This is a genomic window from Carbonatibacter coralli (assembly GCF_039592655.1).
Lineage (GTDB): Bacteria > Pseudomonadota > Alphaproteobacteria > Kiloniellales > Kiloniellaceae > Carbonatibacter > Carbonatibacter coralli.
Map to the genome: position 1 here is coordinate 629595 of NZ_JBBUTJ010000001.1, position 57370 is coordinate 686964.

Annotated in this window: 56 protein-coding genes (1 of these 56 running past the window's edge); 37 read left to right on the forward strand and 19 right to left on the reverse strand. The window is 53.0% G+C overall.

Annotated features, from left to right (window positions below; genetic code table 11):
• Positions 1–99: 99 nt before the first annotated feature.
• The 7 genes from leuA (at position 100) to AAAH10_RS02850 (ending at position 8399) form a co-directional block, all read left to right on the forward strand.
• Entirely contained in the window at positions 100–1779 is a 1680-nt protein-coding gene (gene leuA / locus AAAH10_RS02820; protein ID WP_343560329.1) for a 2-isopropylmalate synthase, read from the forward strand.
• 145 nt (positions 1780–1924) lie between these two features.
• Positions 1925–3277 (forward strand): TldD/PmbA family protein, encoded by a 1353-nt coding sequence (locus AAAH10_RS02825; RefSeq protein ID WP_343560331.1) that lies wholly within the window; start codon positions 1925–1927, stop codon positions 3275–3277.
• Positions 3278–3401: 124 nt separating this feature from the next.
• Positions 3402–5222, forward strand: coding sequence for an ABC transporter ATP-binding protein (locus tag AAAH10_RS02830; RefSeq protein ID WP_343560333.1), 1821 nt, complete (start codon positions 3402–3404; stop codon positions 5220–5222).
• A 2-nt stretch (positions 5223–5224) separates the two neighbouring features.
• The gene (locus AAAH10_RS02835; protein ID WP_343560335.1) at positions 5225–5986 is read left to right on the forward strand and encodes a lysophospholipid acyltransferase family protein; all 762 of its coding nucleotides are present in this window, start codon (positions 5225–5227) and stop codon (positions 5984–5986) included.
• The gene (gene lpxK, locus AAAH10_RS02840) at positions 5973–6944 is read left to right on the forward strand and encodes a tetraacyldisaccharide 4'-kinase (protein ID WP_343560337.1); all 972 of its coding nucleotides are present in this window, start codon (positions 5973–5975) and stop codon (positions 6942–6944) included. The genes AAAH10_RS02835 and lpxK overlap by 14 nt, the downstream gene beginning before the upstream one ends.
• A gap of 34 nt (positions 6945–6978) precedes the next feature.
• Positions 6979–7869, forward strand: a complete 891-nt coding sequence (locus tag AAAH10_RS02845; protein ID WP_343560339.1) for a lysophospholipid acyltransferase family protein — start codon at positions 6979–6981, stop codon at positions 7867–7869.
• Between the two features lie 68 nt (positions 7870–7937).
• Positions 7938–8399, forward strand: a complete 462-nt coding sequence (locus tag AAAH10_RS02850) for a GlcG/HbpS family heme-binding protein (RefSeq protein WP_343560341.1) — start codon at positions 7938–7940, stop codon at positions 8397–8399.
• A gap of 51 nt (positions 8400–8450) precedes the next feature.
• On the opposite strand, the gene AAAH10_RS02855 is transcribed toward AAAH10_RS02850, so the two are convergent.
• Entirely contained in the window at positions 8451–9293 is an 843-nt protein-coding gene (locus AAAH10_RS02855; protein ID WP_343560343.1) for a M23 family metallopeptidase, read from the reverse strand.
• Positions 9294–9310: 17 nt separating this feature from the next.
• Entirely contained in the window at positions 9311–10882 is a 1572-nt protein-coding gene (xseA, locus tag AAAH10_RS02860) for an exodeoxyribonuclease VII large subunit (protein WP_343560346.1), read from the reverse strand.
• 186 nt (positions 10883–11068) lie between these two features.
• Here xseA and purD point away from each other — a divergent pair, with 186 nt between their 5' ends.
• Positions 11069–12355: a phosphoribosylamine--glycine ligase gene (gene purD, locus AAAH10_RS02865; RefSeq protein WP_343561324.1), complete on the forward strand. Its 1287-nt coding sequence runs from the start codon at positions 11069–11071 to the stop codon at positions 12353–12355.
• A gap of 3 nt (positions 12356–12358) precedes the next feature.
• Here purD and AAAH10_RS02870 read toward each other — a convergent pair whose 3' ends face one another.
• Positions 12359–12832: a nucleoside deaminase gene (locus tag AAAH10_RS02870; protein WP_442490258.1), complete on the reverse strand. Its 474-nt coding sequence runs from the start codon at positions 12830–12832 to the stop codon at positions 12359–12361.
• 114 nt (positions 12833–12946) lie between these two features.
• On the opposite strand from AAAH10_RS02870, the gene AAAH10_RS02875 reads away from it, so the two are divergent.
• Together AAAH10_RS02875 and AAAH10_RS02880 are read left to right on the forward strand one after the other, a co-directional pair.
• Positions 12947–13846, forward strand: a complete 900-nt coding sequence (locus tag AAAH10_RS02875) for a pseudouridine synthase (protein ID WP_343560348.1) — start codon at positions 12947–12949, stop codon at positions 13844–13846.
• A 3-nt stretch (positions 13847–13849) separates the two neighbouring features.
• Complete coding sequence (locus AAAH10_RS02880; RefSeq protein ID WP_343560350.1) at positions 13850–14446, forward strand: RsmD family RNA methyltransferase; 597 nt, start codon at positions 13850–13852, stop codon at positions 14444–14446.
• An 8-nt stretch (positions 14447–14454) separates the two neighbouring features.
• Here AAAH10_RS02880 and AAAH10_RS02885 read toward each other — a convergent pair whose 3' ends face one another.
• The 11 genes from AAAH10_RS02885 to AAAH10_RS02935 form a co-directional block, all read right to left on the reverse strand.
• Positions 14455–14832 (reverse strand): hypothetical protein, encoded by a 378-nt coding sequence (locus tag AAAH10_RS02885; protein WP_343560352.1) that lies wholly within the window; start codon positions 14830–14832, stop codon positions 14455–14457.
• A gap of 126 nt (positions 14833–14958) precedes the next feature.
• Positions 14959–16950, reverse strand: coding sequence for a DNA mismatch repair endonuclease MutL (gene mutL, locus AAAH10_RS02890; protein ID WP_343560354.1), 1992 nt, complete (start codon positions 16948–16950; stop codon positions 14959–14961).
• A 61-nt stretch (positions 16951–17011) separates the two neighbouring features.
• Entirely contained in the window at positions 17012–18337 is a 1326-nt protein-coding gene (locus AAAH10_RS02895) for a phosphoglucose isomerase-related protein (protein ID WP_343560356.1), read from the reverse strand.
• A 100-nt stretch (positions 18338–18437) separates the two neighbouring features.
• Positions 18438–19778: a M16 family metallopeptidase gene (locus tag AAAH10_RS02900; RefSeq protein WP_343560358.1), complete on the reverse strand. Its 1341-nt coding sequence runs from the start codon at positions 19776–19778 to the stop codon at positions 18438–18440.
• A 4-nt stretch (positions 19779–19782) separates the two neighbouring features.
• Entirely contained in the window at positions 19783–21150 is a 1368-nt protein-coding gene (locus AAAH10_RS02905) for a M16 family metallopeptidase (protein ID WP_343560360.1), read from the reverse strand.
• Between the two features lie 183 nt (positions 21151–21333).
• The gene (locus AAAH10_RS02910) at positions 21334–21903 is read right to left on the reverse strand and encodes a DUF3035 domain-containing protein (protein ID WP_343560363.1); all 570 of its coding nucleotides are present in this window, start codon (positions 21901–21903) and stop codon (positions 21334–21336) included.
• 68 nt (positions 21904–21971) lie between these two features.
• Positions 21972–22529: a signal peptidase II gene (gene lspA, locus AAAH10_RS02915; RefSeq protein WP_343560365.1), complete on the reverse strand. Its 558-nt coding sequence runs from the start codon at positions 22527–22529 to the stop codon at positions 21972–21974.
• An 11-nt stretch (positions 22530–22540) separates the two neighbouring features.
• A complete protein-coding gene (gene ileS, locus AAAH10_RS02920) occupies positions 22541–25378 on the reverse strand; it encodes an isoleucine--tRNA ligase (RefSeq protein WP_343560367.1) in 2838 nt (945 codons plus the stop codon).
• Positions 25379–25446: 68 nt separating this feature from the next.
• Positions 25447–26403: a bifunctional riboflavin kinase/FAD synthetase gene (locus AAAH10_RS02925; RefSeq protein ID WP_343560369.1), complete on the reverse strand. Its 957-nt coding sequence runs from the start codon at positions 26401–26403 to the stop codon at positions 25447–25449.
• Positions 26404–26494: 91 nt separating this feature from the next.
• The gene (locus tag AAAH10_RS02930; protein ID WP_343560371.1) at positions 26495–28189 is read right to left on the reverse strand and encodes an RsmB/NOP family class I SAM-dependent RNA methyltransferase; all 1695 of its coding nucleotides are present in this window, start codon (positions 28187–28189) and stop codon (positions 26495–26497) included.
• 2 nt (positions 28190–28191) lie between these two features.
• Complete coding sequence (locus AAAH10_RS02935; RefSeq protein ID WP_343560373.1) at positions 28192–28563, reverse strand: arsenate reductase; 372 nt, start codon at positions 28561–28563, stop codon at positions 28192–28194.
• 184 nt (positions 28564–28747) lie between these two features.
• Between AAAH10_RS02935 and AAAH10_RS02940 the strand changes: the two genes are divergently transcribed.
• Positions 28748–30013, forward strand: coding sequence for a BaiN/RdsA family NAD(P)/FAD-dependent oxidoreductase (locus AAAH10_RS02940; protein WP_343560375.1), 1266 nt, complete (start codon positions 28748–28750; stop codon positions 30011–30013).
• A 4-nt stretch (positions 30014–30017) separates the two neighbouring features.
• On the opposite strand, the gene AAAH10_RS02945 is transcribed toward AAAH10_RS02940, so the two are convergent.
• The gene (locus AAAH10_RS02945) at positions 30018–30410 is read right to left on the reverse strand and encodes a GFA family protein (RefSeq protein ID WP_343560377.1); all 393 of its coding nucleotides are present in this window, start codon (positions 30408–30410) and stop codon (positions 30018–30020) included.
• A 1039-nt stretch (positions 30411–31449) separates the two neighbouring features.
• On the opposite strand from AAAH10_RS02945, the gene AAAH10_RS02950 reads away from it, so the two are divergent.
• From AAAH10_RS02950 to AAAH10_RS02965, 4 genes are all read left to right on the forward strand, one after another.
• Positions 31450–31902 carry a hypothetical protein gene (locus AAAH10_RS02950; protein WP_343560379.1) on the forward strand — a complete coding sequence of 151 codons (453 nt, stop codon included), beginning with the start codon at positions 31450–31452 and terminating at the stop codon, positions 31900–31902.
• A gap of 152 nt (positions 31903–32054) precedes the next feature.
• Complete coding sequence (locus AAAH10_RS02955) at positions 32055–32825, forward strand: DUF5131 family protein (protein WP_343560381.1); 771 nt, start codon at positions 32055–32057, stop codon at positions 32823–32825.
• A 29-nt stretch (positions 32826–32854) separates the two neighbouring features.
• On the forward strand, positions 32855–34102 hold the full coding sequence (gene tcmP / locus AAAH10_RS02960) for a three-Cys-motif partner protein TcmP (RefSeq protein ID WP_343560383.1): 1248 nt from the start codon (positions 32855–32857) through the stop codon (positions 34100–34102).
• 67 nt (positions 34103–34169) lie between these two features.
• Complete coding sequence (locus AAAH10_RS02965; protein WP_343560385.1) at positions 34170–35753, forward strand: hypothetical protein; 1584 nt, start codon at positions 34170–34172, stop codon at positions 35751–35753.
• Between the two features lie 107 nt (positions 35754–35860).
• On the opposite strand, the gene AAAH10_RS02970 is transcribed toward AAAH10_RS02965, so the two are convergent.
• From AAAH10_RS02970 to AAAH10_RS02980, 3 genes are all read right to left on the reverse strand, one after another.
• Complete coding sequence (locus tag AAAH10_RS02970; RefSeq protein ID WP_343560387.1) at positions 35861–36685, reverse strand: DNA adenine methylase; 825 nt, start codon at positions 36683–36685, stop codon at positions 35861–35863.
• 151 nt (positions 36686–36836) lie between these two features.
• The gene (locus AAAH10_RS02975; RefSeq protein WP_343560389.1) at positions 36837–37859 is read right to left on the reverse strand and encodes a phage portal protein; all 1023 of its coding nucleotides are present in this window, start codon (positions 37857–37859) and stop codon (positions 36837–36839) included.
• A gap of 3 nt (positions 37860–37862) precedes the next feature.
• A complete protein-coding gene (locus AAAH10_RS02980) occupies positions 37863–39650 on the reverse strand; it encodes a terminase large subunit domain-containing protein (RefSeq protein ID WP_343560391.1) in 1788 nt (595 codons plus the stop codon).
• Between the two features lie 159 nt (positions 39651–39809).
• Between AAAH10_RS02980 and AAAH10_RS02985 the strand changes: the two genes are divergently transcribed.
• The 21 genes from AAAH10_RS02985 (at position 39810) to AAAH10_RS03085 (ending at position 54493) form a co-directional block, all read left to right on the forward strand.
• The gene (locus AAAH10_RS02985) at positions 39810–40616 is read left to right on the forward strand and encodes a GPO family capsid scaffolding protein (RefSeq protein ID WP_343560393.1); all 807 of its coding nucleotides are present in this window, start codon (positions 39810–39812) and stop codon (positions 40614–40616) included.
• Between the two features lie 99 nt (positions 40617–40715).
• Positions 40716–41738, forward strand: coding sequence for a phage major capsid protein, P2 family (locus AAAH10_RS02990; RefSeq protein ID WP_343560395.1), 1023 nt, complete (start codon positions 40716–40718; stop codon positions 41736–41738).
• A 71-nt stretch (positions 41739–41809) separates the two neighbouring features.
• On the forward strand, positions 41810–42562 hold the full coding sequence (gene gpM / locus AAAH10_RS02995; RefSeq protein ID WP_343560397.1) for a phage terminase small subunit: 753 nt from the start codon (positions 41810–41812) through the stop codon (positions 42560–42562).
• Between the two features lie 193 nt (positions 42563–42755).
• On the forward strand, positions 42756–43217 hold the full coding sequence (locus tag AAAH10_RS03000; RefSeq protein ID WP_343560399.1) for a head completion/stabilization protein: 462 nt from the start codon (positions 42756–42758) through the stop codon (positions 43215–43217).
• Positions 43218–43234: 17 nt separating this feature from the next.
• On the forward strand, positions 43235–43435 hold the full coding sequence (locus AAAH10_RS03005; protein WP_343560401.1) for a tail protein X: 201 nt from the start codon (positions 43235–43237) through the stop codon (positions 43433–43435).
• A 35-nt stretch (positions 43436–43470) separates the two neighbouring features.
• On the forward strand, positions 43471–43656 hold the full coding sequence (locus tag AAAH10_RS03010; RefSeq protein WP_343560404.1) for an HP1 family phage holin: 186 nt from the start codon (positions 43471–43473) through the stop codon (positions 43654–43656).
• Positions 43653–44225 (forward strand): glycoside hydrolase family 108 protein, encoded by a 573-nt coding sequence (locus tag AAAH10_RS03015; RefSeq protein WP_343560406.1) that lies wholly within the window; start codon positions 43653–43655, stop codon positions 44223–44225. Before AAAH10_RS03010 ends, AAAH10_RS03015 begins: the two co-directional genes overlap by 4 nt.
• Complete coding sequence (locus tag AAAH10_RS03020) at positions 44225–44683, forward strand: hypothetical protein (protein ID WP_343560407.1); 459 nt, start codon at positions 44225–44227, stop codon at positions 44681–44683. Before AAAH10_RS03015 ends, AAAH10_RS03020 begins: the two co-directional genes overlap by 1 nt.
• Positions 44680–45111, forward strand: a complete 432-nt coding sequence (locus tag AAAH10_RS03025; protein WP_343560408.1) for a phage tail protein — start codon at positions 44680–44682, stop codon at positions 45109–45111. Before AAAH10_RS03020 ends, AAAH10_RS03025 begins: the two co-directional genes overlap by 4 nt.
• Positions 45104–45556 (forward strand): phage virion morphogenesis protein, encoded by a 453-nt coding sequence (locus tag AAAH10_RS03030; RefSeq protein ID WP_343560409.1) that lies wholly within the window; start codon positions 45104–45106, stop codon positions 45554–45556. The genes AAAH10_RS03025 and AAAH10_RS03030 overlap by 8 nt, the downstream gene beginning before the upstream one ends.
• 85 nt (positions 45557–45641) lie before the next feature.
• Positions 45642–46238: a phage baseplate assembly protein V gene (locus AAAH10_RS03035; protein ID WP_343560411.1), complete on the forward strand. Its 597-nt coding sequence runs from the start codon at positions 45642–45644 to the stop codon at positions 46236–46238.
• Positions 46238–46573, forward strand: a complete 336-nt coding sequence (locus AAAH10_RS03040; RefSeq protein WP_343560413.1) for a GPW/gp25 family protein — start codon at positions 46238–46240, stop codon at positions 46571–46573. The genes AAAH10_RS03035 and AAAH10_RS03040 overlap by 1 nt, the downstream gene beginning before the upstream one ends.
• On the forward strand, positions 46573–47589 hold the full coding sequence (locus AAAH10_RS03045) for a baseplate J/gp47 family protein (protein ID WP_343560415.1): 1017 nt from the start codon (positions 46573–46575) through the stop codon (positions 47587–47589). Before AAAH10_RS03040 ends, AAAH10_RS03045 begins: the two co-directional genes overlap by 1 nt.
• Positions 47589–48227 (forward strand): phage tail protein I, encoded by a 639-nt coding sequence (locus AAAH10_RS03050; RefSeq protein ID WP_343560416.1) that lies wholly within the window; start codon positions 47589–47591, stop codon positions 48225–48227. The genes AAAH10_RS03045 and AAAH10_RS03050 overlap by 1 nt, the downstream gene beginning before the upstream one ends.
• Positions 48224–49084 (forward strand): phage tail protein, encoded by an 861-nt coding sequence (locus AAAH10_RS03055; RefSeq protein ID WP_343560418.1) that lies wholly within the window; start codon positions 48224–48226, stop codon positions 49082–49084. Before AAAH10_RS03050 ends, AAAH10_RS03055 begins: the two co-directional genes overlap by 4 nt.
• A gap of 2 nt (positions 49085–49086) precedes the next feature.
• On the forward strand, positions 49087–51309 hold the full coding sequence (locus AAAH10_RS03060; protein WP_343560420.1) for a DUF7483 domain-containing protein: 2223 nt from the start codon (positions 49087–49089) through the stop codon (positions 51307–51309).
• Positions 51310–51311: 2 nt separating this feature from the next.
• Positions 51312–51962: a DUF4376 domain-containing protein gene (locus AAAH10_RS03065; RefSeq protein ID WP_343560422.1), complete on the forward strand. Its 651-nt coding sequence runs from the start codon at positions 51312–51314 to the stop codon at positions 51960–51962.
• Positions 51959–52402 (forward strand): hypothetical protein, encoded by a 444-nt coding sequence (locus AAAH10_RS03070; RefSeq protein ID WP_343560424.1) that lies wholly within the window; start codon positions 51959–51961, stop codon positions 52400–52402. The genes AAAH10_RS03065 and AAAH10_RS03070 overlap by 4 nt, the downstream gene beginning before the upstream one ends.
• Positions 52402–53574, forward strand: coding sequence for a phage tail sheath protein (locus AAAH10_RS03075; RefSeq protein WP_343560426.1), 1173 nt, complete (start codon positions 52402–52404; stop codon positions 53572–53574). Before AAAH10_RS03070 ends, AAAH10_RS03075 begins: the two co-directional genes overlap by 1 nt.
• 71 nt (positions 53575–53645) lie before the next feature.
• Positions 53646–54155 carry a phage major tail tube protein gene (locus tag AAAH10_RS03080; protein ID WP_343560428.1) on the forward strand — a complete coding sequence of 170 codons (510 nt, stop codon included), beginning with the start codon at positions 53646–53648 and terminating at the stop codon, positions 54153–54155.
• A 68-nt stretch (positions 54156–54223) separates the two neighbouring features.
• Positions 54224–54493, forward strand: coding sequence for a phage tail assembly protein (locus AAAH10_RS03085; RefSeq protein ID WP_343560430.1), 270 nt, complete (start codon positions 54224–54226; stop codon positions 54491–54493).
• Between the two features lie 167 nt (positions 54494–54660).
• On the opposite strand, the gene AAAH10_RS03090 is transcribed toward AAAH10_RS03085, so the two are convergent.
• On the reverse strand, positions 54661–54978 hold the full coding sequence (locus AAAH10_RS03090) for a hypothetical protein (protein ID WP_343560432.1): 318 nt from the start codon (positions 54976–54978) through the stop codon (positions 54661–54663).
• 36 nt (positions 54979–55014) lie between these two features.
• On the opposite strand from AAAH10_RS03090, the gene AAAH10_RS03095 reads away from it, so the two are divergent.
• Positions 55015–57370, forward strand: partial view of a phage tail tape measure protein gene (locus tag AAAH10_RS03095; protein WP_343560434.1) — the 5' portion only. The gene runs 8 nt beyond the window's last position; the window shows 2356 of its 2364 coding nt (coding positions 1–2356); the start codon lies at positions 55015–55017; its stop codon lies off the right edge, out of view.

A 57370-nucleotide genomic window follows, 5' to 3' on the forward strand; every position in this document is an offset into this window, starting at 1 on the left:
GCAGAGTAAAACCAGAGCAACTTTCAGGAATTTCACAGTTGTTTTGATCTTTGCCTTACGGATCAGCAGCAACAGAGCTCGGGATGATCGGAGTACACCATGAGCACAATGCCATTCCACCGCTACACACCATACCAGACTGTTGATCTGCCGAATCGCACCTGGCCAAACAACCGTATTACAAAAGCGCCGATCTGGTGTTCTGTCGACCTCCGCGACGGCAACCAGGCTCTGATCGAGCCGATGGATACCATGCGCAAGAAGCGCCTTTTCACCACACTGGTTGAAATGGGCTTCAAGGAAATCGAGGTTGGTTTCCCCTCTGCATCGCAGACAGATTTCGACTTTGTCCGCATGCTAGTCGAAGAAAACCTGATTCCGGATGGTGTCACCATCCAGGTGCTCACCCAGGCGCGTGAGCATCTGATTCGCAGAACCTTCGAAAGCCTCAAGGGTGTGAAATCAGCTGTTGTCCACCTTTACAACTCCACCTCGGAGCTGCAGCGCCGCGTGGTTTTCGGGAAGGACAAACAGGGCATTGTCGACATTGCGGTTGAGGGCGCAAAGCTCATCATGGAGCTGGTGCCCACCCTGCCGGATACAAAAATCATTCACCAGTATTCTCCGGAAAGCTTCACCGGCACGGAAATGGATTTCGCGATCGAGATCTGTGAAGCTGTCATGGAGGTCTATCAACCGACACCGGACAACAGAATGATTCTGAACCTCCCTGCCACGGTAGAGATGTCGACCCCGAACCTGCACGCGGATCAGATCGAGTGGTTCTGCAACACGCTGAAGAACCGCGAATCAGTGATCATTTCCCTCCACCCTCACAATGACCGCGGTACAGGCATTGCCGCAGCCGAACTCGGCCTGATGGCCGGCGCGGATCGCGTCGAGGGCACTCTCTTCGGCAACGGTGAACGCACCGGTAACGTTGATCTGGTAACCCTCGCTATCAACATGCTCACCCAGGGCGTTGATCCGGAGCTGGAAATCCACGACATCAATGCGCTGAAAGAAACAGCCGAGTTCTGCAACCAGCTTCCGATTCACCCGCGCCACCCATGGGTGGGCGATCTGGTTTACACCGCCTTCTCAGGCTCTCACCAGGATGCGATCAAAAAGGGCATGACAGCAGTTCAGTCTGCCAACTCCGACATGTGGGAAGTTCCCTATCTTCCCATTGATCCGAAAGATATTGGCCGCGATTACGAAGCCATTGTCCGGATCAACAGCCAGTCGGGCAAGGGCGGCGTCGCCTATATCATGCAAACAGAACACCACATGGACCTCCCGCGGGATCTGCAGGTCGATTTCTCCAAGCGTATTCAGGCCATCGCCGATGCAACGGGCAACGAAATCACTTCCGGCGTGATCTGGAACACCTTCCGGGACATCTACATGAAGGGCGAGGCACCCGTCAGCTTTGTCGACCACACGACAGTACCGGATACTCACGCCTCGGAAATCCGCCACCTGACCGCAAACCTGAAGGTCAATGGTGAAGACCGTGCGATCAAGGGCTCCGGAAACGGTCCGATCGCCGGATTCATTGATGCCCTGAGCAATGATCTGGGCATCCGTCTCTCGGTCAAGGACTACATCCAGCACACACTGGCTGGCCAGACAGATGCACAGGCTGTCGCCTACCTGCGTCTGGAAACACCGGAAGGCGAAGATCTCTGGGGGGTCGGCGTCGACAGCAACACAACGGTTGCTTCCATCAAGGCACTGGTTGCAGCAGCAAACCAGGTGATGGGTCGCCGCGTCTGACAGCACAGTTCCTGAACAGAAAAGGCTGCTTTCTTCCAGGGAAGGCAGCCTTTTTTTACGTCTTCGCCAGAGCTTTGCTTGAGTTCACAAGGCCCTGCGACTAAATAATAAAGGTGAAAGATTTCTTTGTTCCCCGGCTGGAAAGATGACGAACATGACTGCTGATTCCAATGCTCTGAACCTGCTTGACGATCTGCTCAAAAAAGCCAAGACGAAAGGAGCAGACGCAGCCGACGCTGTCTTCTTCCATTCCAGTTCTGTCTCCCACTCCCAGCGGATGGGAAAACTGGAGAAGCTGGAACGGGATGAAGCCCACGATCTCGGTCTTCGTGTCTTCAAGGGGAAACGTCAGGCCATTGTGTCTTCCACAGACACATCATCTGCTGCGCTGGATGAGCTGCTGGACCGTGCTCTGGCCATGGCAGACGTCGTTCCGGAAGATCCCTACTGCGGCATTGCCGATCCGGAACAGATTGCAACGTCCTTTCCCGAACTGGAAATGTACGATCCCGAGGAACCGGACGCGCAGACCCTGATCGAGCGCGCAAAGCAGTGTGAGGAAGCAGCCCTTTCAGTGGAGGGGATTCACAACTCTGGCGGCGCCGATGCCTCATGGGGCATGGCTTCCATCGCTATGGCAGCAAGCAATGGCTTCAGGGGCGGCTATCGCTCTTCCGGACAGTCTGTTTCTGTTTCTGTCCTCGCCCAGGGTGAAGACGGCATGGAACGCGATTACGACTTCACTTCGGCAATCTTTGCAGAAGACCTCGATTCACCCCAAAGCGTCGGCCGCTCGGCCGGGGAACGCACAGTCAAACGCCTCAACGCCCGCAAACCGCAGACCATGACAGCTCCGGTCATTTTTGATCCCCGCGTCTCTGCCGGACTGATGGGGCACATGATCGGTGCCATCAACGGTCCGGCCATTGCGCGCGGAACAAGCTTTCTGAAAGACAAGCTGGAACAGCAGATCTTTTCCAAAGGCATAACAATTGTTGACGACCCTCATCTGCACCGCGGCGTTCGCTCGAAACCCTTTGACGGCGAAGGACTGCAAAATCGGAAAACCGTTCTTGTGGATGACGGCGTCCTGCAAACATGGATCCTGAGCCTGTCATCAGCGCGCCAGCTTGGCCTCCAGAGCACCGCCCACGCATCCCGGGGGACTTCAGGCACACCGGGGCCTTCCGTCACCAACCTCTATATGGAAGCAGGCTCTGTTTCTGTCCGGGATCTGATCAGCGACATCAAGTCGGGATTTTATGTCACGGAAATGATGGGATCCAGCGTCAACGGGCTGACAGGAGACTACAGCCGGGGGGCTTCAGGTTTCTGGATCGAAAACGGCGAGATCACCCATCCTGTGGGCGAAGCAACCATTGCAGGCAATCTTCTGGAGATGTACCTCAAGACAACACCTGCAGACGATCTCGTGATGCGCTATGGCTCCAATGCGCCAACTCTTCGCGTTGACGGCATGACCATCGCCGGATCATAAGTAGGATCAAACCCTGTGCATTGCCGCTGTTCAGAGCGTGGCAGCAGTGCTAGAAAGCAATAACATTATCCCTTTTATTGGCGCAGCCTCTTGCTGCGACCTCTCCGGAGTTCAATGAGTCTCTGTGTCTGAAGAGAAAATATCGCCAACACATACACGTATTCTGATGAAACGCCTCCTGACGGATTACGTGCGTCATCACCGCTCACGCATCGGGCTTGCACTGCTTTGCATGAGTATTGTTGCCGCCTCAACCGTCATGCTCGCCAAGCAGATGGAACCCATTATTGATGATATCTTTCTGCAACAGCGGGAAGATCTCCTGCTGCCAATTGCACTGGGGGTTCTCGGAATCTTTGTCATCAAGGGCGCAGCAACCTTCGGGCAATCTCTGCTGATGCAGATTGTTGGCCTGCGCATCGTGGCCACGATTCAGGACCAGCTCTTTGCCAGACTGGTCAGTGCCGATATGGCGTTCTTCCACAGCGAGAGCCCCGGGAATCTCATTTCCCGCTTCATGAACGATGTCAACATGCTGCGGAATGTTGTCTCCACAACACTGACCTCCATCGGCAAGGACACCTTTACGGCCATTGGCCTGATCGGCATGATGTTCTATCAGGACTGGCTGCTTGCGACCGTTGCTTTTATCGCTTTTCCGACAGCGATCCTGCCCATCAGCAGGACGGGAAAACGCATGCGCAAGGTGTCCCGCAACATGCAGAATTCCATGGGCAATCTGACAACACGACTGGATGAGGCCTTCCAGGGTATCCGTCACGTCAAGGCCTACGGAATGGAAAAACTGGAACGCGATCGCGTCGGCGAAGCCGTTGGCGAGGTCCGCAACCTGCACATCAAGGCTGCCAGAACGGGGTCCTTCCTTTCTCCTGTGATGGAAACACTCGGCGGCTTTGCGATTGCCGTTGTCGTTCTCTACGGGGGCAGTGAAGTCATTCAGGGCAACAAGGAACCGGGAGCCTTTTTCTCCTTCATCACAGCTCTGCTGCTCGCCTATGAACCCATCAAGAAGCTGTCCAAGCTCAACAATGCGCTTCAGACTGGCCTTGCCGCAGCTGATCGCGTCTACAGGATTCTGGACAGCACGCCTGAAATTCAGAACAGGCCGGATGCTACGGAACTTGTCGTCACCCAGGGGCAGGTCGAGTTCAGGAACGTCACCTTTGCCTACGAGAAAGACAAGGCTTCCGAAGGCGGCAAGCCGCAAACAGCCCTGAACTCCATCAACCTTGTTGCTCCCTCCCACAAGACCATTGCCCTTGTCGGAGCCTCCGGTGCAGGAAAGACCTCCATCCTGAACCTGATTCCCCGTTTTTATGACGTCACTGAGGGGACGATCCTGATCGACGGACAGGACGTCAGGGATGTTTCCATGGAAAGCCTGCGAAACTCCCTTGCTCTGGTTTCACAGGAAACACAGCTGTTCGATGATACGATCCGGGCCAACATCGCCTACGGACGCATGGATGCAGGCGAAGAGGAAATCATCGCTGCCGCAAAGGCTGCACACGCCCATGATTTCATCATGTCCCTTCCCGATGGTTACGACACGGAAGTCGGGCCAAGAGGCTCCCGTCTCTCCGGCGGGCAAAGACAGCGTGTGTCCATTGCCCGTGCCATGATCAGGAATGCCCCGATTCTGCTGCTGGATGAAGCCACCTCCGCGCTTGATACAGAATCAGAGCGTCGTGTTCAGGAGGCTCTGAAAACCCTTATGGAAGGGCGGACAACCTTCGTAATTGCTCACCGCCTGTCCACAATTGTTGACGCCGATATCATCTATGTGATGGATCAGGGACAGATTGTCGAACAGGGCACTCATGCGGAACTGCTGAAACTGGACGGCATTTACAGCCGCCTTTCCAGACTTCAGCAAAACAAACCGCTTGAGCAGGACCTTTCGCTGGACGTTGTGAGTCACTGAAGATGGACACCAGGGAAAAAAAGCTGAAACCCAAATCACTTGGCAAACGCATTGCCAGGTCGGCTTTTTTTCAGAGTCTGCTCGCCAATCTGATTGCATTCTACATCTGGTTTTTCGGCAAAACCTGCAAATGGCAGGTCGAGCTGCCCGAAGAAAGCCGCACCATTCTTGAAAGCAATCCGAACGTCATCGGGTGTTTCTGGCATGGTCGCATGCTCATGATGTGCCACGCCTGGCCCTACAGCAGCAAAAAGAATTTCCACATGCTGATTTCAGCGCACAGGGATGGCCGTTTTATTGCGGATGCCATTGAAAATCTGGGGTTCAGCACAATCGAGGGGTCCAGCCGTCGCGGCGGTGCATCCGCACTGATCGGGATCACGCGTGCCCTTCGAAAGGGTGGTGCCGTCGGCTTTACCCCGGATGGCCCCAAGGGACCAAGAATGCGTGCCAAGGCTGGTGCAATCAAGGCCGCACAAATGGCCGGTGTTCCTGTCATTCCCGTTTCCGGTTCCCTGGGCTCGGCAAGATTTCTGTCCACTTGGGACCGCTTCTGCCTGCCCCGTCCCTTTTCCAAAGGCTTGATTCTCTGGGGAAAGCCAATCCATGTCCCCCGGGATGCCGATGACAGCCTGCTCGAGGAAAAACGGCAGGAACTCGAAGAGGCCCTGAACGCCCTGACACGCGAAAGCGACAGGCGCATGGGACAGCCCGAGGTTTTTCCTGACGAGGATCAGGGAGAAAAAGAACGTGCAAAGACCTGATTTCTGGCAAGAGCGAAGCCTGAAAAGCACATGCCTGATGCCACTCGGCTGGCTCTACTCAACTACTGGTCTGTTGCGCCGGGCTTTAACAAAACCCGCCCGGGCAAAATGCCCGGTTGTCTGTGTCGGCAATCTGACCGTTGGAGGCTCAGGCAAGACACCCCTTGTTGCAGCCCTTGCAGAAGCCCTCATTAAAGAAGGCTTCAATCCGCACATTCTCAGTCGGGGTTATGGGGGGAAGCTGTCCTCTCCAACCCCTGTCCGTGTTGATCCAACTCATCACAAAGCCGGGGATGTTGGCGATGAGCCTCTTTTACTGAGTTATATCGCACCTGTCTGGATCGGTTCTGACAGAACCCGGTCTGCTCGTCAGGCCACGGAAGCATCTGCAGATATTCTGATTATGGACGACGGCTTCCAAAATCCCGGACTGCACAAGGATTTTTCCATCATTGTCGTGGATGCCGGTTACGGCTTTGGCAATGAACGCGTGATGCCGGCAGGCCCGCTTCGCGAAAATCTGCACAGCGGTTTCAAACGCGCCGATCTGATCGTGACAATCGGCAGGAGCCAGACCACCCTTTCGACCGGAGAGCTACCCGTTGTCGAGGGAGTTCTGAAACCCTGTCCCCGGACAGCGTCCAGACTGAACGGACGCGATGTTCTCGCCTTTGCCGGAATAGGGCGGCCGGAAAAATTCCACGACAGCCTGAGAGAACTGGGTGCGAGGGTTGTGGAAACAAAAGATTTTCCCGACCATCATCCCTACAGTCCGGCAGAGCTGAAAACCCTTCATGATCAGGCCGAAGCCTCCGGATTGCAGCTCGTGACAACCGAAAAGGATGCGATCAAGCTGAGTGCTGAAATGCGCAAGAATGTCGAGATTCTGCCCGTCCGTCTTGAATGGCAGGACCCAAAAGCCTTTCAGGACTTGCTCAACCGGCTTCAATCCCTGTAAAACCCTGTTTCCCTTCACTTCAGGCCCGATGGATATGTCAGAACGCAAAAAAAACTCCCTGAAACACTGGATGGAATACATCCTCTTCAGGATTTTCTTTGCCCTGATCGGCCTGTTGCCTGTCGACACAGCCTCAAATCTCGGGGGCTGGCTGGGCAGAACCCTTGGTCCTGCCCTGGGGATTTCCCGCAAGGCCAGAAAGAATATCGCCCATGCACTGCCAGAGCTTTCAGCCGAACGCCGTCAGGAGATTCTGGTCGGCATGTGGGACAATCTGGGACGGGTTCTTTTTGAATACCCCCATCTGCCTCAAATCGTTGACCCTGCAGAAAACAGGATTGTCTACGAAAACGAGGAAAACCTGAAAGAAGTCATGGACGATCCGGACAAGGGAGCCATCTTCGCAGCAGGTCATCTCTCCAACTGGGAGGTTGTCCCGCTTTCAGCAGGAGCCCGCGGGATTCCCCTGACCATTATTGTCCGCTCCCCCAACAACAGGCTGGTTGCCGGTCTCGTTGACCGCATCCGCAACTTCAACGGCGTGAAGACCACTCCCAAAGGGCCGGAAGCTGCGAAAACCGGAATGCGGGTGATCAGAAGCAAAAGCAATCTGGGCATTCTTTTTGATCAGCGCCTTTCAGACGGCATCCGCTCAACTCTCTTTGGAAAGCCTGCAGAAACGGCAACAGCCCACGTGGTTATGACCCTGGGCGGTCGCGCTGCAATCCTGCCTGTCGAGAGCCACAGAACAGGCCCCGGACGCTTCAGGATCACCCTGCACAAGCCTGTCCGTCTGGAAAACACAGGGCAAAGCAAGGAAGAGCTGATCCGCGACGGCGTGCAACTTATGAATGATCACCTTGAACAATGGATCAGAAATCAACCTGAAGACTGGCTCTGGCTTCATCGCCGTTTCCCGCGCTAAAAACAAAATATCGCCCCATTTATGATTGAATAATAATTTGTTTCTCAATCATAAAAACGGGGTTATCCATGAAACACAAATTCTTTCTTTCACTGGCTGTTGCTGCCCTGACAACAACAGCTCAGGCTGAAACACGCGACATCATCACCTATGAAAGTGCAGCATCTGCTGTTCAGGCCTGCGCAGATATGGCCCGGGAAAAGGGCTGGAATTTGTCGATTGTCGTTGTTGACAGAGGCGATCATGTCATTGCTTCGGCACGCATGACTGACGCTCTCAGCGCCTCCTACACAGGTGCAAATCTCAAAGCCTCTTCCGCCCTGGCCTGGAACATGCCAACCCGGGACGTTGAAACGTTTATTTCAGACAAGCCCGAGTTCAGAGCCTTTCCGGGGCTTCTCACCATTGCAGGGGGAGTGCCTGTAAAAAGCTCTTCAGGCAGCCCTGTCGGAGCAATCGGAGTGGCAGGAAGCAGTCCGGACAACGATGCGGCCTGCGCTGAAAAGGCAGCCTCTTCCATTCAACAATAAAGCCGACTTCAAACAGGGAAACCCTGCCTCCCTGTTTGAAACCCTGTTCGCTTAATCCTGCGTCAGCTTTTCAGGCTTTCCCTCAACAAGAACAGCCGGATCAACCCTCTGGCTGTACCAGTTCATGCGCCAGTCCAGATGTGGTCCCGTCACACGCCCTGTCGCCCCCATCAGCCCAAGCAGGTCACCCTGCTTCAATTCCTGCCCGACCTCGACCGAAGCCTTCTCCAGATGCAGGAAAGACGAACTGAGGCCATGACCATGGTCCAGTATCACCGTCCAGCCGGAAAAATAGAGATCGCGAACCAGGGTCACCTTCCCGCCGGCAGGAGCATAAACCGGTGTGCCTGTCGGTGCGGCAATGTCCACACCGAAATGCGGACGACGTGGCTCACCGTTAAAGAACCGCTGGCTGCCGTAAACGCCGGAGATCACACCCTTCGCAGGCCAGATGAACGCGTCGGCAAAATCAGTCCGCTCCAGAACCGCCTGACGGGCAAGCCTGACCCGACGCGCGTCATCCTGAATGCGCTTCTGTGTTTCTGCGGGCGGCGAAACGTATTTCCTTGCAACACCTTCAATGCGCTGGATTTCATAATCCCGCTTCCGGAGCGCCTCCTGCTGAACAGACCGGTTCCCGTTCGCCTCAACAAAAGCAAGCGTAACAACGCCCTCCTGATCGCGACCAAAGCCGATCACAAACTCTCCAGCGGGACCAACCTTTACAGCCGTCCCGTCGAGTTCGACCGATGTTCCCGCGGGCACCTGTCCCCTGACAATACCACCCTGGACAAATTCGCCTGTCAGGGACATTTGGGCCTGCGCCAGACGTCCAAAACCTGCCATCACCAGAAGCAGGGAAGAAAAAATCAGCAGTTTCCCGAGATTGTTCATAAAGAGACTTTCCGTTCCTAAAAGAGGCTCGTCTGCCCGCTGTCATCCTTTTTGGGACGCGCAGCTTTTCTTGCCGCAACCTTCACCGGTTGCTCCGGCTCCTGCTGCGGAAGGCCATGATCGGCCTCTCCTCCCTGCGCCCGGGCTGCAACGCTCCGGTCATCAGCAAATTCAATGGACAGCATGTCACCTGCAGAAATTTCATCCGCTTTGAGAACACCGCCATCCTGTCCGCGCACCACAGAGAAACCTCTGCGCAATACATTCTTGTAGGAAACAGACTGCAAGACCCGATCCAGTGCAGAAAGGTCCTGGGCAGCCCGTTCCACGCGCAATTCCAGAGCAGATTTCAGACGCCGTTCCGCATCGACCTGATCCATCTTCTGGTGCTGCAGGGAGATCACCTGGGGACCGGCGCGCTGCAATCGTTCAGACAGAGGTTCAAGCTGCTGTTCCGCAAATCTGATCTGCTGACGCGGATGAGGCAGTCTGGCATTGAGTTCAGCCAGCAGGTTTCCGCGCTGCCGCAACCAGACCTGCATCCCGTTGGTCAGACGTTCCGCCCGTTCGTCCAGTCGCTGCGTCTTTTCCTCGACAATGCGTTGAAGATCCGGCAGGCCTCTGGACAGGGCATCCAGCTGCATCCGGCGCTCACTGCCAAGACGCTGCGCTGCTCCGTAGAGTCTGCGCCCCAGGTCCTGTACTTCAGCAATCAGTTCCGAACGGACAGGGACAGCCATCTCTGCCGCAGCAGTCGGTGTGGGCGCCCGGCGATCAGATGCAAAATCGATCAGTGTCGTATCGGTTTCGTGCCCGACGGCGGAAATGAGAGGAATCCGAGAATCAGCCGCGGCACGAACAACCACTTCCTCGTTGAAGGCCCAGAGATCCTCAAGACTTCCGCCTCCTCTCGCCACAATCAAAAGGTCCGGACGCGGAACCACGCCATCAGCAGGCATCGCATTGAATCCGCGAATCGCCGCAGCCACCTGCTCTGCCGCGCCATCTCCCTGAACCAGTACCGGCCAGACAAGAACACGACGGGGAAAACGGTCCCTCAGGCGATGAAGGATATCCCGGATCACAGCACCAGTCGGCGAAGTCACAACACCGATGACCTCCGGGAGCAGAGGCAGGACTTTCTTGCGCTCTGTTGCGAAAAGCCCTTCTGCCGCAAGAGCCTGACGGCGTTCTTCCAGCAGCTTCAGCAGAGCGCCCTGCCCGGCCAGTTCCATGGACTCAATAATCAGCTGATAGTTTGAACGCCCGGGATAACTGGAAACACGCCCGGTACAGATGACCTCCATTCCATCCTGCGGCTGAACGGACAGCTTCGAGGCCGAGCCACGCCAGCAGATGGAATTGATCACCGCCTGGTCGTCCTTGAGCGAAAGGTAGATGTGACCGGAAGCAGCACGCTTCAGGCCGGAAATCTCGCCCCGCACCCTGACATGATCAAAACGGCTTTCCAGTGTCCGCTTGATGGAACCGGAAATCTCGCTCACCGTCATCGCCGGCGCATTGTTGCCGGTATCACCGCCCCCCGGAGCAGCCGGACCGCGCGGCGGCACAGAAAAAAGATCAGACATCAAAGGCTTTCAGTTTAATGGAGGCGCAACAGGCCCATAAAGAATTCAGCTGATCAGCATCCTAGTGCCTGCAAGAGCGCTCTTCAACTCTCAAAGGCTGGTCAAATGTCCAGCGGTAAGGCATAAGCAAAACAAATCCTTCCTCCTTCGCAAAAAACAGGAGTCCCCATGTCATCCTCTTCTGCCATGAAAGTCCTCGTCGTTGGTTCCGGCGGGCGTGAACATGCCCTTTGCCTCGCAGCCAGCCGCTCGCCACTTTGTTCCGAACTGTTCTGTGCACCGGGCAATGCCGGTATTGCAGATCTGGCAAAATGCGTTGCCATCAAGGCTGAGGATATTGAGGGTCTGGTTGCCTTCGTTCAGCGTAAAGCGATCGATTTTGTCGTTGTCGGTCCTGAAGCCTCACTGGTCCTCGGGCTGGTCGATCGCCTGGAAGCGATTGGTGTTCCGGCCTTTGGCCCCTCACAGGCTGCTGCCGAACTTGAAGGTTCCAAGGGTTTCATGAAGGATATCTGTAAAAAGTACAGCATTCCGACAGCCGCCTATGAACGCTTTACCGATTTGGAAAAGGCCCGGGCTTACTTACAGAAGCAAGGCGCTCCCATCGTCGTCAAGACAGACGGACTTGCAGCCGGCAAGGGTGTCACCGTTGCCATGACACTGGATGAAGCCCTCAATGCGGTGGAAGACGCACTTTCCGGCCGAGCCTTCGGTGATGCCGGGACTGAAGTTGTCATCGAGGAGTTCATGGAGGGCGAGGAAGCCAGCTTTTTCATCCTCAGCGACGGAGAGAACATTCTGCCTCTGGTCACTGCCCAGGACCACAAACGCGCTTATGACAACGACGAGGGACCGAACACAGGCGGCATGGGCTGCTACTCCCCGGCCCCGGTCATGACCGATGCACTGATCGAAACAACACTTGAGCGCATCGTCAAACCCACCATCGAAGGCATGAAAGCTGAAGGCAAACCCTATCGCGGCGTGCTCTACGCCGGTCTGATGCTGACCAGTGAAGGGCCAAAGCTTGTCGAGTACAATGTCCGTTTTGGTGACCCCGAATGTCAGGCACTGTGTCTGCGCGCAAAGTCAGACCTGCTGGCCGTGCTCCATGCTTCTGCAAAGGGGGATCTGTCCCGCTCCTCCATGGAGTGGCTGGACGACTCTGCCCTGCTGGTTGTCATGGCTGCCAAAGGCTATCCCGGCTCCTATGAAAAGAACACTGTTATCAGGGGGCTTGATAAAGCGGCAGGCTGTGAGGGCGTCACGGTCTTTCATGCCGGTACAGCCGCCAACGAACAAGGTGAGGTTCTGGCCACAGGTGGACGCGTTCTGGGCATTACAGCCCTGGGCGCAGACATCAAAACCGCCCAGGATCGTGCCTATGCCGCTGTGGACAGGCTGGACTGGCCCGAAGGCTTCTGCCGCCGCGATATTGGCTGGCGGGAAATCGCCAGGCAGGAAGAGCGATAGACTCTACCGCCTTTCCCGGAAAAAATCCTGCATGAGGCTGGCACATTCTGTCTCCTGCAGTCCTCCGTAAACCTCCGGTCTGTGATGACAGGAGCCCTGCTCATACAGTCTTGGCCCGTGATCCACTCCTCCGCTTTTGGGATCATATGCACCGTAGTAAATCCGGCGAATTCGGGCATGTGAGAGTGCCCCTGCACACATGGGGCAGGGCTCCAGTGTGACATAGAGATCACACCCCTCAAGCCTGTGACTGCCAAAGGCTCTGGCAGCATCACGGATGGCCAGCAGTTCGGCATGGGCCGTCGGATCACAATCCCGTTCAACGCGGTTGTGTGCCCGCGCCAGAATCTGTCCTGTTGCACTGTCGACAACGACCGCTCCCACGGGAACCTCACCCGCATCAAAAGCCTTGCGTGCCTCGTGCAGTGCGCTCTCCATGGGGGAGACTGTTTCAGGAGAAGATGGGGCCTGTGTCATGTGCTATGATCGCATTCGTGGTCAGTTCCTCGCTTATAGCACTTGCAAAGAGTGGCGACCAAGGCCTAGAAAAGCGCACAGAGTCTTTCCCCAGCAAACGGCATTCCCCGAACCATGTCTCAAAAACCATCCAGAACCATCAGAAAACCGCAACCTGCGTCTTCAGCAGACGCCGCGAAACGCCCTGATGGCGAACGCATTGCCAAGGTGATTGCCAGGGCCGGCATCTGCTCGCGCCGTGATGCAGAACGCCTGATTCAGGACGGAGAGGTCAAGGTCAACGGCAAGGTTCTGGAAAGCCCGGCCCTCAATGTCACCGAAGAGGACCGGATCGAGGTCAGGGGAAAACCGCTGCCGGAACGCGAACGTGCCCGGATGTGGGTTTACCACAAACCCAAAGGCGAGATCACATCCGCACGGGACCCCGAAGGCCGCCGGACAGTTTTTGACGGTCTGCCAAAGGATCTTCCTCGTGTTCAGCCTGTCGGGCGCCTTGACTACAACTCCGAAGGCCTTTTGCTTTTCACCAACGATGGCGAAATCAAACGCAAGCTCGAACTTCCCGCAACCGGCTGGAAACGCCGCTACAGGGTCCGCGTACACGGAATCGTTCAGGATGAGCACCTCGAAAAGCTGGCAAAGGGCGTCACCTTTGAAGGCATTCAGTATGGACCGATCGAAGCCGTTCTGGAGCATCAGGGTCCGACCAATGCCTGGCTGATGATGGGACTTCGGGAAGGCAAGAACCGCGAAATCCGACGGGTTTGCGAATCCCTGGGTCTGATTGTGAACCGCCTGATTCGCGTTTCCTACGGACCTTTCCAGCTCGGCGACCTGCAACCGGGTGCTGTTGAGGAAATTCCGTCCCGCTATCTGCGGGATCAGCTTGGACTGCGCAATCAGGATGGCGAGGATGACCAGAAAAAAGTCCCTGCCAAAGGTTCAGGCAAGCCCCGGAACAACCGGAACAGGAACCCGAAACAGTCCCCCTCTGCACCGCGCCGGAAACGCTAACAGATGCGCATTGTCGGTGGACGTCTGAAAGGCAGAAAGATCAGCAGCCCCAAAGGCAGCGACACCCGCCCGACACTTGAAAGAACCCGGGAGGCCCTTTTCAGTATCCTTCTTCAGGGCGACCCGTCGGACGGAATTCTGCAAGAGCGGGGTCTGTCCCGATCACCTCTTCTGGCAGGCCCTGTACTGGATGCCTTTGCCGGGACAGGTGCCCTTGGACTGGAAGCCCTTTCGCGTGGCGCTCCACACGTCTTTTTCATTGAGCAGGACAGCGCCGCCTTCAAAGCCCTGTCCGACAACATCCAGAGCTTCGGCGTCAAGGCAGAGACAGACAGCAGCAGGGGGAATTGCCTGACCCCTCCCCCGGCACGTGAGGCAGCGGGCGTTGTCTTTCTGGACCCGCCCTACCAGAAGGGGTTGATACCCAAAGCCCTGAAAGCCCTCGATCAGGCTGGCTGGATCAATGAACGAACCCTGATCGTTGCCGAAATGATGAAGAAGGAAAAGCTGACCGACGAGGACATCGCAGGCTTTGAAATCTGTCAGGATCGCAGCTACGGCAAAAACAAGATCGCCTTTATTGTCAAAACAGCAGACTGAGCCGGCTCTTATTTCTCCTTGCCAAAGTAGTGACGGTCCCCGGCTTTCGTCTTGTCACGCTGGACCGGGTTCTCTGAAAGCTGCACAGGCTTGTAGTTCGGATCCTTGCTCTTTTCATGCGCCCGTTTAACAGCTTCATAAAGCTTGCCCGCTTCCATAAGCTGTAACTGCTTCGGCTCATCCAGCAACTGGTGCAGCATCTTCCCGCTTTTGTCAAAAAGGCGCATGTAATAACGCGGCCTCGGGGACATGATCTCAAGGCCCGACTGGACGATAAAATCCCCGTAATTCAAGCTGAAAATGCCTGCAGAGACTGTCGGCGTCCAGATTGTCTGTCCTGCCGATGTGGAATGATACAGAAACTCTGCCAACTCACTCAAAGTCATTATCTACACCCCCGATACCGAACAGGCCTGTCTTTTTGTTTCTTTTTACACAAGCCCTTAGCCTACAACCAATGACAGCAAAGCCTTTAAGTCAGGTAAAAATATCACCCTGATTTTGAATAAATTTTATCGTCTGGAAAAGAGTTTCTCAATATCTGTCAATGCCAGTTCCACATAAGTTGGACGCCCATGGTTGCATTGACCGGAATGCGGTGTGTTTTCCATCTCGCGCAGCAGATGGTTCATCTCGTCCAGAGTCAGTCTGCGGCCGGAACGAACAGACCCGTGGCAGGCCATTGTTCCCAGCACCCGCTCAATCTGTTCTTTCAGGCTGAGCACATCACCAATTTCAGCCAGCTCATCGGCCAGATCCTGCACAAGTTGGGCAACGGGGCAACGCTCGCCAAGGATCGCCGGGATTTCCCGAACGACAACAGCACCTGTCCCGAAACCTTCCAGCACCAGCCCCATTTCAGCCAGTTCATCCGCTCTCTTGCACAGACGCTCACAGGCGATTTCATCCAGCTCCACAACCTCCGGCAACAGCAGCATCTGGGTTGCAATACCGCGCTCTGCCATCTGGGCCTTGAAGCGCTCAAGCACAAGCCTTTCATGGGCCGCATGCTGATCGACAATCACAAGGCCTTCCCTGGTCTGCGCAATGATATAATTCTCGTGCAGCTGCGCTCTTACAGCTCCGAGCGGAAAGCTCTCATAGCGCTCCCCTTGCTGCCCGGACATCCCTTGAGGTTCGTGCACAACACCATCCGCATCCACATGTCCTGCCGGGGTGGCCTGTTCAACTCTGGCAGAAGGTTCAAAGCTTTCACTTCCCGGCAATCCCTGCTGTGCAGGTTGCGGGGCATGGTAGTTCTGCAGAGCCTCCGCAAGCTTGCCTGACGGGTAGCTGACAGAAGGCTTTGCCTGCCATTGCGTTCTGGCTCCAGATTCGCCAAAGCCCGCACGATGTGCAGGATGCACGGGTTGATCCGGATAGCTGCCTTCCTGACCGGACGCTCCCGTGGGCTGCCAGCTCTGCTCTGCCCTTTGCCGGGCCTGTTCCAGCATTGTCAGGGCGTGTTCCCCAACCGATGTTGACGAGCGGTGTCCCGCAGCAGCCAGAGCGTGTTTGCAGGCTCCGACAATGAGGCCCCGCACCATGGCCTGATCCCGGAAGCGAACTTCTGTCTTGGCCGGGTGAACGTTCACATCAACAGCTTCACTGGGCAGCTCGAGAAAAAGAGCCAGAAGAGGATGCCGGTCACGCGCCAGAAAGTCCTGATAGGCTGCACGGACGGCCCCCTGCAAAAGACGGTCGCGAACAGGGCGGCCGTTGACGAAAAGATACTGATGCTGGGCATTGCCCCGGTTCAGGGTCGGCAAGCCAATAAACCCGCTGAGGCGAACGCCTTCACGCTCGGCTTCAATGGGCAGGGCATTCTCCCCGAACTCTCGCGCCATAATATTGGAAAGTCGTCGCAAGCGAACATCCAGCAGATCACCGTCGGTTGCCGGAAGGCGCAGGAGCGTGCGACGCTCATCAGAGAGCGTAAAGCCGACATGCGGATGTGCCATCGCCAGACGCTTGATAACATCCTCTGCATGACTTAACTCGGTACGCGGTGCTTTCAGGAATTTCAGGCGGGCCGGTGTCGCATAGAACAGATCGCGCACTTCAACACGGGTTCCCGGATTACAGGCTGCCGGCTGAACCCCGCCAACAGCGCCACCCTCGACACGAATGGAAGCACCGGTTTCAGAATCTGCTGTACGGCTTGTGATCTGCAGGCGCGCGACCGCCCCGATAGACGGCAGGGCCTCTCCCCGAAATCCGAGTGTCTTGATATGGACCAGATCGTCACTGGGAAGCTTTGAGGTTGCATGCCGTTCCACACAAACGGCCAGAGCATCAGCAGGAATTCCCCAGCCGTCATCCTCGACAGTAAAGGCCGTACGCCCGCCATCGCGCATGGTCACATCAATGGTCGTCGCCTGCGCATCCAGGGCATTCTCAACCAGTTCCTTGATCGCAGCCGCCGGGCGTTCAATCACTTCACCGGCAGCAATCTGATTGACCAGTGTTTCGGGCAGGCGACGAATTTCAACAGGATGAGACAAGAGGACCTCTACTCCGGATTAAACACTCCAACAGATACACCAGAGTCCCGACCAACAGAAATTACAGGGGCATGGCCCTGAGTTTCTGACGCGCAATGACCTTGCCCTGTTCCACGGCAGGCTGATCATAGGGATCAATCCCCAACAGTTCGGCAGCGAGGATCGTCTCCAGCATGAAGTGCATCATAATCGCACCCAGAGAACGCTCGTCAATAGCATCCATCAAAATATGTCGAACCGGACGCCAGTTCGATGCAAGAGCATCACGGGTCGCCTCTGCAGAAACAAAAAGCAGATCTCCCAGTGTCCTTTTCTGGAGATAGTCCAGCGATTCCTCATCCCCGATAAAGGCATCAATGGGCAAACCCTCGCCCCGGGAGTCATGATGCAGGATAGTGAACATCTTGTCGGCAGGTCCATCCAGATAAAGCTGCAGCTGACTGTGCTGATCCACAGTGCCCAGCGCACGGATCGGCGTTGTTCCCCTGCCATCCTTGCCAAGGCTTTCCGCCCAGAGCTGGTTGAACCAGAGCCCCAGATCAGCCAGCCGATCCTCGTAAGGCATGATCACCGTCGAGGCAATCCCGAGCCTGGCATTCAGCTGTACCGCAAGGGCAGCACCCGCAGCAGGTGCATTGTCCTCCAGATGATCTGCGGACAAAAAGGCCTCAAGCACATCTGCGGCTCCCTGACGAAGAGCGCGGATATCAAGTCCTGCGATCAGGGCCGGCAACATCCCGACAAGGGAAAAAACCGAATAGCGGCCGCCAATATTGGGATCATGGTCCAGACAGCTGACGCCCAGACGCCGGGCCATCCGGCGCAGGGGATTGTCACTGGGTTCCGTAATCACACAGATAAAACGGCTCAGATCCTCAGGCCTGTGAGCCTCCTGAAACAGGGGCAAAAGCGCCATGAACTGGGACATGGTTTCGGCTGTGGAGCCGGATTTGGAAATCACGATCAGACCAGTCCTGGCCAGCTCCAGCCGATCAAGCAGCTTCTGAAAGGAATAGGGATCAATATTGTCAATGAAGTGAAGGACCGGCCCGTTCTCCCGCCCGGGACTGGCACCACTGGGCAGGGCTTCACTGTTCAGACCACAAAGGGTGCGCCCCCCCAGGGAGGAACCACCTGTCCCGAGAATCAGGACATCGCGACAGTTCTGGCGGAACTCCAGAGCCACGGGCATGACCTCTGTCAGATCTTCCATACCCTGCACAATTGTAAAAGCGGGCAGGGCACCGGAACGAAGGCTCTCCTGCAAGGCGGGCAGGGTCTTTGTCAGACTTTGCAGCGCATCGTCCAGATGTTCCTCCAGCAAACCGTTGGAACCAATCGTTCGGGCCAGACAATTCTCAACATTGTGCTGATAGGACAGGGGCATTTTCAGTCGCTCTGGAAAGGTTGTTTGGGCACACATTAACAAATGCTGCGACCTGTTCAAGTCCGTCACGACATTGTCACATTTGCCAGGCGTATCAGGATCAGTTTTCTGCACTCAAACGCTCGGGTTCGACAGCCACGACGCCCTCGGGTTGCCCTGCGATCACCAGTGTCAGGGCCTCTGTATCCAGAAGTCGACCTGCAACGCGTTGAACATCCGCAAGGCTCAAAGCTTCGATGTAGCTGTTGCGCTTCTCAAGAAAATCCAGAGGCAACGCCAGACGATGCATGGAAAGCAGCATGCCGGCGATCCGTCCGGTGCTGGTGAAACGCAGAGGATAGGACCCTGTCAGATAGAGCTTCGCTTCTTCCAGCTCCCTTGCGGTCGGCCCCTCTTCCTGCATTCTCTTCCATTCTTCACGAAGCAGCGCAACGGTCTCTCCAACGCGGGCATTCTGCGTTGCGGCCGACACAAGGATCAAAGGGGAATGATCCAGATCGTACAGCGACGTGTTGATGGAGTATACGAGACCGCGTTCTTCACGAACCGACTGATAGAGCCTTGACTGGAAGCCTCCGCCACCAAGGATGTGATTGATCACATAAGCCGCATAGAAATCCGGATCATGTCGGGACAGTCCCGGCTGAACACCGTAGATCAGGCTCTGTGGAATCTGCTCGTCAATAACAACAAGCCCTCCCCTGGCCTGTGGCTGGATGTCCTCGACAAACGGGATCTCCGGCTTCAGGGGCAAGGCACCGAAGACAGCATCAAGGAAAACCGAGAGCTCTTCGGCTGAAATGGCACCGGACACACCAATGTGGAGATTCGACCGGGCGAAAAGCGCTCTGTGGAGCTGTCTCAGATCATCCGCTGTCATGCTGTCGAGCGTGTCCTCGCTCCCGTCCACTGCGCGGGAATAGGTGTGCGCGGGGAAATACAGTTCCCGGGCAAAGGTCTGGATCTTTCGCGAGGGACTTTCCTTGCGGGACTGCAGACCCTGACGAATCTGTTCCCGGATCCGTTCAACGGCTTCCGCCTCAAAACGTGGTTCGTTAATCGCAGCCTTCAAAAGCGCCTGTGCCTGAGGCAGTGTCTCGAGACGTGAGACAAAGGTTCCACCGAAACTTTCCCGACCGGAAGAAAAATAAAGCGTGATGGAATCATCGGCCAGAGCCTTCTGGAAAGAGCGGGAATTCCACTGGCCTGCGCCTTCATCCAGCGTTGAGGAAAGAAAAACAGACAGACCTTCCTTCCCCTCGGGATCAGCCGTCGCCCCACCTTCAAAGGAAAACTCCACAGAAACAAGCGGCGTGGTGTGATCCTCGATCAGAAGAGCCTCGATCCCGCTTTCACTGACCACCTTCTGCACACCATAGGCCCGGGCATATCCTGTTACGGAAACCAGAAAGAAAAGAACAATCGCAGCAGTTTTTTTCATTTTCCTAGCTCCCCTCGTTCCGGGCTGTCTTCGGCAAAAGAACACCTGTGACAGAAGCCTCATCCCGGACAAACCTGCGCAAAACACGATTGACGTCATCAACAGTGACAGCCCGAATGGTTTCAGGCCAGTTCTCCACGGCCTCCACTGATGATCCTGTTGTCAGAGCCCGACCAAAAATACCCGGAGCCAGAGTCAGGGAATCCCGTGCAAAAACCGATGCCGACTGAAGCTGCTTCTTTGCCTGCTCCACAGCCTCTGCCGGAACACCCTCCTCCAGAATCCTCCCGACCTCGTTGCGAAGAAGCCTTTCCGCCTCCTCGATGTCCACACCGGTCTTGGGAGCAACGTAAAAGGAAAAATGGGTTCCGTCATAGCTGTCGGCAGCATAACCACTGCCAACCTGGGCAACCCTGTCTCCATCCAGCACCAGCCGCTGATAAAGCAGGCTGTTGGGTCCTGTTCCGATCACCTGATCCAGCACCTGAAGCGCATAGGCGTCATTGCCTTCTGCCACGCGATAGCCCGGTGCATGATAGCGGATACTCAGATTCGGAACACTGACGCGCTCGCTTTCAAGCGTGACACGGCGCGCAGCCAGCTGTTCAGGCTCAACGGCTCTTTTCCGTTCAGGCAGGGCTCTTGGTTCAACTGGCCCGTAATACTTCCGTGCCAGAGGCAGGACATCCTCCAGCGTTACATCACCCGCAACGACAAGGATCGCATTGTTGGGGGCATACCACTTTCTGTAGAAACGCAGGGCCTTTTCGGTTGTCAGCCCCTGAATGTCGGCATCCCAGCCGATAATCGGATAGCGATAGGGGTGCGCCAGATAGAAACTGGCCTGCATGACCTCGGACAGCTGACTTGAGGGGCGATTGTCAATGCGTCCCCTGCGTTCTTCACGGACAACTTCACGTTCCGGGAGCACCACATCATCACTGAGTCTGAGGTTCACCATACGGTCTGCCTCATTGGCCATCATGATCTCGAGACGGTCTTTGGCAACAGTCTGGTAGTAGGCTGTAAAATCCTGTGAGGTAAAGGCGTTCTCCTCACCTCCGTTAAGCGCAACAATGTTCGAGAACTCTCCCGGAGCCAGTTTCTTGGTGCCCTTGAACATCAGGTGTTCCAGAAAGTGGGCGACACCCTTTTCATCCGGACCTTCATCTGCAGAGCCGACCCTGTACCAGACCATGTGCTGCACAATGGGGGCTCTGTGATTGGGGATCACCACAACTTCCATACCATTATCCAGAACAGCCGTTTGCGGATTAAAAACGGCAGCCTGTGAAAGGGACAATGCCCCCAGGGAAAAGGCCATGCTCCAGAAACAGAGCTGAAGGGATTTGGCGAGAACAGAAGGTTGCATCAGGAACTTTCTTTCACAAGGGACAGCGGACTGGACACAACAGAGGTTGGAAACTGTGACAGGAAAAGCAATGCCTCAACAGTCATTGCCCTCACAATTCCTCTCACGTTTCGGTGAAAACAGACACAAAAAAGGGGCGTGAAACCTCTCACGCCCCTTTGCAGAAACAATCTTTCAGTTCTCTCAGAACAGATCCTCGAGAGGAGCCTTGGCCTCCCGGTCAATGGTCGGAGTATCACCCGCACCACGTGTTCCCAGAGCTGCATTTTCCTGAAGGCGACGGGACTCGGCAGTCGGATCGACGACAGTTCCCGGCGGCTGTGCATCCCGCCAGAAGATCAGGGCGTCGGTCAGCTGTTCACTCGCCTTGTTGAAGCTTCGCGTTTCACGATCAACAAGCAGGCGAATGTCTTCCGGGCTGCCTTCGGCACCGGCGCGCTTGAGGAAAGCAGTCTCCGAAGCAGACAGACCCTTTTTGTCGAGAGTGGACTGTTCGTTCGCCGTTTGAACCGAACCATCGATATTAAAGACGGCACGACGTGCACGGGACTGTGGCGTTCCCTCCTGCGGGCGTGCTGCGCCGGGACGTGGCGGACGCAGGTTGAAATCAGGCGGCAGGCTCAGCGGCGCCCGGGTCACAACCTTGAACTCGTCAGGAGAACGCTTGCCCAGTCCAACCTGCTGCTTGAGGCTGTCACTGCATCCTGCCAATGCGAGGCCTGCCAGTATTAACGTTGCTGCCTTCATTTTCATGAACATCACCTGTTATTCAAAAAGCCCCACTGGTCTAGTGCACAAGAAAGGCACAAATAGGGCCGGGATTATTTCTGATCCTTTTTACCCTGAGCAGAGCCGGAGAACAAGCCATCGATCAAGATCAGTGCAACACCAATAAAAACAAGACTGTCCGCAACATTGAAGGCAGGCCAGTGGTATCCCGACAGATGGAAATCAAGAAAGTCGACAACCCCCGGCTGCGTCCAGCGGTCATAGACGTTGCCCATGGCACCACCGGCAATCAACCCGACAGACCAGACCATCAGCGCGCGGGGTTCCTTCCAGAGCCACCAGAACACCCAGAGAACAATGGCAACAGCCAGAACGGACAGGAACAGAACGCGCATCTCTGCATCTCCTGTTCCACCAAAGAGTCCGAAACTGACACCCCGGTTGTACACCAGCACCAGATTAAAGAACCCCGTCACCTCAATAACCTGCGGCGGGTTCATCACATCATTGAGAATGATCCATTTGCTCCACTGGTCCAGCAGCCCGAAGACAGCAGCCAGCAGCACGGCAAGGCCTGTTGCCTTTGCCGGGGACATTTCCGGGACGGCCACGGTTCTTTCCGGTGTACTGGTTCCGGGTTGCTCTGCCACGGTACGTTTCCTCAGGCTGACAGCACAGACGCACAGCGCGCGCAGGTTGCCTCTGCCCGGGGATGCTGACCAACATCCGGCAGAATTTTCCAGCAACGCTGACACTTCTCGCCTTCAGCAAGATCGACAACCACACCAACACCGTCAACATCCTGAAGAACGAAGGCTCCTTCCGGAGCGGAATCGCGGACAATGTCGATCTGGGACGTAATGGCAATCTCGGCCATGTCCTGGCCTTCAATGGCACTCAGCAACTCTTCACGCGTGATAAAGACAGAAGGGCGTCCCTGCAGACTGGAACCGATTTTCTTCTCGGCCCGCTGCAGCTCCAGAGCACCGGTCACGACCCGGCGTACATCACGGATTTTTGCCCAGCGTTCGGCAAGCTCACCGTTTTTCCATTCGGACGGAATATCCATGAACTGACGCAGGTGAACAGATTCTTCCCCGTTTGCCTTCCCACGGGCGAGCCACGCTTCCTCTGTGGTGAAGACCAGAATAGGAGCAAGCCAGGCTGTCAGACAGTCAAAGAGGATATCCATCACGGTACGACAGGCACGACGTTCCAGTGAATCAGCACCATCGCAATAGAGCGCATCCTTGCGGATATCCAGATAGAAGGCCGACAGATCAAGGGCACAGAAGTTGTGCAACGCCTGATACATGGCATGGAAGTCGTAGTCAGCGCAGGACTTGCGAACAATCACATCCAGTTCTGTCAGACGGTTCAGAACCCAGCGTTCCAGCTCCGGCATTTCGTCAAACGGCAGACGCTCTGACTCTGTGAAACCATCCAGCGCCCCCAGCAGGAAACGCAGGGTGTTTCTGAGGCGGCGATAGGCATCGGCCTGATACTTCAGGATTTCCTCGCCGACACGCAGATCCTGGGAATAGTCGGAGGCAACCACCCACAGACGCAGGATATCAGCACCATAGCGCTGGGTGATGTCTTCAGGAGAGATCACATTGCCCAGGGATTTGGACATCTTGCGACCTTTTTCGTCCAGAACAAAACCATGGGTCAGAACTGCATCATAAGGCGCGCGCCCCCGTGTCCCTGCAGATTCCAGCAGGGAGGTGTGGAACCAGCCACGGTGCTGATCGGACCCTTCGAGATAGAGATCCGCAGGCCACTTCAATTCAGGGCGCTGCTCCAGAACAAAGCTGTGTGTGGAACCCGAGTCGAACCAGACCTCGATCACATCCAGAACCTGCTCGTAGTCTTCCACCTTGTAGCCATTGCCAAGGAAGCGTGACGGGTCACTGTTGAACCAGGCATCGCCTCCCTCCTCTCGGAAAGCCTCGACAATGCGGTCCAGCACAGCCTGATCACGCAGGGCTTCCCCTGTTGCCTTGTGTACAAAGATCGGCAGGGGGACACCCCAGACACGCTGGCGGGACACACACCAGTCCGGACGGTTTTCCACCATGCTGAACAGACGGTTGCTGCCCGCAGAAGGAACAAAGCGTGTGTCTTCAATCGCCTTGAGTGCCTTTTTGCGAAGATCATTGCTTTCCATGGAAATGAACCACTGGGGTGTATTGCGGAACACCAGCGGCGCCTTGGAACGCCAGGAATGCGGATAACTGTGGCGGACAGAACCCTTTGCCAGCAGGGAGCCCTGCTCCATCAGAGCCTTGATGGATTTTCCGTTCGCATCCCCCGGCTTGCCGTCCTGGGTATAGACACAGGCGCCTGCAAAGAAAGGAACATGGTCGTAGTACACACCCGCCTCATCGATCATGCGCGGAATTTCCAGACCGAACTTCTGCCCCAGAACCGCATCGTCCGCACCATGGCTTGGCGCAATGTGAACAAATCCGGTACCGGCATCCGTCGTGACAAAGTCGGCAGGCAGAACAGGACGCGGAGCATCATAACCGCCCTCGGCACCTTCCAGTCCACGGAACGGGTGGGCCACGCTCGCGCCTTCAAAGCTGCTCACAGCACCCAGCTCTTCCCAGTCCTCGATTTTGGCGTCGGCCTTGACCTGATCGGCCAGGTCCCTGTTGAGAACCAGACGCTCCCCAACCTTTGCCAGGGCATCTTCCGCAACGGTCCGAACCTCGTAAACGGCATACTCGAATTCCGGACCATAAGCGATGGCCCGGTTGGCAGGCATGGTCCACGGTGTTGTCGTCCAGATCACGACGCTTGCGCCTTCCAGAATGGAATCCTGCGCAGAGAGCACAGGGAAGCGGACCCAGATGGTCGGCGACTTGTGCTCGTGATATTCCACTTCGGCATCGGCCAGTGCCGTCTTTTCAACCACGGACCAGAGAACAGCACGGGAGCCCTGATAGAGACCACCGTTCATCAGGAACTTGCCGAGTTCCTGTGCGATGATTGCCTCTGATTCATAGTTCATTGTCTTGTAGGGATTGTTCCAGTCCGCCTCGATACCGAGACGCTTGAATTCCCCGATCTGGATATCGATCCACTTGTTGGCAAATTCACGACATTCCTGACGAAACTCGACGACCGGAACCTCGTCCTTGTCCTGACCGCGGGACCTGTAACCTTCCTCGACCTTCCATTCGATCGGCAGACCATGACAGTCCCAGCCCGGGACATAATGGGCATTCTTGCCCTGCATTTGCTGGGAGCGGTTGATCACATCCTTGAGCACCTTGTTCAGGGCATGCCCCATGTGCAGGTGACCATTGGCATAGGGAGGGCCATCGTGCAGTGTGAAAGCTTCACGACCCTTGCTGGCCTCACGAATTTTCGTGAACAGTCCAATATCCTGCCAGTGCTTCAGAATTTCCGGCTCTTTTTTCGCCAGACCGGCACGCATGGGGAAATCTGTTGTCGGCAGGAATACCGTGTTTTTGTAATCCACTGTCATGGACTGTCACTTCCGTATCTTACTGTTCACTGGCCAATCGGCTCTTACCGATCAGTCCATTCAATTCATCACTTCATCTTGGCGAGTTCTGCACGGGCAGCCTCGCAATCCCTGGCGATCTGGGCCTTCAGTTCGTCCAGTCCGTCAAATTTCATTTCCGGACGTAAAAAGTCAACCACCTGAACCCGCAAATCTGTTCCATAGAGATCCTCATCAAAGTCAAAGATGAAAACCTCCAGATTAATTCCCTCACCCTTTACGGTGGGACGGCGGCCAATATTCGCCACAGCGTCGTACCAGTAGGTCAGTCCTGTTCCCTCAATCAAACCGGCCTTGGCAACCCTTACGGCGTAGACACCGAGAGCCGGTGTCAAATAATCGCTCATGGAAAGATTGGCCGTCGGGAAACCAATGGTCCGGCCCCGTTCAAAACCTCTGATCACCGGTCCGTCAATTTCCCAACAGCGCCCCAGAATGGCCGCGGCCTCCCTTGGCTTTCCATCACGCAGGAACTGACGCACGCGCGAAGACGACAGAACTTCCCCACTTTCATCCAGCACAGCCCCTGCTCCGGTGACACCAAAGCCGAGCCTTTTACCACTTTGTTCGAGCACCTCGACATTGCCGCTGCGCCCCTTGCCAAAGCAGAAATCCGCTCCCACCACGAGATGACAGGCACCAAGCTGCCCGACCAGAACCTCCTGAATGAAGTCCTCAGCACTCAGCGCGGCAAATTCCTCTGTAAAGGCCTGGAGGAAAACATGATCAATCCCCGTCTTCTGCAGGGCGCGGGCCTTGGCAACAACGGGGGTCAGACGAAAGGATTCCTGCTCCGGCTTGAAAAAGAGACGTGGATGAGGTTCGAAAGACAGAACAGCCAGTGGTGCCTTGAGGTCCTCGGCAACCTTGCGTGCAGTCGCAATCACAGCCTGATGCCCGCGATGAACTCCATCGAAGTTACCAATGGCAACGACAGCACCCCGGGCGCTGTCGGGCAAATTCTTGAGGTTGTGGAAAACTGCCATGAGACCTGTCTGTCCTGTTCATCTTTCCCGCATCTGACGCAAACCCTATGAATAAAGTCACAGGCCCGATGATGTAAAGACTAATCGCTGTCTATTCAGACTTCTCCTGCTCTTCACGCTGCAGAACAGCGGCAAAGAAACCATCGGTCCCGTCTTTCGAGGGAGACAGCCGCAGCATCTCGCCAAGGTGATCCGGACATTCCGTTTCAAAAACATCAGCCCAGAGGCTGCTCACAGGAACCAGTTTGAAATCCGGTCTGGAGCGCAAAAAGGCGGAAATCTGTTCTTCATTCTCTGCAGGCAAGAGGGAGCAGGTGGCGTAAACAAGACGGCCACCCGGGCGCACAAGACGCGCCGCAGAGGTCAGAATAGAGCCCTGAAGGTCACAAAGCTCGCGAAGGTCCTCTTCATCCTTGCGCCACTTGGCATCAACCCCGCGGCGCCAGGCCCCGGTCCCGCTACAGGGGGCATCAACCAGGACACGGTGGAACTTGCCCTTGTGATACTTGACCCAGGGATCGCGCTCGCTTCCGAGCACCTGGCGTTCGGCATTGAAAACGCCGGCCCGCTTGAGACGCAGGGCAGAGCGCTGAAGGCGCTTGCTGTGCACATCCGTCAGAACAAGTTGTCCACGGTTTTCCATGGCAGGGGCCAGTGCGAGGGACTTGCCACCTGCTCCGGCGCAGAAATCGACGATTCGTTCACCGGGTTGCGCCTGCAGCAGGGCCGCCACCATCTGGGAGCCAAGGTCCTGAATTTCAATGGCACCCTCCTGATAGAGAGCCACCTTTCCAAAGCTTCGCGGAAAATTCAGACAACGAAGCGCATAAGGCGTCTGCGGCAGGGCCTCTGTCTTCCAGCCCTGTTTGGAAAGCGCTGTGATCGCTGCATCCCTCAGGGAAGCTTCGCCCTTTTCATTGGACATTTTAAAAGGGTTGATCCGCAGATCGAGCGGAGCCTCTTCGTTCAACGCATCCAGTTCTTCACCGAAACGTTCACCAAACACGGCTTTCAAACCGTCATAGGCCCAGTCCGGACACTCGTGACGCACCTCTTCGGGCATATCCGGATGGTTCAGCGGTTTGCCCTGCAGCGGAAGCAGCAAGGCGCGTTCATTGTCTGTCAGCGGCTTGAGCAGCACCTTGCCACCCCGGCAGTTGCGATCCAGATCCTCAACGCTTGCGCCCAGTCCGACCACCTGATCAACCAGAAAACTGCGGCGCAGTGAAGGCGTGTGCCCGGCCTCTGCCAGCCACCAGAGCACGCGACGGTAGCGGCGCATATAGCCCCAGACGCCCTTGCGAATGGCAACCTTGTCCTTTTCCGTCAGATGGGAAGAAGCCGAACGCATGGTTTGCGCCAGGGCCTCATCAAGCTGGCAATCCTCCCAGGACATGGTCTCAAGAGCACGCCACATCAGCGACAGGCGCTGCGCGTGAGGCAGGCTTTTGTTTTCCTGTTTCTGTACCGGCTCTGCAGATGCTCTTGAGGACGGACGACTTTGAGAACGATCATCCCCGCGGCGGTCATAACCCCGACTGTCACGACCATCGCGATCACTGCCACGGCCGGAAACAGAACGCTCACCCCTTCCCCGTCCACGGTTGTCGTCACGATCACGGGAAAAGCGCTTCTTCTGAGGGCCACGATCTGTCATGAAATCATCATCGCCATCCCGGTTTTTCCGGGCCGAAGGTGTGCGCCCACTGGTGGCAGGACGTGCAGGACGACGCACAGTCCTTTTCGGACGATCCTCTTCCGGCTTGTCCTTGAAATCATCGCTCATGATCAGGCCTCACCCATCAGTGCAGCTTGTTCTGCCTTGCCGAAACCGACGCGAATAACGGTATCCCCTGCTCCGGACGCCTCGCTGACTGGACGTTTGATCAGTGCCGGATGCTCCAGCAACAAGGCGCGAACGCCCGCATCATCCAGATTGTCCTTGAGGCTGTCATCCAGACCACGCCAGGTTGTCCCCCGCTTGTTGAGCAGAACCTCCCAACCCAGCGCAGAAAGCCAGCGATCCAGCATCTCCGCGTCAAGACCATCCTTGCGCAGATCATGCAACCGCACATCAATACCCTTGTCGCCCAGCATCTTGAGTGCCTTGCGGCAGGTGTCACAATTCTTGAGACCATAGAGAACAACAGAGGCGGACATAACAGAAACTTTCCGGAAAAATTTCGGGGTCAAAACAGCTTTTGCAGGGAAATCACCTCAATCAAAAGAGAGAGGCTTTCGTCTTTCAGGTTCTTGAGCTATCACGAGGGGCAAAGAACAGCAAGCTTTCTCCCTGCATCCGGTCCCGGAAGCGCATTCAAACCCTTTCAAAGCAGCCTCCCTGATGACAGAACCCCGAACAAGCGCACGCAACACTCTCAGCCTCAAGACGGCACCAACGCTCAAACCCGTCAGAAAGGGTCAAAGCGAGGATGTGATTGTCATCGGCGCAGGGGCTGCCGGACTGATGGCCGCCATGACAGCAGCCGAGCGCGGCAAGTCCGTGCTGGTTCTGGATCATGCGAGCAAGCTCTGCGAAAAAATCCGGATCTCTGGTGGAGGGCGCTGCAACTTCACAAACATCCACTGTGCCCCCCACAACTTTCTTTCCGACAATCCCCGCTTTGTTCGCCCCGCTTTGAAAGCCTACACACAGCGCGACTTTCTGAAGCTTGTCGAGAGCCACAACATTGCCTGGCACGAGAAAACACTGGGACAGCTCTTCTGTGATCACTCCGCCAACGACATCATCGACATGCTTCTGGAGCGGTGCTCCAGCAAGGGAGCAAGGGTTCTGGGGCAAACGACAATCACCGCAGTGCGCAGCCTTCCGGTTCAGGATGAAAACAGTCCGCGCTTCGAACTTGAAACCAGCGACGGCCTGAAATCCTGCCGCAATCTGGTTGTCGCCACTGGCGGTCTCTCGATCCCCAAGATTGGCGCCACGAATTTCGGACACCGGCTGGCGCAGAACCTCAACATTCCGGTGACCCCTCTTCGCCCTGCCCTTGTGCCCCTGGTTTTGCAGGAAGACGACAAGGAATTCTGCAAGGCCATTAGTGGCCTCTCCCTGCCGGTACGCACCTCTGCTGGAAAGCAGTCCTTTGAAGAGGCCCTGCTCTTCACCCATCGCGGCCTCAGCGGCCCCTCCATCCTGCAAATCTCGTCCTACTGGCAACCGGGCGGGTCCATCCGTATCAACCTCCTGCCCGGCGAAGACATTCCGGCCCTGATGGCCGCAGATCGCCAGAGCAAGAAGAACGTCTCCAGCATTCTGTCAAACCATCTGCCCAACCGTCTTGCCAAAGCCATGGCGGACAAACACAGCGCAACAGGTTCCATGACAGAAACAGGCAAGAAAACACTGAACAGCCTGATCGAAGGCCTGTCGAACTGGCAGCTCACACCCGCAGGAGATGAAGGCTACAACAAGGCGGAAGTCACCCTCGGTGGTGTCGACACCCGTTCACTCGACCCTGCCACCATGGAATGCAGGGACCATCCCGGTCTCTTCTTTATCGGCGAGGTCACCGACGTCACCGGACACCTCGGCGGGCACAACTTCCAGTGGGCCTGGTCCTCGGGCTTTGCAGCGGGGCTGGGTGTCTGACTTTCTAAGGTTCGTAACGGACCTTGTCATCACGTCCCTTCCTGTATGACCTGACATCGGGAAACGCCGGCAACCAGTCCTCCCGACAACAGGTCCAGATTTCGTAACCTGGCTTGAGCTGATTTGGTTCATCCAGCGTTCCGAGATGAACCTCGATTTCATCTTCGCTCCGGGCAAAGACGGACGAACCACAGAGCGGGCAGAAGTGACGGCCTTTGTAATCCCGTGTTTCCCCCTCAACCTGCACGACCTTCTGCGGAAACACAGCGGCCGCATAAAAGAGAGCGCCGTGATGCTTGCGGCAATCCAGACAGTGACAGATCCCGACCCTGAAGGGCTGGCCCGCTGCCTCAATCCGAACCGCCCCACAGGCACAACCACCGGTATAGTTATCCATAATCCGTCTCCCCAATACAGAGCTGCATCTTACACTATACTGAATCCTGTATGGCATCCGCCCCATGAAGCCCGGCTCTCTTTCAGGAGAGAACTGTCGGGAATTTTCAGGAAAACAGCACCGGCCAGATACAAAAAAAGAGGCCTACCTGTTTCAGGCATCCTCTCTTTTACAGCTGCATTGGTGCCCCTGGCCTGACCTGCATAATCCAATGAATACATAAGCTTAGAGCACATCATTCGTAATTCATTCGTAATGAAGTCAAAAAGAATGGATTCCCTCATTGCAGAAAAGCTCTGGGAATATACCTGGCAGCGGCTTTTTGAGCGCTGAAAAAATTTGACCTTCGGAAAAGCGTAATATCTGTAACCAAGTTCAGAAATCATACTTATCATATTGATATAAAAACAATATATAGATTACAGAATATTGTAATTTCAGTGTAATCAGGTTACACTTTTTGATGAAATTTTCCCGCCACAAAAAATCGTTTGATTTCAAATACTTAAGAAGCAGGCGTAACAAAAATTACAAGAAATTACATTTTCCTGTAACCTGAATAACGATTAAAAAACAAACACTTAAATTCATTTTCAAGGTTCGGTTACAAATATTACGCTTTTCCGAAGTCGAACTGAAAACAGGATGAGCCTTTTAAAAATAGCCCCAGCAAATCTGTGCCACCAGTTCTGCATCTTGTGACGAAAATTGCAGAGATTTGAGAACGGTAATTTCTCAAAACCGTCCTAGAGAACATTGGTTTTCAGGGTGGCTCTGCACTGCAAAAAAAACGACCTAAAAAGCCCGCAGGCGAGGCGGGGGGAGTAGCGCGTTTTGTGGGGTCTGAGGATGGGGGCATACCCTGCCGGCATCAGAGCCTTTTTCTTGCTGATTTCGTTCTGAGATGATGGCTGCAGCTGACCATTATGGCGACCAGGACCAAATGGTCTGATGGATAGCTGTTCTTGACTCTTCACAAAGAATGTTCTCTTTTTGTTCTATAGCGCTTTTGGAATAAACAAACAGGTGGAGTCGGGTCATGAAAAAGGATGCAGCTCCTTTGTCGAGACTAAAAGAATTGGGACAGGAAGTCTGGGGCAAGGACTGGACTGAACGGTTAGTTGACGCGATGGATTTCAAGCCGCAAGTGGTTAATGCCTGGCTGTCTGGAGAAAGGCCCATACCTCGAGAGCTATTATCACAGCTGACAAAAATAAACCGCTCCGGATCTTCCCTGCTTTGTTTTAACAAACAGGGCGAACGTTTTGTGATCCGTTGGGAACGCCCCCGCTTCAAAGCCCGAATTGAACCGGCAGGCCTGCTTCCTCCGGATAGTTCACACCATAAAAGCGCCTATTATTCGGATGTTCTTCTGACAGACATTCTCTGGCTTGATCCCGCACCAAAAAAGAGCAACCGGCCCCGTTACTATGACCAAGCTATAATGGATGCGATAAAGTCTGCAGAAGAAACAATCAACATTCAGCGATAGTTGACTTTCTTTCAACTGAAGGATTGAAAGGTTTTTCAATATGATTCACAATGCTTTTCAACCAATAAATTGCATAGAAAACTGCCTTGCAAACAGAAGGTTTTGCTAGAGTTTTTTAAGAGAGCATCGCACTTTGAACGAAAGAAAAGCACATGTCAGAAACAGCAATTGAATGGACAGATGCAACCTGGAACCCTGTTGCTGGTTGTTCAATTATATCTGCTGGCTGTACAAACTGTTACGCGATGCAGATGGCTCGACGCCTGGAAGCGATGGGAACGGAAAAATACACTGGCCTCACCAGAAAATCTGGCAAGCGCACGGTTTGGACTGGCGACATTAAACTTGATGAAAAATCATTAGAAATTCCCAAACGATGGAAGAAACCCAGACAGATTTTCGTCAATTCAATGAGCGATCTCTTTCATGAATCTGTTCCATTTCAGTTTGCCCAAAAAGTATGGAAGGTGATGGAAGAGACACCACGTCACCAATATCAAATACTCACCAAACGCCCAGAGCGTATGGCTCAGTTTTTCAAAGAAACCGAAACGAAAAAGCTGGCAAACGTCTGGCTCGGCACCAGCGTTGAAGACCATACAACCAAAAATCGAATCCAAACCTTGAAAACCATTCCCGCTGTAGTCCGGTTCATTTCATTTGAACCGCTGATTGGACCCGTTGGAAACGTTGACCTTTCTGAAATTCATTGGGCGATTGTTGGCGGTGAAAGTGGTCCAAATGCACGCCCTGTAAAAGAGGAATGGATTGAAGAGATTTTCAAGCAATGTAAGATGTTTGAAACAGCGTTCTTCTTCAAACAATGGGGGACTTGGGGGAAGGACAATAAGAAACGCTCGAAGAAAGAAAACGGGCGGGATTTCAAAGGCCAAACATGGGATGAAATGCCGCTCAGTCTGTAATCACAAACTGGAATAGCATTTTATCAGGCATGGCAAAAAAGAAATATAAGCACGACGGCACAGATATTATCGACGCACATACTCTCGTAAAATATGATCTCTACAGGGATTATTTGTCAGATTACATTAGGGTTTACTTTCAAAACTCACATGTTCAAAAGCTGCGAATTTTCATTGCGGATTTGTTTTGTGGAGGGGGATTTGCAAAAGATGAATTTGACAATCCCGTTTTTTGCTCTCCCCTGATCGCAATAGAAACATGCCAAAAGCTACAAAAAGAAATCTCGGAAAAACGTGGTAGACCCGTTGAAATAGAGCCCTACTTTTTCTTCAACGATCTAGAACCAACCGCAATTAAATATCTAAAAATATTTATCCAAGATTTTTTCCCACACTATTTCAAAAACTGTTCATTTTATAACAAGGCTTTTGAGGATGTTTATCTCGAAGTCCTCCATGAAATGAAAAGTCTGGAGAGCTCATCAAAAGGTAATCGTAAATTCTTTTTCATTGATCCTTACGGCTATCTTCAGGTACCTATGCAAGCAATCCAGATGATAAAAAAATCCGGAAAATCAGAAATTCTTTGGAATTTTATGATTGATTATACAGCCCATTATTGGACGCCAGAAAATCAGAAAAAAATTGATTTCTACAAAATCTTTGGCACTAGTCCCGCCCAAAAAGAAGCTCTGATTAATAGGATCAATTCTCTAAAAAGTACTTTTGAATGGCATGCAATCCGCCATGTAATTTGTGAATTAATCCATTATAACAGCCGCTTTGTAACCATGTCTGACTTTGCTATTCAAATGGATACCAGTCATAAATTTATGACATTAATCCATCTTGCTGACTCTCCCAAAGCTCGTGACGTTATGACAGGTTCGCACTGGGCAAATGGCAACGTCACTCAAACCTATAATTATGATGGCCTTCAATACCAGAACATCACTAGACAAGTAGGGCAAGATCCAACCCTGTTCACCTTTTCCAAACTTGAAAGGGAGAACACAATAGATCGATCTCGTAGTTTAGTTTTTGATCTAATTAATCGTACACCAGGAATTTCTCTGCCTGAAATCACACGAGTATTTGCACAACAGTATTCAGCTCTTCAGGAACAGGACATTCAGAAGGTTTTGACAGAATTTGAAAAAGATATCGTTTGCTATGATATCGATGGTCAAGAAACCCGATCCAAGACCAAAAGACATTCATTCCAAATAAGTCCTCAACTTTCTTTTCCGTTACCGATAATCAAGAAAAAAGAATAAACAGTTCGCCATCATCTGTAGTCAACAAGCGAGGGTTCTGTTTTACTTTTTAAAAAGGTTTTTTCAAATGACAGAAATAAAAACCCTTCAGCCTGACGAGGCGATCGAACTACTTAAAAAAGGTAGAACAGAATGGAACCTATGGGTTCGCATGAATCCTGAGCACAACATAAGCTTTGAAGGTGTCAATTTCCCTACTTTTATCAAACCAGTATGGAAGTCGAACCCCACTCAGGTCATCAAAGAAATTAACTTCCAAGAATATGAATTCCCCAAAGGAGATATTTTATTCACACGAGCAAATTTTGGAGATTACAACGTTTCATTTAGCGGGGCCAAGTTTAGAGCTGGACAAGTTTCATTTGAGTATTCCATCTTCAATGGGCCACAAATAAATTTCACAGGTACGAGGTTTGGAGATAGTCACGTCATTTTTTCCGGAGCTCAATTCGGAGGAAGAAATGTTAGTTTCAATGATGCGCAATTCGGCGAGGGAAATATCATTTTTTCCAGAGTCTCAATCAAAAAAGGAAACCTTTCTTTTGACGATGCAGAATTCAATAAAAGTAAACTATCTTTTGGGGCTGCTCGATTAGGAGAAGCTGATATTACCTTTATCAACGCAACGTTTGAAAAAGCGACAATCAATTTTTGGGGTGCGAAAAGTGAAAAAGGGAACACTTTATTTCCTCACGCAAAATTCAAACAAAGTCCTGCCCTTTTTGATGAGATGGAATTCGGAGACGGTATTGTCTCATTTGTAGATGCAGAATTCGAAGATGAAACAATTAGATTTCAAAGAACAAAGTTCGGCAAAGGAGGGGTCTCGTTTGTAGGAGCAAAATTCGGAAAGGGAGAAATCTCATTTGCCGGAGCAAAATTTGGGGAAGGTGATCTCGCTTTTGAAGAAGCAAAATTTGGAGAAAGTAAAATCGATTTCATTGGTGCAGAATTTAGAGGGCGCGTCATTTTTTCTGATCTTTTGTCTTCCGAAAAAATCAAACAGTTCTCATTTCGTGGAGCCAGCTTCAACAAAAGCCTTGAGTTAAATGGGAACCGTTTCTCTTGCATCCCCGATCTAACAAACACCAAAATAAACAATCAGATTGTCTTAAGGGACAGTGAGTGGGAATTTAGTTATGAAACCCTAAAAGACCCACAAGCTTCCAGTAAAATAAACCGCCTTAAAGAACTAGCTGAAGCAAATAAAGACCATTCATCAGCTTTAATGTTCCACGCTCATGAAATGCGCTGCAAACGGAAACATTCAAATAAAAACGGCGCGTGGCTCATTGATTTCCTATTCGACAAATTCAGTAACTATGGCCAGAGTGTCGCAACACCGTCATGGTGGCTGTTCTGGACGTATTACCTTTCTACCCTCATATATTTCAAACAGGTCCATTCTGAAAACTCCTTAACAGAATATGCATCCTTCCTTGCATGCGCCTTGTTTTCTGCCTCGCAAGTATTTTCATTTCTCCCGAGTACAAAAAGCGTCCAAAATAGAGCAATTCAACTCTTCACAGATGGAAGTAAAGACGCGGTCATTCCAGATAGCATTCAAGCTCTGGCAATTACACAGAACTTCATTTCAGTTATTCTAATCTTTCTAATCATCCTAGCTCTGCGCAATCGCTTTAGAATTTGATAAAGTGTAAACAAAACCCCGCCATCTGGGATCGATGAGCGGGGTTCTGTTTTGCTTTTAAAGTCGTGGGCCTATGGTACCGCGGAACCGGCACTCGGCGCAAACACTCAGTTCATGAAGATCAATTCGCCAAACTTCCGGCGTCCCGAAGCCTGTCTTGCAAGTGAATAGCTGGTTTCCACTTCTACAAAATCGAAGGAACTGAAAATCTCTCTGATTTCTGGCCTGTCATTAATTGATAGAAGGAACCGGCCTTTGAGCTTACCCAAAGCCTCAGCCAGGACAGCAAAATCATTGCGAGAGAAATTCAGGCCATAAATGGTCTCGGTCCCGAAATATGGCGGGTCCAGATAGAACAGCGTTTCAGGGCTGTCGTATTTCTCAATGAATTCAAGGTAGGGCAAACACTCGATCACAACTGAATTCATCCGCTCATTCAGATCAGCCAACAACGGAGTGAGCTTATTGACATCAAACCGTGATGGCCGGTCAGGTGAAACCCCGAAAGTCTGATTGTAGCTTTTCCCTCCAAAGGCGATCCGCTGTAGATAAAGAAAACGCGCTGCGCGTTCCAAATCTGTCAGAGTTTCCGGATCTGTATGCTGCAATCGTTCAAAGTCTGCCCTGGAACAAATCTGAAATTTCAATGTGTCCATGAACTGAGGATAATGCCGGCTTAACACACGGAAGAAGGTCACCAGTTCCTTGTTCACATCGTTGATCACTTCGGACTTTGGCTTGTGTTCTCTTTGCAGGAAAACCCCGCCCATTCCGACGAAGGGTTCAGCATAGATTTTGTGTTCCCGCTCAAGGATCAGCTGGGAAATCGTTTTTGCGAGTTTGCGCTTTCCTCCCACATAGGCCGCAACGGGTTTCACGGCTTCGACCGGGGTGAAAGTCTGTTCTATTGACATCCTTGGAGTCCATTTCATAGAGGTTTGTCCGCCCCACGCGCGGGGTGGCGGACAATGGCGCTAGGCCAGTGGCATTGTGGGAGTGTCGGCTCCCGGACTGAAGTGTTAGTGCACTTCATCCCCGCCTCCGACTATTCAGAGACGGTAAAAAGAATTGAAATCCGGCCTGTTATTTCTCGGAGCCTTTTTCCCCCAGCCCCTCGATGACATAAGGCTTGAAGGTCACAACCTGTTCGCCCAGCCAGTCATTGATCGACAGGAAGAAGTCCTGCAAAGGGACAATTTCGTTTCTGTTGAAAATCAACGCCGCGTCTTTGTGCGAACCGAAACCGGAAGTGTTTTTCGGAATAATCCCCATGATCTGGGGCGGGACCCGGTGGACAGCGAGAATGTCATCACGGCTCACATCCTTGATGTTCAGAAAATCATCCTTGGCTGAAACCTCTGCAATCGGCATCAGCTTGATTCCATCCGGATTACCGTTCGGTGCGGTCACAACCATATTCTTGAAGTTACCCATACCCTTGGCCTTGCGGAGCTGGGATTTCAGCAGTTCAGCCTCTTCCCCCTTGATATTGGGATCTGTGATGTAAATCAGAAAACCTGCATGGGCACCGTTCACAAAGTATTTCCGGCGGAACAGGGTCGCCCCCTCATTCAACAGGATCGATTGCATTGCCGGCAACCAGGTCGGAACACCATAAATCTCCTGATTGATATCGCCTTCTGAAATCTGGAAAACGCTCTCTTTCCGGAACTTGTGGCGCTGACCGGTTTCATTCAGAAAGAAGAAATCACCATCCTTGCCCCGGCGGGTATACTTGGCCGGACTGTGACGGAGGGTCAATGTTCCTCCCAGCCCGTTTTTCACGCGCTCACAATAGCTGTCGCCAAAGATCAGGAAATCCCGCGCCATTTGCAGAAAGTCCCTTTTCGACAACCACTTTTTCGCCCCCGGCTCATAGCAGGACGTCAGGATTTTTGCTTTCACGTCAATGGCCGATCCGTGGTGTGCATTGGCATTGCGGAGCTTCGCCAGCTTTTCCATAGCAAAGGGAGGTTCGTAAAACTCGCCATTCCAGTAAGATCGGAACATTGACATATAATCGCTGCTGTCCAGCACCGGTTCGGCATCGCCAAAGGTAAAGATATCAATGTGCGGATTGTCATTCATTTCTGCGTTTTCAGACATCTGTTAATCATCTCCAAAGACTTCAAAGGAAAATCCGCCACCCTGTTCCGGATGGTCGGTTGATTGAATGGCTTCAGCCCCCAGAGCGTGCATGATCGCCCAGGCAATATCGGCATGGCCTGTTTCGTGGGTTCGGCTGGCCTGAAAGGTTGTCTGCCTGCCGGATGAGGTTTGAGTTTTGCGGATGGTCAGGAATGCCAGGGCAACGTCTGTGTCGCCGGCTTCAAACTCCAGAAGGTGTCTCGTGATGACCTGTTGCGCCTTAAGGACAAGCCGGTTTTTCACTTCAACTGAATAATTCAATCCTTCAGCCGCGGGATAGAATTTCGTGACGAGATCAAAGACGCCAATCCCAATCGATGATTTGTCGATCGACATGGCTTCAACATTGTATTTGGTGCAAAGATCACGGATGCCGTTCGCCTGGGTTTCAAAGTCAGTGTTGTTCCATTTGATCTTTTCAATCAGTCGATATTTGCCGCCCTCTCCCTGCGGAGGGGCAATCACGGCGACTGAAGCATCATCCTTGAAACGACTGGGATCGTAACCGATCCAAACCGGGCCGCTATAGGGTTTCCCCCCAGCATGATCGATGTCAGTCCATGCCAGCCAGCTATCCACCATACATTTTTCAAGATCAGACATTCTGAAGAAAGAAATATGGCTGTCGACAAACTGGCAAAGATACAAATTCGCGAAATCCGCTTCATTGTATTCCAGCTTGAGCTGATCGATGTCGAACAGATCACACCCACGCTCTTCAGCATCATGAACGGTAATGATCTGTCGCCAGACACCATCCGGCCCCAGATGCCCGTCTTTCAGAGCTGCGTGAGAAACATCAATTTCAATTTTGTCATCATCCGCCCTGCCCTTGTTGAATTCCTCTCCGGTCCAGAAGGGATAGGCTTCATGATCAGTCGTTGATGGGCTTGAAAAATAGGTCTGCCGCCACTTCTTGTGCGTGGCCATTGCGCCGGCGACTTTTTTGAATTCCTTGAAACGCGGTATCCAGAACATTTCGTCCATGTAGACGTGTCCATGATATCCCTGCGCTGTCTTGGAATTGGTGCCCAGGAAATAAAGCGTTGCCCCTTCGCAAGTCTCCCCAGACAGAACCATCGGGTCTCCCTTGAGTTCAACGCCGGTGATCTCATAGACCCACTGAACGATATAAACCTTGAAAATATTGGCCTGAGCCTTTGAAGCAGACAGGAAAATCTGGTTGTCCCCTGTTTCTACAGCATCCAGAAAAGCTTCACGGGCGAAATACCAGGTCGCACCGATTTGACGGGATTTCAAAATGGCCCGAATACGCCACTTGCGTTTTTCACTGTCCCATTCAGCCTGATAGGGGAAAACTGTTTTATCAAAATCAGCCCGGAGCAAATCAACCTGCTCAGGGGTCAGGTGATTTTTCTTTTTCTCTTTTTTCTTCCGGCCTCTGTTCCGGTTTTCGACCTTCGGGTTCAGATCCTTTTCATTGCCCTCCGGCTTTGAGAATTTGACGATCCGGGCCGTGCGCTCCAGAATGCGCGACAGGTGATCCATTTCCTTGAAATCGTGATCTGTCTTGTCTTCCTTGGCAATCAGAACACAAAGACGTGCGTCTACATGGCTTTCAACCTTGACGACGACAGCGTCCTCGTCCCACTTGTCTCGCCGCTTCCAGCTGTCCACCGTGGCATATTTCAGATCAAGCGTTTTGGATATATCGGCAATGGTATAGCCCCGCCAGTAGAGTGAACGGGCGCGAGTACGCAAAGTGCTTTCGGAGTTTTTATCAGTCATGCCGCCAGACTAAGCGCATCAGGTCTGGAGGCGGTGCAGTGTGCTTGTTGAAAAGACCCCTTTTCAACAGCACGAACATGGACTTTTACGCGCTCGTTTCGGGATGCTTGGGGCAATCAAGACACTCGCCCTCACAGCTCATCCGAAAGCACTTTCTCAATGGCAGATAAACTGAAATTCTTCCGCGTTGCTCAGTCCGGCAAAACCGTCGATGGTCGCACCATCACTCCCGAACAGATCCAGCAAATGGCTGACAGCTATGACCCCAAAGTCTATGGCGCACGGATCAACATGGAACACATTCGCGGCTTTGGCATTGACGGCCCCTTCAAAGCTTATGGTGATGTCCTGGAACTGAAGACAGAAAAGCACGAAAACGGCACCGACCTCTACCTGCTGGCTGCGCTCAACCCAACCGAGGCCCTGAAAGCGATCAACAAAGATCGTCAGAAAGTCTATTCCTCTGTAGAAATTCACCCGAATTTCCCAGAAACAGAAGGTGCTTATCTGGTGGGTTTGGCAATGACAGACAGCCCAGCCAGTCGCGGAACTGAACTGATCAAATTCAACCTTGAAAAACGTGATCAGTTTGAAATTCAGAATGAGTATTCCGAGCTTCTGGAAATGGACATCGATGCCCTGAAGGAAGAAACCGAAGACAAAGGCCCTTCTCTTCTGTCCCGGGTCAAAGGCTTGCTGTCGAAATCCGACAAGAAAAACGATGCCCATTTCACTGACATTCATCAGGCAGTCGAGGCCATCGCAGAAGATCAAACCAACAGATTTTCAGCGGTCGAAGGCGATGTCTCGACGCTTTCACAAACTGTGAAAGACCAGGCAGAAGCCATCAAATCCCTGACAGCAAAAATCCAGACACTGGAAGGCCAGGCCGCAAAACCTCAGCAGAGCTATACACCCCGACCAGAAGCTGATGGCGCCGGTGAAGTTGTCCAGGCTGAATGCTGATCCCTGAATAGCCGGAGCGGTCCGGACACAAAAAGTAAAACCCGCACAAGAGAGGGGGGCATCCTTTCTTGAAACCATAGCTCCCACAAGGAAACCACAATGGAAAATTCCACCCGTCTTGCCTTTGATCAGTTTACTGGCCGTATTGCTGAACTGAATGGCATCACTGACGCAACAAAAAGCTTTTCCGTCGAACCGTCCGTTGCCCAAACTCTGGAAGACAAGGTTCAGGAAAATGCTGAATTTCTGGGAATGATCAATTCGGTCGGCGTTGATCAAATGAAAGGTGAAACCCTCAAACTGGGCACCAATTCACCTATTGCCAGCCGCACGGACACTTCAAGCAAAGACCGCACAACCCGCGACATCACCGGTCTGGACGACAGCAAGTACGAAGTCGCCAAAACAGATTTCGACAGCCATATCACTTATGCAAAGCTTGATCTCTGGGCAAAGTTTCCAGATTTTCAGGCTCGCATTCAGAATCACATCCTCCTGCAGATTGCTCGCGATCGCCTGATGATCGGATGGAACGGCATCAGCCGAGCCGCTGATACCGATCTGGCAAACAATCCTCTGCTCCAGGATGTGAACGAAGGCTGGCTGCACCAAATGCGGACCCTGAAATCAGACAATGTTCTTTCCGGTGCGAAGATCGGCACTCTTGCTGGCAATGATTACCAGAACTTTGACGCTGCAGTCTTCGATGCCATCCATTCTTTCCTGGACCCCTGGCACCGTGACGACACCGGGATTGTCGCTATTTGCGGAAGCGCTCTTGTAGCAGACAAGTATCTCGGCCTGATCAATAACAACAATGCGCCAACAGAAAAGGCTGCATTGGAAACCATCATGATGAGCAAGCAGATTGGTGGCCGCAAAGCTATCACTGTTCCGTTCTTCCCGGCTGACGCCATTTTCCTGACCCATCCGAAAAACCTCTCTGTCTACTGGCAGAAAGGCACACACCGCAGGAAGATCGAAGACAACGCAAAACGAGACCGGATTGAAAACTATCAATCTGTCAATGAAGCCTATGTGATCGAGGACCTGGGGGCCTGCGCCCTTATTGAAGGCATTCGCACACCTGACGGAAACGACTGGAGCGTTGCGTCCGAATAAGAACCACCGGAGGCCCCTGAATCCATTCTTGGGCCTCTGATCCTTTCCCAACAGGCAAACGGAACAATCTCATGTCTTTGATGCGCAAACACAAACAACGAGTTCTGGCAGAAAAAGCTGCTTTGAAAGCCCAAGAAGAGGGCCGCAACACCACAACGCCCAGAGAACCGCAAAACAGCCCTGTGCATATCCTGACAACCCGACTTCGCGCTCTGGAAGTTGAACTGAAAGGCTTGCAAAGCACGGACAGAAAGATCAAGCACAAGCTTGCTGCTCTGCCTGAATTCGATGCCTATCTCGACGGCATTGTGGCGGCTGATACAAAAGCCCAGGATGACATTCTGGTCATGCTGATGATCTGGCACTTTGACTGCGTGACGCTTGATCCTTCACTGCTGCAACGCACTCTTGATCTTGCTGATTATGCCCTTCAATCCGACATGAAAATGCCGGATCGTTTCAACAGAAGCCTTGCCGGCTTTGTTCTTGCTGAACTGGCCGACATCGCCCTTGCAACATCAAAGCTGGATGACCTGACCGTTGAAGATCGCGATTTGATGGTGGAGCATCTGAATGACGCTCTGACCTGGACCAAAGATCACGATATGGTCGATGACATTCCGGCACGGGCATACAAAGCCATGGGCGAGCTGATCGGTGAAAGCAATATTCCTGATGCAATTTCCGCCCTGGAAGAAGCGCACCGGCTGGATAGTAAAAAAGCCGGCGTTCAAACCAAGCTGAAGCAACTGAAAAAGCTGCAGGAGAAACAGGCCGAAAATCAGGACGCCAACAAACAAAACACCGGAACGAACCCCCAATAGTTCCTGTGTAGGTGTCAGACCGGATAGTTCCTGCAAGCCTGATATTCGGTCTGGCACCACTTGAAATTTTAACCAGCTGCCCCCCGCGCGACAGGCACAGACGGGGAGGATTGAGGACCAGTTCGCTGATCCTTTTATCCAAACTTCTGTCCTGTCGCCTCTTTTTTCATTTTTCAGACCCGAGAACCAGCCCGTGAATTCAACCTTTGTTGCCAATTCTCCAGCACAGAACGAAGACACAACAATCCGGAATGACGGTTGGTGGCCGGATCTCGACTTGTCTGATTTCAAAGCTGATTACCGCATTGCTACCGACAATGATGATGATCGTCTTTCTCAGGTCGTGATTGCTGCCATTCTGGAGATCAATTCAGTCGCCGCTGACTGGAAAAAAAGACAGGAAGCAACTGATCTTTCCTCTGTTCCTGCGCCACAGATCGACGGAGAGAGCGAGAAAGTAATCCTGTACAGGAATGCCGTGTTCTACCGGGCAAAGTCGCTCCTGGTCGCAGGACGGCGGGATCATGACACAACCAATTCAGGGCACGACCGTGCCAATCGCCTGGATGACAGCAACGATGAATGGATGCGCATGTCCACGGACTCTGTGAACAACCTCACAGACCGGAAACGCTTTGATGCGGAGTTGCTATGACCGCAACAGGAAACAGGGTGATTGCATATCAAAACGAAACACTCGATGCGCTTTGCTTTCGCCACTACGGGCACAGCCGGATGAATGAAGCCGTGTTGGAAGCCAACCGCGGATTGGCTGATCTGGGACTATTCCTTCCCGAAGGCCATTCCGTATTGATGCCGATCGAGGAAGACACCGAACAATCCGAAACACCAACCATCTCGCTTTGGGATTAAACCCAGCAAAAGGAACGCTGAATAAGGACTGCCCCATGATCCGAATTGATCAACAAACCACAATAGCCAGCTATGCCACGTCCATTGGGGGAGTCCTAGGATCTCTGTCTTTTGAAAGATGGATGGCCCTGAGTTATCTGGCCATCGCTCTCGCAACCTTTTTTGTGAACGCATACTACAAACACAAAAATCTGGAGAAAGATAAGGAAGAGAAGAAATGAGCCTCAAGGAAAAAATCCTGCATAAAATTCTCAAGGTCGAAGGTGGATACGTAAACGATCCTTCTGACTCCGGTGGTGAGACAAACTTCGGGATCACAATCGCTGTTGCCCGACAGTATGGCTATCAAGGTGCCATGAAAGACCTGCCTCGGGAAACAGCCTGCGCCATCTATGAAAGCCTCTATCTGAAACCGGTTTGCTTCGATGCGCTGGCAAGGCTCTCTGAAAACATCGCCTATGAGATTGCGGATACAGCTGTGAACATGGGAACAGGCCGGGCTGGTGAATTCCTGCAACGCTCTTTGAACGCTCTGAACCGCAAACAGCGCGACTTTCCTGATCTGAAGCGGGACAGGGTTATCGGTCCTTCTACGCTGTCCGCTCTTGAAGCCTTTCTGAAGTTCCGAGGGGAAGGTGGAGAAACGGTTTTGCTGCGCACTCTGAACGCCCTGCAGGGTGCCTTTTACGTCGAACTGGTTGAAAGACGGGAGAAGGATGAAGACTTCTTTTTCGGCTGGGTGTCTGGCCGTGTTGTTCTGCCTTCTGAACGCCTGGGAGGGCATGTCTGATGTTTTCCTTTATCGGTCGCCTACTCGGGTCTGACAAAGCACTGTCCTCTGTTGTTGATGGTGTTTCCAACGGTCTGGACGCTCTGGTCTACACAGACGAGGAAAAAGCCGGCGACGCAGCTGCAGAGCGCAAAGCTGCCAGGGCAATGGTTGTGGACTGGATGAGGGCCACACAAGGCCAGAACATCGCAAGGCGTTTGATTGCTCTGTCGATCACCGGTGTCTGGCTTGCCATGTATCTGGTCTCTGCCGGGGCCGGCATGATTGCTGTTTTCCTCACGGACGGGCAAAACCTGAAAACCCTGTCGGATCTCGCCCGAAACAATGCTGACGATATGTCTGGCCCGGTCATGCTGATCCTGTCTTTCTACTTTGCAGCACCCCATATGGGTGATCTCGCAAAAGGCGTTCTTGCCAAATGGCAAAACAAAGGGGCCGTAACAGGGAAAGGCGCATGAACAAGCTTGTCGATCTGCGCCAACACCTTCTGGACACAATGGGTTTGCAGCCCGAAAATCTGACCGTCTTTGTTAAGGAAGGGTCGATTGGATATTGTCACGATCCTGTCGATCGATCCTTTACGATCAAATACATCGGCAATGTCATCATTGTTGATTTCTCAGGTGACAAAAAGGTTCTGTTCTGGCGCATTCTGGAATGGCTCGTTGCCAATGAGACAGGCTTGAAACCTGACGAAGCCTTCAAGTTTTCAGCAGACATTCTTGATTCCACCAAAGCCGACGTCGAACTGAACCTGCCCTTGAGTGATACAGTCTTTGTGATCAAGAAGGAAAACGGGACTGAACTGCTGACCAAACCGGATGCAGATATCGACAAGGTGCGAGGACCGCTTTCTGATTTCCTTGAAGGTCAAGCCTTTGAATGAAGCCGCGGTCCTGAAGGAACTGACCAGACAAACAAGAAATCTTGTTGATGGCCTGGCCCCGAAAGCCAGAAAGAAACTGCTGTCGGATGTCTCCAGGCGCTTGCGCAAATCCACACAACAGCGCATGGCCAAACAAATCAATCCTGATGGCAGCAAATGGGAACCGCGAAAACGGGACAGCAATGGTTCAATTCGCTCCCGCGCCAAAATGATGACAGAGCTTAGAAAAGTACGCAGGCTGAAAGCCACGGCAAAACAGGACAGGCTTTCGCTTGGCTTCTATGGCTCTGATGCCCGGATCGCTCATATCCACCACAGAGGCCTGCGCGACAGACCCGATCCGGAGGGCCGTGAAATCGTCTATCCGGAACGCCAAATTCTGGGCATCACCAATGAAGATAGCCAAATGATCGAAGACATGGTTCTGGAACATCTGACAGGGTAAAGACTGCCTGCCTTTATCCGTTGAAAAGACCCCTTTTCAACAGGTCTTTTGATGACGATTGAAAGGCCATCGCCATGATGTCCTTATGTCTGATCCCCGTTACTCCCTGTCTGAACTTGCGCGCCGCCTCGAAAACCTCATCACCATCGGTGTGGTTGTCGAGGCGGACTACTCTGCTGCCAAAGTCAAAGTGAATATTCAGGGCCGAAAATCTGCGTGGCTCTCCTGGTTGACAACAAGCGCCGGCAATGACCGGGAATGGGATGCGCCGGATATCGGGGAACAGGTTCTGGTTCTCTCTCCCTCTGGCAATCCCGCAAACGGGATAGTTCTGGCCAGCCTCTTTTCCAATCAATCGCCTGCCCCGGCTGACAGCGCAGATATTTGGCGCAAAACTTTTGCTGACGGAATGGTCATGGAGCATGACCGCGCCAAAAAGATCACCCGCTTTAACGCCATGGACAGCGAAGGCACCATGATTTTAGAAGCCAAGAACCTGATCTTGCGCACCGGTGAAGGCGGCTTTTTCCATCTTGATCACCACGGCAAAGCCACCCGGATCACTCACATTGATGGCCTGAATTTTGAAACGGAAAGCTGGCAAAACACTGCCATCGTTACGGCAAAGCCAGATAACGGTTACAGCCCTCCTGAAGTCCTGACCGATGAGGAACAGGGCTGATGATGAACCGAAACACCGGCGCACCGATGAACGGTACCGCACACATTGCCCAGTCTCTGAACGATCTGTTCAGCACTCCCATTGGCTCCCGTGTCATTCGTCGTTCCTATGGCTTTTTAACAGAGCTGATTGACCAGCCCTCCAACAGTCTGACGCGCCAACGCATTCTTGGGGCTGCTGCCACAGCCATTGCACTCTGGGAACCGCGGCTGATTGTCGAGGGGATTGAATACACACCAGCCTTTGATGGTTCTGCCACACTGGAAATCAAAGGGCGCACGAATCAGAACATCCGCTTCTACGAAAGCTTCTCTCTTGGAAATCGGGGGGCTTGATGACCAACAACCGTTTTACCCCAATCAACCTGCGCCAATTCTCTCTACCGGACTTGCTCGAAAACACAGACGTTGAAGTCATCCTCGCAGAACTGAAAACGTTCCTGATTTCCAGCATACCGGCTGAAGAACGCGCCGCAGTTGCTGCCACTCTGGAATTGGAAAGCGACCCCGCGACAAAGTTGCTGGAGGCTTTCGCCTATCGGGAAAGCCTTCTGAAACAGGTTTTCAATGATGGTGCCCGTGCAGTGATGCTCGCTTATTCCGGCAAAGCGGATCTGGAACACCTCGCAGCCTTTTACAACGTGGTTCGGCAAACGATCGAGGAAGGTGATCCCAATGCGATCCCCCCGGTTCCTCCTGTTATGGAAGACGATGACAGCTTACGGTTTCGAACCCAGCTTGCCCCGGAAGCCTTTTCGACAGCCGGGTCGCGTGGTGCCTATAAATTTCATGGGCTTTCTGCCAACAGTCAGGCCACCAAAGTTGAAGTTGAAAGCCCTGAACCTGGTCTGGTTCGCATTTCCTATCGCTTTGACCCCGAAAGCATTGCTGCAGCCATCAAGGATGTGAACCCCCACAGGACAGCACCCGGCACAGTCACTGTTCCTGTTCTCGCCCGGTACCCGCAAGGCGGCAATGAAAAGGGCGTCCCGACAACAGCAACGCTGAAAGCCGTTGAAGACACTCTGTCGGATGATCTGCGCCGCCCCCTGACAGACAATGTGATTGTCACAGCTGCAAATATCCTGGAATACAGCATCACAGCAAAGCTTTACCTCTTTGACGGCTTTGATCCCCAACTGGCTGAAAAGGCTGCACTGGCACAGGCACAAGCCTACACCAACGATCGCCACCGCATTGGAAGCCAAGCCACTGAAAGCGGCGTTCATGCCGCCCTGCAGGTCGAAGGGGTAAGCCGTGTTGAATTGCAGGGCTGGGCGGATGTTGTGGCCAGTGATCTGGAAGCGCCGTGGTGCGAAAGCATCACCCTGACAACAGAGGTTCTGAACTGATGAACGATCGGAACCTGACTCTATTACCACCCAATTCGACCGCACTGGAACGGTCCCTTGATCTGTCCCAGAACAGGATCACCAATCTGCCGGTTGGCGACATTCGCAAGCTATGGAATGCCTGGGACTGCCCAGTCCAGTTTTTGCCAGCTTTGGCGTGGCAAGTGTCTGTTGATTACTGGGACCCAAACTGGTCGGAGTTCGTTCAACGGCAAGTGATTGATGCAGCTTTTCGCATCCACAGAATCAAGGGAACAACCGGAGCCATCAAATTGGCTGTTGATTCCGTGAACGCTGATTCCACTGTCACAGAATGGGATCGCTATGGAGGCGATGCATACCATTATCGCCTGGAAGTCAGTTTGTCTGACCGCGGTATCACCGAAGAGGAACTGATCTCTTTACGCGCTGTTGCCTTGAACGCGCAAAATGAACGGTCCGTTCTCGATGGCTTTGATGTCTCGATCTCTTCCAAATCCAAAGGCCCGAAATTTGCCGCCACCACACTGGCCGGCACGATCCTTTCAATTTTTCCGCTGCAAATCACCGATCTGGAATCAGAGACTGATCCCCTGCCTGTACCGGCAGCTGGTGCCTACTTTGCGCAAACTGTCACCATTGAGCCGGAGCAACCATGACACAGGAATTCTTCACCATCATTACCCAGGCGGGACAAGCCCGGCTGACCAATGCAATGGCTCTGGGGGAACAGATTCAAATCACCCATCTGGCTGTTGGCTCAGGATTGAACAATGAGCCCTATACTCCCACAGAAAGCCAGACCGCTCTGAAAACGGAAGTCTACAGGGCGAATGTCATCCAGCTGTCCGTTGACCCCGATGTCTCGAACCAGCTGACCGCTGAAGCTGTCATCCCGCAGAACCAGGGCGGATTTACAATCCGTGAAGCCGGGTTGTTTACAAGTGACGGTGCCCTGTTCGCAATTGCAAAATTTCCGGAAACCTACAAACCGGAAATTGTCTCGGGTGTCGCCAGTGATCTTGCCATCCGTTTTGTCTTTAAGACCGGCAATGCCGACCAGGTCGAACTGAAGATCGATCCCTCGATCGTTCTGGCCACTTACACCTTTGTGACAAACGCGATTGCAAACCATAGCAATGACCCTGACGCACACCCGAATTTTCTGCACAGGGAACGCTCTGCAACATTGGAAGCCGCCTATTATCCTGCAGCACCGGGCGACCCTACAATCACAGGGAATAATCTGGCCTTTGTTGCTGAAGACCGCTCGCACCAGACTGCTGTTGTCACCAAAAATCTGACGATCAAAAAGCCTGCTGCCGTGCCAGCTGCCGGAACAATGATTCTCCAACTGAACATGAATGGTACCGGGGGCCATTCCATTGGCTGGGATGCTGAATTCAAGGTTGCCGGAAAAATCAACAACAGCCCGAATGCAAAGAACGTCTGCAACCTGATCTTTGTCGGTGGCAATGAAATCTATGTTGTCATCCATGCGGTTCCGGGAGCCTGATCATGGTTGAGCTACACTCTATCAACCCACTGCTGGGTTGCGGTGATCCCGGCGATCCGATCGAGTACAGCTGCCACTTTGATGGCAATGCTTACATGTACCGTGATTTTCAGGCTGGTAATCGCAAAATATATGCAGAGCGGGTTCTTTTCAAACTGCTCGGAGATGTGCCGACACCGTTGTTGTTCCTCAATGCAGCCGGGGCAGTTGGAACCTATGCTTTCAATTACCTCTACAATGGGCAAATCCATACAGCAGAGCAGCAAAACCATTCAGAACACTTGATGTATGTTCTGGCAAAAAATCGCCACCGCGATTTTGCAGGGTTTGTTGATATGCTGCGTATTGTGGACACAACAAAACCCACAGCCAGTGAGCGGGTTGAATACTGGTTCAACGGACGGAAATCGTCATTTGCTGCCCAGACATGGCCTGCGCTCAATCGTGATACCTTTATGAACCAGGCGGTTCGTCACTATCTTGGAACATTCTATCCGGGGTCGGTTTCATCGGCGAAGTCTCAAGCACTGAAAGCTGATTACATTTTCTTTGATGGAAAGACACCATCGCCAACTGATTTTGGCTATTTCAATGCTTACGGACATTGGGTGCCGCGCCTCTTTGAGGGTAAGGGGCAAGGTGAACCTGTTTATGGAACAAACGGGTTCCATCTGGATTTTTCCGATCCGCTTGATCTGGGCAAAGATGTCTCAGGAAACGGCAACCACTTCACAACAATGGGGATGACCTCTGACAACCAATCAACGGACACGCCGAGCAACAATGAAAACCTTATGTCGGTTCTGGACGGCAAAGGTGTGACCAACACTGAAGCCGGAAAGCGTTTTGCTTTCCCGTCCAGTTACGTGTCCGTGCGCAGTAACTTTGCTGTCCATGGTGAAGGTCCTTTTGAACTGGAAATTGAAGCCACAACCACACTAAGCGGCAACAACATCCTGCATATTGGGATGTGTTCCAGCGAGCTGGGGATCGTCAATCGGGCAATGGGGCAATCCTCTGCTGTGCCTGGTGCACTCGGTATGGCTGTTGGCAAGGGGTATGAAGCAGCAACACAGCAGGCAGGGTCCGGATCTGTCCTGAATGTTGAAACGCCAACCAGCTATCCTTCCGGAACAAGGATCAAGGTCGTCTGGCGCAAAGAAGATGCTGAACTGGATTTCTGGGTTGCCGGGGTAAAAATCTGGACAACACCAATGGACATTTCAGGTCCTGTTCATTTCTTCCTTGGGGGGTACGCCTCTGGCTGTCGTGTGACAAGTCTCAAGGCCGGAAGCCTGAAAGCTGCTCCCTGCCCAGACATCCTTAATCCTGATGACTATTTTACAGAGCGCGTTGCCGTGAATGGCGCTCCCGTAAACGATATGCCCTGGAATATGGAACAGGTTGAAACCCTGACACTTTCCTACAGACAGGATGCCAAAGAAGACACACGGGTTTCCGATACGATTGACGGGGCCGGACTGTCATGGGCAACCAACACTACTGGTGGCATCGCGTCACATACAGGGACACTCGCTGCCTATCAGGGCAATGGATACAGTTTCCCCGATCGTGCCGGGATCTGGGTGGATTATCATGAGCGGATCAGTCGGGAAACCGGACTGGACGTGATCAATGTGGATCATGTAAACGGCACGCCGACAACAGCTTCGCATCATCTGGGCCGCCCGGTCGAGTTTGCCATTGTCGTTCCGCATTCAGGCGGGAACCGTCGGGTCTTCCATAAAGATATGGTGGCAGGACGGTACCTGACTCTGAACAAAACGGAGACCGAAAAAACCGATCCGAACTGGATCAGTTCAACAGCGGTAGATGTCACCATTAATGGTTCGCTTCCCACTGGCCGATACAAGCTGATCCTCCATTGTTCTGTGGAAAACTATAAAGATATCGGGATTTACAAAGGGACCAGCAGCAATGACGGGGCTTTTGTCCTCATGCCTTTTGCTCCTCGCATGGTCATGATCTTCCGTCCCGATATCGTGGGCAATCATCACCTTTCCAGTGTTGATGCCGATGGAGGAGATAATCCAGTCCAACGCTATTTGAACCTTGAATCCGGAGGTAGCGGGACAACCATCCGGCATATGGATTTCCTCTCAAACGGTATCAAAAACCGTGATGACAACAGCGATGTCAATGGAGGTGAACCGATTTATCTCTCCATTGCCGGAACTCCCCTCAAATTTGCCAGAGGACAATAGTTATGTACGCAATTGAAAACAAAGGTGTGTTTTTGAAGCTCCTGAATAGCGGGGTGAATGTTGTCCTTCCAGATGGTCGGCATATCTCTTCCTTTTCAGGTTTCACTGAAGCTGAACTCAACCAGATGGGCGTATACCTAGTTGAAGAGGCATCCCGCCCGGATGACACCTGGCACAATGTGATTGAGCTTGCCCCTGTCAAGGAAGGTAACCGTTACAAACGTGCCTATGACTTGCAGCCAAAGCCCCTGGAAGAAGCAAAGCGCCATCTGAAAGAATTGCTTACTGATCACTTCAAGCACGTCCTTGACGGGGGATGGCTCTGGCAGCGAAGTGCAGAGGAAAACCATGTTGTTGATAGCGACATGAACGCACGACTGAACATGGTCGGCTTGAATTCTATGGCTGCGGCCGGAGCGTTTGATCAGATTGATTTCACTCTCAAAAACAACACACAAATTCAAGTCACAGCAACAGAAATGCAGACCATTGCAAATGGTCTCGGTGCTTTCTCCATGCAGCTGCATGCAATCAAGCAGGCCAGACGAACAGAGATTGATGCCTTGCCCGACGATCCTGCTGTCTGGGCTGCCTATGACGTCGAAAAAGACTTCCCTCCCCTGCCTCTTGTTGTTGAAGGGGCTGACGCATGAGCCAGAGCCGCATGACATATCTGGCCTTCTACAAGGGGACCGGGAAATGGTGGAACAAGCTGATCCGTCTCTGGACCCGCGGCCCCTACAGCCATTGCGAGATTGTCACCAGCAAACCCAACAGCTGGCGCAAAACGGCCCAGTCCCTGTCGGCATCCGAATGGGATGGTGGCGTCCGCAAAAAGACAATCGATTTCACAACAGACAACTGGGATCTGATCCCGGTGGCGATCGATTGCGATCGACTGTCCCAGGCAAAGGGTGAAATCGGTGCCAAATATGACTGGGTGGGCATCCTCTTCAGTCAAATCCTGCCCTTGAGCCGGGAACATCCGGACAAGTGGTTTTGTTCAGAGCTTGCAGCCTTTGTGATTGGGCTTCCCGATCCCCATCACTTTTCACCCAACTCGCTTTACAGAAAACTCAAGGAGACTTGCTAATGGCGCAAGACTTTCACCACGGCGTTCGCGTGCTTGAAATCAATCAAGGTACCCGACCCATTCGCACCATTGAAACAGCCGTTGTGGGCGCTGTCTTTACCGCCCCGGACGCTGACGCTGCTGCCTTCCCCCTCAACGAAGCTGTCCTGGTGACAGACATCAATGATGCTCTGGGCAAAGCCGGCGAACAGGGCACAATGGCCCGTTCACTGGATGCCATCAAGGATCAGACCAATCCTGTTTCTGTCTTTGTCCGTGTCGAAGAAGGTGCAGACGAAGCCGAGACCCGATCCAACATCATTGGGACTGTCGTCAACGGCAAGAAAACAGGCATGAAGGCACTGGAAGATGCCCCGGTTAATCTGAATGTGAAGCCCCGCATTCTGGGTGTGCCTGGTCTGGATGATGAATTCGTTACAGCCGAGCTGGTTGGCATCGCGGAAAAATTCCGCGCCTTCGTCTATGCCAGTTGCTTCGGTGCGGAAACGATCGAGGACTGTGCGGCCTACCGTCAGAAATTCGGTTCCCGTGAACTGATGCTGATCTGGCCTGAATTCACCGGCTTTGATACCACCACCAATCAAGTGGCCAACGCCTGGACCATTGCCCGTGCTATGGGCCTGCGCTCCAAAATTGATGACCAGGTTGGCTGGCACAAAACCCTGTCCAACGTTCCAGTCAATGGTGTGACCGGGATCAACAAGTCGATTTCCTGGGATCTGCAGAACCCGAACACGGAAGCCGGCTATCTGAACGCCCGTGAAATCACAACCCTGATCAGGCAAAAGGGCCTGCGCTTCTGGGGGAACCGTACCTGTTCTGCCGATCCGCTCTTTGCGTTCGAGAATTACACGCGAACTGCACACATTCTGGCGGACACCATGGCGGAAGCGCATTTCTGGGCCGTGGACAAGCCTCTGCACCCGACACTGGTGCGTGACGTTATCGAAGGGATCAACGCCAAGCTCCGTGATTTGACAACACAGGGTTATTTGCTGGGTGGCGAAGCTTGGTTTGATGACAAGGTCAACACCAAGGAAAATCTGAAGGCTGGCAAACTCTTCATTGATTACGATTTCACGCCAGTGCCCCCAGCTGAAAACATCAATTTCCGCCAACGCATCACAGATCAATATCTGTTTAATTTCGGTGCGCAGATCGCCGCGGCCTGATCCGGAACATTGATCGGCGGCAGGGCAAAAGCCCTGCCTGACATCTCACTCGAATTTAAAGGATAGGGTCCATGATCCCTCAAACGATTAACAAATGTAATCTCTTTGTCGACGGCAATAGCTTTGCCGGGATTGCCAAGGAAATCACCCTGCCCAAAGTCATGATCAAGACAGAAGACTTTCAGGGTGCCGGAATGCTTGCGCCAGCTGAACTTGAAGCCGGACTGGACAAGCTGGAGATGGCTGTTGTGTTCCAGGAATACAATCTGGAAATCTTGCGCCAATTTGGAACCTTTTCCCCGGAAGGCGCATTGCTGCGCTGGCGTGGTGCCGCCCAACGCGAGGGCGATGACACACAGGTTGACGCCGTGGAAATAACAACCCGTGGCCGGCTGAAAGAACTGGATTTCGGTTCCTCCAAGCAAGGGGAAAACAACTCTCTGTCTGTCACCTATCCGTTGACTTATTTCAAATATGATCTCAACGGGGAAACAATCATCGAGATCGATATCGTGAACATGATTTTCGTCGTGGACGGTGAAGATCGTTACGCGGCGATCCGAACAGCACTGGGCATTTAAGCCAGAACAAAGACGGGGAAATACTCCCCGTCTCTCCAACTCTTTGAAAACAGAACAGGCATAGAATTATGAAAAACACAGAACTCAAAACTGTCACTCTGGAAAACCCGATCTCATTGGGGAAAAAAGAGATCAAGGAAATCAACATTCGTAAACCCATGGCTGGAGACCTGCGCGGCGGCATTTCAGTCGCCAAGATTGGTCAATATCAATGGGATGAATCCGCGAAACTGATCACGCGTATCTCGATCGATAACATCCCCGAAGAAAAACTGGAAGAACTCACAGGCAAGGATTGCGTTGCCTTGATGGATGCTCTTGCAACTTTTTTACAGTAACGGCTCTGCCTGATGACTTCGAAGCCGCCTGGGGCTTGATATCTCATGCCTTTGGCGGCTGGCCTCCGAGTGAAATGGATGGAATGGATCTGGAACAGTTCATGCGCTGGTACAACACGGCCCTCGATCTTCTGAAGGCACAGGCCGAAGCTATGAAATCCGGTTGATCAGTTTCTGTTCAGTGACCAGGGCATACGGGGACGGGATGTCGCCAGTCTGTATTCTGCCTCGTATGTTTCCATCATCAGACGATTGCTTGTCTCAAGATCGGCAATCTGTTCAGCAGACAAAAGCTCTCTGTCTTCTGCTGTGATCTCGATCAGCTTGGGCTTTGAGGGCACATCACGGGAACGGCTTGCAGAAACAAGGCCAAAGATCATCAGCAGAGCCAGCACCACAAGGCCGATCAGTGACACAAAAACGAATGTCACCGCATCCAGCACAAAGGCCAAAACAACAACTGCGATCAAAAGCACGAAACCCAATCTGTCCTCCTTTTTTGAAACCAAGGGTATTATAGCATGAAACCACTGACATTGCAGCTCAATCTCAATCTGAAAGAGAACTTTGCCAAGGGTTTGAACCTGTTCAACAGCGGGACAGAAAAGCTCCAGGACAATCTGGTCAAAACCCGAAGCCAGTTGCGCACCCTCGAACAGGCCGGAAAGCGCCTTGATGAATTCGATCGACTGACTGAACGATTGAACCAGAACTCCGATGCCCTGCAAAAGGCACAGGAAAAAGCCCAAAAGCTTTCCCGACAAATGGCCAACGGGGAAAAGACGGTTCAGCAAACAGCAACCGCCATGAAAAAGGCTCGGGAGGAAGTCAAACGCCTGAAGGAACAAAAGGTCGCGCTTACACAAAAGAGTCAGGGAATTACAGCAGAACTTAAGAAGCAAAACCTCTCAACATCCACACTGGAAATGTCAAAGCGGAAGCTGACACAGAGAATCAAAAAGGAATCAGACGCGCTCAAACAGCACAACAGGCAGCTGGACGAAAACCGCAAGCGTACTGAACGACTGGCAAAAGCCCGTGAACGTATGGACAAATCACTGGCCCTGCAATCCAATGTCTCCTTTGTGGGTGCTGCAGGCTTCATGGCTGGCCGGGGATTGCTCAACGGTGGGCTGAGTGTTCTGGAACCGGGGATCGGTTTTGAAGAGCAAATGTCCAAGGTCGGTGCCCTTGCCCGGATCGACAAAAGCAGTGAAGCCTTTGCGAGGCTCCAGGCACAGGCAAAAGAGCTGGGAGCCACAACACAGTTTTCAGCCGGCGAAGCAGCACAGGGTATGGGCTTCCTTGCCATGGCAGGGTTTGAGGTCAACGAGATCATGCAAACCATGCCATCCATGCTGGACCTCGCCAAAGCCGGCGCAATGGATCTGGCACGAACTGCTGATATCGCGTCCAACATTCTTTCCGGTTTTGGTCTGGAAGCCACTGAGATGGGCCGGGTCTCTGACGTTCTGGCCGCAACCTTTACCCGATCCAATGTCGATCTGGAAATGCTGGGCAACACCATGACCTATGTCGCCCCGATCGCACGGGAAATCGGTGTGTCGATCGAGGAAGCTTCAGCCATGGCCGGACTGCTGGGCAATGTCGGTATCCAGGGGGAAAAGGCCGGTACCGCCTTGCGCTCTATTCAGAACCGTCTGGCTGCACCGCCAAAGATGGCCGCTGATGCCATAGCAGAACTTGGTATCACAACACAGGACGCACAGGGCAACCTGCTCCCCATGATCGACATACTGGGACAGGTTGCAAAGGCCACCGAAGATATGGGCAATGCTGAACGCCTGGGACACTTCAAACACATTGCCGGTGCCGAAGCGGGAGCGGCCTTTGCCGAACTGGTCAATCAGGGCGGGACAGCAGCCATTTATGATTTCATTGATGTCCTGCGAAGCGCCGGGGGAGAGTCACGCCGCATTTCCAAAGAGATGGGGGACAATGCTGCCGGAGACATCAAGGCTTTTGCGTCTGCCTGGGAAGGTATGAACATTGCAATTTTTGAAACCAATAACGGCCCACTGCGCTCGATCGTTCAGAAGGGAACAGAGCTTGTCCGAACCTTTACCGCATGGATTGACGAAAATCCGAAACTGGCTTCCGCACTAACAGCCACCTTTGCTGTGCTGGCAGTCGGCATCACTGTAGCTGGCGGACTTGCTCTGACCATTGCCGGCATCTTTGGGCCGCTGGCTATGGTCCGTTTCGGGATGGCGCAATTTGCCTTATCAGCTGGTGGAGTGACCAAAGGGATCACTTTGATTTCCTCAGCATGGAAATGGCTGAATGTGGTCATGATGGCCAACCCGATTGTCGCAGCAATTACCCTGGCAGTGATTGCCATTGCCGGACTGGGTTATCTGATATGGGACAACTGGGACAGGATCTCTGCTTTCTTCCAGAAAATCGGCTGGTTGATTGATGCTGTCTTCGCCGGCAAGTGGGAAGCCGCGGCTATTCATATCAAATCCATTCTGGGGGACCTGGGTGATTACATCCTTTTCTGGATCGATCTGGCCATTGCCCCTTTCAAGCTTCTGGGCAAAGCCTTCATTGCTGTCTTCGACGGGATTTCATCGCTGTTTGAAGACAACACAATCGGCGTTGAACACACAGCACTTGAAGGCCCTGCAAGGAAAATTGAAACAGTTCCTGCAAAACAGGTTGCACAAGACACCTTCCGATCCCTTCGCGGGGGCGGTGTGACGGACAACAGCCAGACAGAAAATATCTGGAATATCCATGGAGGCGACCCCAAAGAGGTTGAGCAGGCTGTAGCCAATGCCATGGAACAGGAACGCTTGAAGAAACAGCGCCAGCAAAGGGGCGCTCTCTATGACTACGACACCGCCTATGGCG

What these genes read in the sequence shown, in the direction of transcription:
- leuA (WP_343560329.1), top strand. Translation starts at nt 100, where the DNA reads ATGAGCACAATGCCATTCCACCGCTACACACCATACCAGACTGTTGAT.
- AAAH10_RS02825 (WP_343560331.1), top strand. Translation starts at nt 1,925, where the DNA reads ATGACGAACATGACTGCTGATTCCAATGCTCTGAACCTGCTTGACGAT.
- AAAH10_RS02835 (WP_343560335.1), top strand. Translation starts at nt 5,225, where the DNA reads ATGGACACCAGGGAAAAAAAGCTGAAACCCAAATCACTTGGCAAACGC.
- AAAH10_RS02845 (WP_343560339.1), top strand. Translation starts at nt 6,979, where the DNA reads ATGTCAGAACGCAAAAAAAACTCCCTGAAACACTGGATGGAATACATC.
- AAAH10_RS02850 (WP_343560341.1), top strand. Translation starts at nt 7,938, where the DNA reads ATGAAACACAAATTCTTTCTTTCACTGGCTGTTGCTGCCCTGACAACA.
- AAAH10_RS02855 (WP_343560343.1), bottom strand. Translation starts at nt 9,293, where the DNA reads ATGAACAATCTCGGGAAACTGCTGATTTTTTCTTCCCTGCTTCTGGTG.
- xseA (WP_343560346.1), bottom strand. Translation starts at nt 10,882, where the DNA reads ATGTCTGATCTTTTTTCTGTGCCGCCGCGCGGTCCGGCTGCTCCGGGG.
- purD (WP_343561324.1), top strand. Translation starts at nt 11,069, where the DNA reads ATGAAAGTCCTCGTCGTTGGTTCCGGCGGGCGTGAACATGCCCTTTGC.
- AAAH10_RS02870 (WP_442490258.1), bottom strand. Translation starts at nt 12,832, where the DNA reads ATGACACAGGCCCCATCTTCTCCTGAAACAGTCTCCCCCATGGAGAGC.
- AAAH10_RS02875 (WP_343560348.1), top strand. Translation starts at nt 12,947, where the DNA reads ATGTCTCAAAAACCATCCAGAACCATCAGAAAACCGCAACCTGCGTCT.
- AAAH10_RS02880 (WP_343560350.1), top strand. Translation starts at nt 13,850, where the DNA reads ATGCGCATTGTCGGTGGACGTCTGAAAGGCAGAAAGATCAGCAGCCCC.
- AAAH10_RS02885 (WP_343560352.1), bottom strand. Translation starts at nt 14,832, where the DNA reads ATGACTTTGAGTGAGTTGGCAGAGTTTCTGTATCATTCCACATCGGCA.
- AAAH10_RS02895 (WP_343560356.1), bottom strand. Translation starts at nt 18,337, where the DNA reads ATGCCCCTGTCCTATCAGCACAATGTTGAGAATTGTCTGGCCCGAACG.
- AAAH10_RS02900 (WP_343560358.1), bottom strand. Translation starts at nt 19,778, where the DNA reads ATGAAAAAAACTGCTGCGATTGTTCTTTTCTTTCTGGTTTCCGTAACA.
- AAAH10_RS02905 (WP_343560360.1), bottom strand. Translation starts at nt 21,150, where the DNA reads ATGCAACCTTCTGTTCTCGCCAAATCCCTTCAGCTCTGTTTCTGGAGC.
- AAAH10_RS02910 (WP_343560363.1), bottom strand. Translation starts at nt 21,903, where the DNA reads ATGAAAATGAAGGCAGCAACGTTAATACTGGCAGGCCTCGCATTGGCA.
- ileS (WP_343560367.1), bottom strand. Translation starts at nt 25,378, where the DNA reads ATGACAGTGGATTACAAAAACACGGTATTCCTGCCGACAACAGATTTC.
- AAAH10_RS02925 (WP_343560369.1), bottom strand. Translation starts at nt 26,403, where the DNA reads ATGGCAGTTTTCCACAACCTCAAGAATTTGCCCGACAGCGCCCGGGGT.
- AAAH10_RS02930 (WP_343560371.1), bottom strand. Translation starts at nt 28,189, where the DNA reads ATGAGCGATGATTTCAAGGACAAGCCGGAAGAGGATCGTCCGAAAAGG.
- AAAH10_RS02935 (WP_343560373.1), bottom strand. Translation starts at nt 28,563, where the DNA reads ATGTCCGCCTCTGTTGTTCTCTATGGTCTCAAGAATTGTGACACCTGC.
- AAAH10_RS02940 (WP_343560375.1), top strand. Translation starts at nt 28,748, where the DNA reads ATGACAGAACCCCGAACAAGCGCACGCAACACTCTCAGCCTCAAGACG.
- AAAH10_RS02945 (WP_343560377.1), bottom strand. Translation starts at nt 30,410, where the DNA reads ATGGATAACTATACCGGTGGTTGTGCCTGTGGGGCGGTTCGGATTGAG.
- AAAH10_RS02950 (WP_343560379.1), top strand. Translation starts at nt 31,450, where the DNA reads ATGAAAAAGGATGCAGCTCCTTTGTCGAGACTAAAAGAATTGGGACAG.
- AAAH10_RS02955 (WP_343560381.1), top strand. Translation starts at nt 32,055, where the DNA reads ATGTCAGAAACAGCAATTGAATGGACAGATGCAACCTGGAACCCTGTT.
- tcmP (WP_343560383.1), top strand. Translation starts at nt 32,855, where the DNA reads ATGGCAAAAAAGAAATATAAGCACGACGGCACAGATATTATCGACGCA.
- AAAH10_RS02965 (WP_343560385.1), top strand. Translation starts at nt 34,170, where the DNA reads ATGACAGAAATAAAAACCCTTCAGCCTGACGAGGCGATCGAACTACTT.
- AAAH10_RS02970 (WP_343560387.1), bottom strand. Translation starts at nt 36,685, where the DNA reads ATGAAATGGACTCCAAGGATGTCAATAGAACAGACTTTCACCCCGGTC.
- AAAH10_RS02975 (WP_343560389.1), bottom strand. Translation starts at nt 37,859, where the DNA reads ATGTCTGAAAACGCAGAAATGAATGACAATCCGCACATTGATATCTTT.
- AAAH10_RS02980 (WP_343560391.1), bottom strand. Translation starts at nt 39,650, where the DNA reads ATGACTGATAAAAACTCCGAAAGCACTTTGCGTACTCGCGCCCGTTCA.
- AAAH10_RS02985 (WP_343560393.1), top strand. Translation starts at nt 39,810, where the DNA reads ATGGCAGATAAACTGAAATTCTTCCGCGTTGCTCAGTCCGGCAAAACC.
- AAAH10_RS02990 (WP_343560395.1), top strand. Translation starts at nt 40,716, where the DNA reads ATGGAAAATTCCACCCGTCTTGCCTTTGATCAGTTTACTGGCCGTATT.
- gpM (WP_343560397.1), top strand. Translation starts at nt 41,810, where the DNA reads ATGTCTTTGATGCGCAAACACAAACAACGAGTTCTGGCAGAAAAAGCT.
- AAAH10_RS03010 (WP_343560404.1), top strand. Translation starts at nt 43,471, where the DNA reads ATGATCCGAATTGATCAACAAACCACAATAGCCAGCTATGCCACGTCC.
- AAAH10_RS03015 (WP_343560406.1), top strand. Translation starts at nt 43,653, where the DNA reads ATGAGCCTCAAGGAAAAAATCCTGCATAAAATTCTCAAGGTCGAAGGT.
- AAAH10_RS03020 (WP_343560407.1), top strand. Translation starts at nt 44,225, where the DNA reads ATGTTTTCCTTTATCGGTCGCCTACTCGGGTCTGACAAAGCACTGTCC.
- AAAH10_RS03025 (WP_343560408.1), top strand. Translation starts at nt 44,680, where the DNA reads ATGAACAAGCTTGTCGATCTGCGCCAACACCTTCTGGACACAATGGGT.
- AAAH10_RS03035 (WP_343560411.1), top strand. Translation starts at nt 45,642, where the DNA reads ATGTCTGATCCCCGTTACTCCCTGTCTGAACTTGCGCGCCGCCTCGAA.
- AAAH10_RS03040 (WP_343560413.1), top strand. Translation starts at nt 46,238, where the DNA reads ATGATGAACCGAAACACCGGCGCACCGATGAACGGTACCGCACACATT.
- AAAH10_RS03045 (WP_343560415.1), top strand. Translation starts at nt 46,573, where the DNA reads ATGACCAACAACCGTTTTACCCCAATCAACCTGCGCCAATTCTCTCTA.
- AAAH10_RS03050 (WP_343560416.1), top strand. Translation starts at nt 47,589, where the DNA reads ATGAACGATCGGAACCTGACTCTATTACCACCCAATTCGACCGCACTG.
- AAAH10_RS03055 (WP_343560418.1), top strand. Translation starts at nt 48,224, where the DNA reads ATGACACAGGAATTCTTCACCATCATTACCCAGGCGGGACAAGCCCGG.
- AAAH10_RS03060 (WP_343560420.1), top strand. Translation starts at nt 49,087, where the DNA reads ATGGTTGAGCTACACTCTATCAACCCACTGCTGGGTTGCGGTGATCCC.
- AAAH10_RS03065 (WP_343560422.1), top strand. Translation starts at nt 51,312, where the DNA reads ATGTACGCAATTGAAAACAAAGGTGTGTTTTTGAAGCTCCTGAATAGC.
- AAAH10_RS03070 (WP_343560424.1), top strand. Translation starts at nt 51,959, where the DNA reads ATGAGCCAGAGCCGCATGACATATCTGGCCTTCTACAAGGGGACCGGG.
- AAAH10_RS03075 (WP_343560426.1), top strand. Translation starts at nt 52,402, where the DNA reads ATGGCGCAAGACTTTCACCACGGCGTTCGCGTGCTTGAAATCAATCAA.
- AAAH10_RS03080 (WP_343560428.1), top strand. Translation starts at nt 53,646, where the DNA reads ATGATCCCTCAAACGATTAACAAATGTAATCTCTTTGTCGACGGCAAT.
- AAAH10_RS03085 (WP_343560430.1), top strand. Translation starts at nt 54,224, where the DNA reads ATGAAAAACACAGAACTCAAAACTGTCACTCTGGAAAACCCGATCTCA.